The following is a 57,671-nucleotide window of genomic DNA, read 5'->3' as shown; positions in this document are numbered from 1 at the left end:
GCCGGCTGGGTGTCCATCTCTATCGGCTGCCGGCGGAGGCCATTCCGGCAGACGCACGCGAACTGGAAACCCTGCAGCGCCTCTGGCAGAGGGAAAGCGTGATGCTGCCTCTGGCGCTTTATGTCGACGCGCCCCGGGCTGAAACCGGCCCCCGGACGCCGGCTGAATTGGGGCGGCTGTTGTCGGCAATCGGCGGCATCTCATTCGTCGACGCGGCCGAACCCGTTCCGCTGGCCGCGCGCGACTCCTTTGTAGTCGATGTCGACAAACCCGACACCGACGAACAGGAAGCACTGTGGAACGCCGTTCTCGGCCCGGTGCTGGGACAGAACGGCTCGCCGCCACCCGCGATCGCCGCCCAGCTCGCGTCACAGTTCAAGCTCGGCGTCGAAGACATCCGTCGCATCGCCAAAACGGTCGCCGTGGACGACGCGGCAGGCGGTGCAGCGCCGGCAGAGCGGCTGTGGGACGCCTGCCTCGAAGTGACCCGGCCGCGGCTCGACCAGCTTGCCCAGCGGCTCACCCCCAAGGCGGGCTGGGATGACCTTGTGCTGCCCGCTGCGGAATCGTCGCTGTTGCACCAGATCGCAGGTCAGGTGGACTCGCGCAGCCAGGTCTATCGCAGTTGGGGATTTGCCGAACGCATGAGTCGCGGGCTGGGAATCAGCGCGCTTTTTGCTGGCGAGTCGGGAACCGGCAAGACCATGGCCGCCGAAGTCATCGCCAGCGAACTGCGACTCAACCTCTACCGCATCGACCTGTCGGCAGTGGTAAGCAAGTACATCGGCGAGACGGAAAAGAACTTGCGCCGGCTGTTCGACGCGGCGGAGGACGGCGGCGCCATCCTGTTTTTCGATGAAGCCGACGCCCTGTTCGGCAAGCGCAGCGAAGTCAAGGACAGCCACGACCGCTACGCCAATATCGAAATCAACTACCTGCTGCAGCGCATGGAGGCCTACCGGGGCCTCGCCATCCTGGCGACCAACCTGAAAAGCGCCCTCGACCAGGCCTTCCTGCGCCGCCTGAGATTCATCGTCACCTTCCCGTTCCCGGCATATGCCGAACGCAAATCCATGTGGGAGAAGGTTTTCCCGCCCAGGGCGCCGACCTCCGGACTCGATTTCGATGCCCTGGCTCAGTTGAACCTCACCGGCGGCAACATCCACAGTATTGCGCTCAACGCCGCCTTCGCCGCCGCCCGCGCGGGAACGCCGGTGACCCAGGCGCTGGTGCTGGACGCATCCCGCACCGAACTGAAGAAACTGGGCCGGACGGTGAACGAGCTTGAATTCCGGCGCCAGGGAAAGCTGGGGGCAGCATGAAGATCCGCGTCCATATCGACCGTCTGGTGCTCGATGGCGTGCCGCTGCCGTCAGGCTCGTCGGGACTGGAGACGGCGCGGCTGCGCAGCGCAGTCGAGTCTGAACTGGCGAAGCTCCTGGCGCGGTCCGGTCTTGGCCCCGAACTGGCGGCGGGCAGGCGTCTTGCCAGGATCGACGCGCCGCCGCTGCAAGCTGCCAGCGACAGACCGGCCACCGGCCACGGCATGGGTCAGGCCATCGCCCACTCAGTGCACGGCGCGCTTGCGGGTGCCGGCGCGGTAAAGAAAGGAAAAATGCCATGAGCAAACAGGGCACATCGCTTAGCAGGTCTCAAGGCCAGGCAGCGCCGAACCGGGGAAGCACCGGGCTGTTCGAACGTTCGCCGCCCTTTGGCCGCCACGTCTGCATTCAGCGCGATGCCGCCGGCCCGGCGATCGAGGCTGACGCGCCGGACCAGGTGCGCTCCGTCGTCGAGTCGCCGGGTACGCCACTCGATTCAGCAACCCGGGAAACGATGGAGCCCAGGTTCGGCTACGACTTCAGTCAGGTACGGGTCCATGCCGACGATCGCGCCGCCGAATCCGCCCGCGCCGTCGGCGCCCATGCCTACACGGCAGGTTCGCACGTCGTCTTCGCCAGCGGCCAGCCCTCGCCGGGTTCCGTCGCCGGCGACCGCCTCATGGCCCACGAGCTGACTCACGTCGTTCAGCAGTCCCAGGGGCCGGTGGCGGGAACGCCCATCGGCGGCGGTTTCGACGTCAGCGATCCGGGCGATGCATACGAGCGCAACGCCCGCGAAAGCGCAACCTCCTTGCCCGCTTCCGGTCGTTCATTCGAAACGCAAAACGTGAGCGGTCTGGAAACCCTCCGCCAGAGTTCCGCACCTCATCAGATCCAGCGGAGCGACCAGGATTCGCCTCTGCAGACCGCTGCCGCGCAGCAGAGCGCAAGTGCCTCGCAGGAGAGCGCAACTGCCGCCAAGGCCAGCGCCATCACTGGCGGCATCTACGGAGGAATCGGCGCGATCACCGGCGTCCTCGGGGCCTTTGCCGCGATCCGCTCGGCGAACTTCGCCGAACGCTCCGCGCAGGCTGCAGAAGACCCCCCGGTCGCCGAGCCGACTACCGGCGGCATCTCGGTCACCGACGCGGACATCCCGGAAATCAAGGGCGTCGACAAGTTCAAGGATCCGTCAAAGGACGAACTTCAACTGAACGCTGATCCGGAGTCGGTCACGAAAACGACCGAAACCGAGACGACGAAAGGCCAGGATGTAGCGACTTCGACCGGCACCGACGTCGAGCGGACCCAAGGCGAGGGCGCCAGTGCCAAAAAGATTACCAGCCGGGGCGGCACGACCAAGACGACTCCTGCCGAAAAAACGAGGACATCGGAAGCCAAGCTGTTCAAGCCCCTGGACGACAAGGACCAGACGCAAACGTGGCGCCTGCTCACCGTCAGCCAGGGAAAAGACAACCAGGCGAGCTTCTACATGACCCTGCGCACCGCCGGCAAAGACATCAAGGACGGCGGCACCGAACCGGGCGACGCCGTCGGCTACCTGGGCGGCACGATGGAAGCCAATACCGCGATCACCTTCAAGGCGCGCCCGGGTGCCCACGCGGACGACGGCAGCGCAAGCGTCAGGATGCTGATTGGAGGAAGCAACACGCCGCCGCGGAAGATGATGCAGGAAAGCGGCTTTTTTGGCGGCGGTGGCCCCAAGTTCAACGAAAACTACACCGTCCAGCGCTTCCGCGCCGCGGTGAACTTCTCGGCCAATGCGGCCACTGCGCCGGCAGTCGAGGCCAAGACCCTGAAAGTGGGGGTTGGAACCATCACCCAGGGCAGCGGCAAGCCGGATGGGAACGACGCCCTGGTGAACGTGGATCTGCCCAATGCCGTCGGTGCCGGCGTCGACTCCCCAGGGAAGAAGAAGAAAAAATGAGCGCCTTTCCCGGTTCCCCCCGCGTGCTGAAGGGCGGCATTGTCCTGCTCGATCCAGACCAGTTCACGTTGTTGCCCAACGGCATCATCGTTCTCCAGTACAACCCGGACACGTTGAGCCGCACGCTCAAGATCAAGGGCGCCGAGGAAGGCGGCGACCGGTCCGAGGCGCTGCGGCTCACCGGCCCGCCGGTGGAGACGATCAAGCTCGACGCCGAGATCGACGCCACCGACCAACTGGAGGCGGGGGATGCGACGACCCTGCAGTTCGGCATCGCGCCCCAGCTTGCCGCCCTTGAAACCATCGTCTATCCGGCGAGCAGCACGCTCCAGAACAATTTCAACCTGGCGCAGCAGGGCGTGCTCGAGATCATGCCCATGCTTGCGCCATTCACCCTGTTCGTGTGGAGCGCGAGCCGGATCGCGCCGGTGCGCATCACCGAGCTCTCGATCACCGAGGAAGCCTTCGACCCGGCGTTGAATCCGCTGCGGGCCAAGGTCAGCCTGGGCCTTCGGGTGCTCACCATCGACGACCTCGAATTTTCTGACAAGAGCGGCAGCCTTTACATGGCCTACCAGAGGCAGAAGGAAAACCTCGCGGGCAAGTTCCAGGGCGGCACCTTTAGCGCACTCGGCATCAGCGGAATATCATGAGCGATCCCCTCTTCAACGACCCGGTGGCGGCACTGCTGGCGCAGACTTCGCTGCAGAACAATCTGTTCGCGCCCAACAGCCGTTATTTCGGACTGCCGACTTCGACGCTGTCGCCACCGGGCTGCGAAAAGCCCATCGTCTACCTGCTGCGCCGCTTCGTTCCGCCGCCCGAACGCTTCCAGGTCATCCAGGAGCACACCGTCGTCCAGGACGATCGGCTCGATCGCATCGCCGGGCAATACCTCGGCGATGCGACGCTGTTCTGGCGTCTGTGCGATGCCAACCGGGCAATGCGCCCCGACGACCTGACGGCGACCCCGGGCGCAACGTTGGACATCACGCTGCCCGAAGGCGTCACCGGGAGCTCGATGTGAACCGGGGCTTTTACCTCACCCTCATGATGGGCGGGTTCAACGCGAGCCCGGTCCCCGAGCCCGTGATCGAGGCGCTGCAGGAGGTCTCGGTCAGTTCCACCGTGGGCGCCCAGGCCGGGTTCCAGCTGAAGTTCAGCCTCGGCAAGAATTCTCTGGTGCGCCAGATGCACGACGCGGGCAAGTTCGATCCGCGCCAGCGGGTCGTCATTGCCGTCACCGTGAACGGCGCGACCGAAGTGTTGATGGACGGCATCATCACCCGACAGGACCTGGCTCCCAGCAGCGCCGCCGGCAAATCGACCTTGTCGATCACCGGCCTCGATCTTACGGCGCTCATGGATTTCATCGACCTGACCGGCATCCCCTACCCGGCGCTGCCCAACTTCGTCATCGTCGAGGCGATTCTCGCCAAGTACGCCGTCCTCGGCGTCACGCCACTCGCGTTGCCGGCGAGCATCCCCACTTTCGAGAATCCCCTCGAGCGCTTCATCAAGCAGCAGGGCTCCGATTACCGTTTCGTCACGACTCTCGCGAAAAACGACGGCGCCGTTTTTTACCTGGACCCGGGGCCGACTCCCGGCAAGAGCCTGGCGTACTGGGGACCCGACCTGAGCAAGCTGTTCGGCGGTCCCCAGCCCGCGCTGTCGATCAATCTGGACGCCAGCACCAATCTGGATTCGATCAGCTTTTCCTACGACGGCACCCTGGCGACCCAGTACCTGGTCACCATCATCGAGCCCATCACCAAGATACCTATCCCCATCCCGGTGCCCAACATCGACCTGCTGAAGGCGCCGCTCGCCGCCCATGCGCCGACGCCGCTGCGCAGCGTCCAGTTGAAACCGGTGGCCAACGAAAGCCCCGCCGGCGCCGCGCTCGCCGGTCTGGCCTCGCAATTCCAGACCGTTGATGCCATCAGCGCCAACGGGTCGCTCGACGTGCTGCGCTTCGGCCACGTTTTCAAGGCTCGCCAGCTCGCCGCGGTACGCGGCGCCGGCAATTATTACGACGGCAAGTATTACGTCAAGAGCGTCAGCCACAGCATCAAGCGCGGCGAGTACAAGCAGAGCTTCACCCTGAGCCGGGGTGGCACCGGTTCGTCGGTCTCGTCGGTGAGCCCGTAACGCGGACGGAGGGGCGAAATGAGGGACGGCCCGCAATACTTTGGCATCTACCGGGGCACGGTGATGAACAACGTGGACCCGATGCAGCTCGGCCGCATCATGGCGACGGTGCCCGACGCCGGCGGCATCACGCCGTCCACCTGGGCCACGCCCTGCGTGCCGCTCGCTGGCAAGCAGATGGGCACCTTCATGGTGCCCCAGGTCGGCGCCGGCGTCTGGATCCAGTTCGAGGCAGGCGACCCGGACCGGCCGGTGTGGAGCGGCGGCTGGTGGGGCACCGCAGCCGAAGTGCCGGCGCTGGCATTGGCCGGTGTTCCGGGAGATCCCAACATCGTCATCCAGACGACGCTCCAGAACGCGGTCGTGATTAGCGATCTGCCCGGCCCCACCGGCGGCATCATGCTGAAGAGCGCGACCGGCGCAACCATCATCGTCAACGACACCGGCATCTACATCCAGAACGGCAAGGGCGCGAGCATCGTCATGACCGGGCCAACCGTGACGGTGAACGCCGGCGCCCTGGTGGTGACCTGACGGTGACCGGACGAATACGCGGAGAACAACACCATGCCCGGATTCCTGGTCCATGTCGGCGCGACAGTCACCTGCTCCCACGGCGGGCAGGCCCAGCCGACCGTTCCCAACCCCCGCGTGATGGTCATGGGCCAGCCGACCGTGACGATCGCCGGGCCCTACACGGTCGCCGGCTGCGCCCTGCCGCCGCCGCCCTCCGGCAACGGCCCGTGCGTCACAGGGCAATGGACCGTCGGCACCGTGCGGGTCACGTCGAACGGCCAGCCCCTGGTGATCCTGTCGAGCGTCGGTCTGTGCGCACCGTCGGGCACCCCGCTCATCATCGCGGCCACCCAGACCCGGGTAACCGCTACCTGAGCGCCACCCGAGAGCCACCTGAGGCACGCCATGGACATCGACTTCCCCTTCCATTTCGACTCCCGGGGCCGCTCCGCCACCACGGATATGGAAGACCACATCCGCGACATGATCGAGGAGTTGCTGTTCACCAACCCGGGCGAGCGTGTGAACCGGCCCGACTTCGGCAGCGGCCTGATGCAGATGGTCTTTGCGCCGTTGTCCGCCGAACTCGCTGCTGCGCTGCAATTCACCCTGCAGGCAGCGCTGCAGCGCTACTTGGGAGACCTGATCGATCTCTTGAACCTGGAAGTGAGCGCAGTGGATTCGACCCTGACGGTGACCGTCAAGTACCTGATCCGGCGCACCCAGGAAGTGCAAACCGAGTCCTTCCAGAAAAGCGGTGCGAGTTGAGCGGAGCAAGCGATGACGACGACCTGCCAGACGGTATGCAAGGACGAGCGGCGGCGGCGCGACGTGCGCAAGGCGCCCCTGTTCGGGCTCGATTTCGCCGAGCCGAGCGACGACCAGCGCACGCTGGTTGTCTGGTTCCTCGGCCGCGCGCCGCAGCAAATCGAAATGGCCAACCTGACGCTGACCGGCGGCAGGCGCATTCGCGACATCGCCATCGTCGGACTTCAGGTCCATCGCCAGACCGACCTGACTCTGGACGACTTCATGGAAGTGGCGGTCGACAAGCCGGGAGACTTTTCGGTCTATGTGCTGTCGGTGGTCGCCGTAGACGACCACGGCAACCCCACCTCCTCGCCCATGGCGGGGTTCGATCCGCGCTACGCCAGCGTGGACGTGGAATTCAAGGCCGCGTGCCCGACGGGACTGGACTGCAAGGTCCCCCACACCTGCCCGCCGCCCATGCGCGCGCAGCCGGAGATCAACTATCTGGCCAAGGACTACGCCAGCTTCCGCCAGTTGATCCTCGACCGGCTGGCGCTGATCATGCCCCGGTGGCAGGAAACGCACGTCCCCGACCTTGAGATCACCCTGATCGAACTGCTGGCCTACGTCGGCGACTATCTGTCCTACTACCAGGACGCGGTGGCGACCGAGGCCTACCTGGGAACCGCGCGCCAGCGCATTTCAGTACGGCGCCACGTCCGGCTCACCGACTACGCCATGCACGAGGGGTGCAACGCCCGCGCCTGGATTACTGTCACTACCGACACTTTCGAGCCCATTGACGCTGGCGGAATCGAATTCATCACGAGTTTTCCCGGCGTGCCGAACCGGACCCTGCTCACTCACGCTGACCTGGAGCCGGTGCCGCCAGCCGATTACGACGTATTTCTGCCGCTCTTGCCAGGTTCCGGGACGATCGATCTTTTCATCGACCACAGCGAAATCCGCTTCTATGCCTGGGGCGACTGCGAGTGCTGCCTGGCACCGGGGACCACGTCTGCGACGCTGATCGACCGTTGGGTGCCGCCCCCTGCCACAGACGCGGCGGAGGCTGCTACAACGGCTGCCACCACGGTCGCGGGCGATCCGCCGGGGACGATGCGCGTATTGCAGCTCAAACCCGGAGACGTCCTGATCCTGGAGGAAGTCATCGGCCCCAAAACCGGCAACCCGGCGGATGCCGATCCCGCCCACCGGCAGGCGGTGCGGCTGACCAAAGTGACGCCCGCAATCGATCCGCTTTACCACCAGGGCGACTATCCTGGAACGCCGGTAGTCGATATCGAATGGGACCCAGACGACGCCCTCACCTTCCCCTTGTGCATTTCGGTCAAGGCCCCGCCGCCGGACTGTAACTGCCTGGAGAACGTCAGCGTCGCCTACGGCAACGTCGTGCTGGTGGACAACGGCGCCAGTCAGAGCGAAGTGCTGGGAACCGTCGGCACCGCGTCCACCGCGCCCCGCTGCGCAGGCGATTGCGAGCCGGCGGGAATAACCATCGTCGCCGAACCCTTCACTCCGGTACTCTCGAAGAGCCCTCTGAGCTTCGGCGTGCCGCTTCCGGCCTGCGCTTCTGCCACGGCATTGCTTTCCCAGGACCCGACTCAGGCGCTGCCGCTCATTTCGCTCACGGCGATTCCCGCTGCGCCGGTGTGCCCCGAGCTTGCCGATCCCGCACCGCCCTGTTCCATCCCGCCGCTGTTCACTTTCGACGACCTTGCCGACCCCACCGGCCTGGCTTACCGGCTCGTCACCCAGACCGATATCAACACCCGGGAACTCCTGTCGCGCCTGTCCACCGCGACGCGCCAGGCGCTTGCCGGCTACACCGGCGGCAGCCCCCTGCCGCCTGCGCTCAAGGCCGACCTGATCGCCGACTTGAGCGCCCAGCTCGAAACCTGGCAGCCCCGTTACGACCTCCTCGAATCCGGGCCTGACGACAGGGTTTTCGTCGTCGAGATGGACGACGACGGCGACGGACACTTGCGCTTCGGCGACGGCAGGCTCGGACGTCTGCCCGACGCGGGGACGATGTTCCGCGCCGACTACCGCACCGGCAACGGCCCGGCGGGCAATGTCGGAGCAGGAACGATCCGCTACCTGGTGCTGGAAAACGAGACCTTGAGTGGCGTTACCGTCACCGTGGGCAATCCGATGGCCGCCACCGGCGGAACCGCCCCCGAGCCGGTGGCCAACGTCAAGCGCTTCGCCCCCTATGCCTTCCGAGATGTCATCGAGCGGGCGATCATCGCCGACGACTATGCGGCGCTGGCTGCGGACAACGCGAGGCGGCATACCGAGCGTCCCGCCTGCTCCGGTCCATTTCTTCCGCTCCAGGGCGCAAATGCCGTGCTGCGCTGGACCGGAAGCTGGTTGACTGCGCTCACCGCCCTCGACCCCTTGGGCCGGGAAGACGCGCCGCCGTCCCTCATCGAAGAAGTCGCCGCCTACCTCGAACCCTACCGGCGCATCGGCCACGACCTGCTGGTATCCGCCGCCGAGTACATTGCCATCGACCTCGCGCTTACGGTCTGCGTCCTGCCCGGATACCTGCGCGCCCATGTAGAAGTGGCACTGCTGGACGTCTTCAGCAACCGGGTGCTCGCCGACGGCAGCCTGGGCTTTTTCCATCCCGACCGCCTGACCTTCGGCACCGGTCTGATGGTCAGCAGCATCGTCGCCGCTGCGCAGGCTGTTCCCGGTGTGCAGAACGTCAAGGTCTCCCGGCTCGAACGCTGGGAACTGGTGGAGCCGGCTCCGGGCGAGTCGCTCTCCGACGAAGTGCCTCCGGGCAGCGTGCTCACCTTGGGGCCACTAGAAATCGCGCGGCTCGACAACGACCCGAACTTTCCCGAAAACGGCCGACTGACTCTAGTCATGCGGGGTGGAAGATGAAAGCGACCTGCGGGAATTCGCTCTGCGGCTGCTGTGCAGGCACCGAGATCCTCACCCCCTCGATCGAATCGAACCGGCCCGGGCTGCCGGCGATCGCCTACCGGGCAGGCACTTGGGCGACCTTTTATGAAACCATGATCGCCCGGTTGTCCACGCTCACCCTGGACGTCACCGACGACGCCGGCAAGACGACCCGCATCCGGCCACTGTCCCAGCTCAGCACCCGCGCTTCCGACGATCCGGCCATCGCCCTGCTCGACGCCTGGGCGCTCGTCGGCGACGTGCTCACCTTCTACCAGGAGCGGATCGCCAACGAAGGCTACCTGATGACCGCGACGGAGCGACGATCGGTCCTCGAACTGGCGCGGCTCACCGGCTACAAGCTCCGGCCCGGGGTTTCCGCCAGCGTCTACCTGGCCTTCACTGTCACCAGCGGTTTCCAGGGGACGCTGCCCGCCGGCACCCGTGCGCAAAGCCAGCCGGGAACCGGACAGACCGCGCAGTTCTTCGAGACTTCCGCCGACCTTGTCACCCGGGACAGCTGGAACACGCTCCAGCCCCGGCTCGCCCGGCCGCAGGTCATCACCCTGTCGGCCGACCCGGGAACCGACGCAGCGACCCGGGACACCTTATATTTCGCTGGCACATCAACCAACCTCAAGGCCGGCGACGCGCTCCTGATCGTGCTCGGCAACGGCAGGCAGACCGTGGACAGCCACAACGTCCGCCAGCCGGGCCAGCAGGTGTTCCGCTACGTCGATACCGTCGCGCCGCAGGCGGCGCAAAACCGCACTGAGGTCACCCTGCGCCAGGCCTTTTTCGACGGATCGGCCAATAATGCCCAGGAGCTGGTCGCGAGCGCCCTCACCCCCGTCATCGACGAGGCATCGACCATTTTCGCGGGCAGCGACCTGGCCGCCGGCGTCGCTGCCGACCTCGCCAACCTGATCAGTGCCGTCAATACGGCTGCGGACCTGCCGACCGCCGCGTCCTATGTCTCGGCGCTGATTCCCGCAATTCAGGCAGTGCAGGACGTCGCCGCCCGGCGCCAGTTCAGCCGGCTAGAGGCCTGGGTCAGCGATCTGGTGAGCAGGCTGACCGACCTGGTCACATCGGTTCTCGACCTGGACGGCGAAAGCGTTCCCGTGCCCGGGTCTGGGTTCGTCCCCATCCGGACGGGGCTTGCCGCATCGGGTATCGCCAAGCTCGCGTCCATCGTCGATTCTCTGGCGCTTGCGCCCTCACTCCAGCCCGCCAATTCCTTGCGATTGACGCGGACGGTGGCCGCCACGTTCTCGCCCCAGGCGGACACGGCGCCGCGGCTCCTGGCGGCGTTCAAGCCCCGGGCCGCCAGCGCGCTTTACCAGGCCTGGTCGGGAATCGCGGCGCCTGCCAGCCAGGTCCGTGTGTATGCCTTTCGGGTCAAGGCATCGCCGTATGGTGCGAACGCGCCCAGGCGAGCCGCTGCCATCCAGAATTCGACGCCGCAGTATGTCGAATGGCCATTGGCGGACAGCGACAAGAGCAGCACGGTTTCGCTCGATGCCAACTACGACAAGATCGTTCCCGGAAGCTGGGTGGTTCTCGACAGCGAGGACATAGAGTCCGAATCGGCGAACGACAGCGATCCCATCATCGCCCAGGCCACCGGGGTTATGCCGGTATCCCGCTCCGACTACGGAATGGCCGCGCGCGTCACCCAACTCGGCCTCGATACCTTCAACAGGTGGCTGCCGACTTCCGCCACCAAGGTGCCGCCCCTGGTGGCGCCCGCTGCCGGAGCGAGCGTAGTGAACGTCGAGGATGTCGCCACCCTGCGGCGAGTCACGATCTGGGCTCAGCCAGAGGAACTCGAACTCGCCGACGAGCCGCTGGACACAGACGTCGAAGGCGACACCCTGGAGCTCGCCCAACTCTACGACGGCATCGAACCCGGGCGCTGGATCATCGTTTCGGGCGAGCGCACCGACATTGCCAACACGACTGGCGTCACGGCGAGCGAACTTGTCATGGTCGCGGCGGTGAACCAGGGTTCCCGCGCGCCCCTGTGCGCGCTTTTCCCTGCCAACCTTGTTCCCTTCGTGGGCTCGGTCTATACCACCGACGCCAACACGCAGGGCGACCGGCTGGTGGTGGGCGAACTGGCGGGCGACGCCGCCGGGCTGGCGCAGTTGACCGCCCTGCTGCCGCCGGCGAAGTACGCCAACCAGCAGTTCTGCGACCAGGTCCAGTTGGCGCCGGGCCTCTACGTCAATGCCTACGTTCCGACCCAGGACGAACTTGCCGGCAACTTCCCCGACTTCGCCGGCCTGCTGACGGACCCGAACGGCGTCCCTTATGCAGGCGGCACGATCCCTGGCTCAGTGCTGGGAACCGTATTCGCCTGGCGAATCTCGTCGGCGCCGGTGCATACCATCCTGACCCTCGCCAACACGCTCGCCTACAGCTACGACAGCAGTTCGGTAGCGATCTACGGCAACGTCACTGAGGCAACCCACGGCCAGACGGTGGGCGAAGTGCTGGGCGACGGCGACGCCAGCCAGGCCTTCCTCGCTTTCGGCCTGGGGCAGAAGCCGCTGACCTATGTCGCGGCGGCGACGCCTGCGGGCGCAGCCAGCACACTCACGGTGAGTGTGAATGACATCGAATGGAACGAGGCGCCGGACCTGTTCAGCCTTACGCCCACGTCGCGCGGCTTTATCACCGACACCGACGACACCGACCAGACCCAGGTCGTCTTCGGCGACGGCGACCACGGCGCCCGCGTGCCCACCGGTTCGGCTAACGTCAAGGCGACCTACCGCTACGGGATCGGGGCAGCGGGCAACGTCGCGGCCGGCAGCATCAACCAGTTGGCGACCCACCCCCAGGGCGCCCAGGGCGTCATCAACCCGCTTGCTGCATCCGGCGGTGCCGACCGCGACAGCCTGTTGCAAGCGCGGGTGAACGCGCCGCTGGCAGTCATGGCACTCGACCGGCTGGTTTCGATCGTCGACTACGCCGATTTCTCCCGAAGCTTCGCCGGCATCGGCAAGGCATCGTCAGTGCGACTCTCGGACGGCCGCCGCGAGGTGGTGCATGTCTCCATCGCCGGCGCCGGCGACATTCCCATCGACGCGACTTCGGACCTGTATCGCAATCTGTTCGATGCCCTAAACACTTATGGCGACTCCCAGATGCCGGTGCTGCTGGCCCTGCGCCGCCTGAAGCTGCTGGTCATTTCGGCGGGAATCGCGCTCCAGCCCGACTACGAGTGGGAGTCCGTCGTCACGAACCTGACCGCCAGCCTGCTCGCCGCCTATGGCTTCGACGCCCGGGACCTGGGGCAGAGCGCATTCCAGTCGGAGGCCATCGCCATCATGCAGGGGGTGCCCGGGGTGGACTACGTAGACCTGCAGGTATTCGACGGCATCGGCGAAGCGGTCACGGCCGCCCAACTGGCGACCCTGGCGTCCACCCTCAAGTGCAAGGATTACGTCGAAGCTGAACTGGCGCGCCCCAACCCAGCCGCCACCGACGCGACCCAGCGCATCCTGCCCGCTGAACTGGTGATCCTGACCCCGGACATTCCGGGGACCTTGATCCTGACGGAGATCGGATCGTGAGCACCCCAAGCCAGTCCGCAAACCCCGACCGCCTGTATGAACTGCTGCCGGTCATTCACCAACTGCGGGACGCGGAACGTGGCTACCCCCTGCGCGCCCTGCTGCAGGTGATCTCCGAGCAGGTGAACGGCATCGACGCCGACATTGCCCGGCTCTACGACAACTGGTTCATCGAGACCTGCGATGAGTGGGTCGTTCCGTATATCGGCGCGCTGGTCGGCTACGTGCCATTGAACAATCCGAACGACTTGGCGAACCCTGCAACCACGAGGGGACTGGCTGAGGAATCCCTGCTTATCTCGCGACAGGAAGTGGCGAACACCATCCACTACCGGCGCCGCAAGGGCACCCTCTCGCTTCTTGAAGACCTTGCGAATGCCGTCGGCGGCTGGCCGGCGAAAGCGGTCGAGTTCTATCGCCTGCTCTCGGTGACCCAGAACATCAGCTATCTTCAGCTCGACCGTGGCCGGACCGCAAACCTGCGCGATGGCGACGCCTTCGACGACCTGGGCGGGCCTTTCGACGAACTGGCGCACACCGTGGACGTGCGCCGCATTGACTCGCACCGGGGGCGCGGCAGGTTCAACATCCCGGAAGTGGGCGTTTTCGTCTGGCGGATCAAGCCCTACACCGTCACCCGAACGCCCGCCTGCTGCCTGGAAGACGTTGCGCCCAACTGCTTCACGTTCAGCGTCCTGGGCAACGACAGCCCGCTCTACACCCTGCCCCAGCCGGCAGCGCCGGGCGTCTCGCCCACGCCGTTGAACCTGCCTGAGCCGATCACCCGACGCCGGCTCGCCAGGCTTGAAACGGGCGAAGACCCGGAAACGTCCACGTCCGGAATTTCGTTGTACTACGGGCCGGACGGGAGCTTTACGATCTGGGTCGGCACCCCGCCCCAACCGGTGGCGCCGGGACAAATCGTTGCCGCCGACCTATCGGGCTGGAGCTACCGGCCACTACCCAACACCGTCGCGGTCGATCCCGAGCTGGGGCGCATCGCCTTCCCGCCCGGCCAACCGAGGAAGCAGGGAGTCTGGGTGTCGTACGCCTACGGGTTTTCCGCCGACATCGGCGGCGGCGAATACGATCGGCCGATTTCCCAGCCTGCGGCGGCGGTCATCTATCGCGTCGGTGAGAACGAGGAGTACGGCAAGATCGGCGATGCCCTCGCCCGATGGACCCAAGACCAGCCCGCCGATGCGGTCATAGAGATCGCGGACAGTGGCGTCTATGTCGAGCCCATATCCATCACCCTCAAGGCGAAACAGACCCTGCAACTGCGGGCGGCCAACCGCACGCGGCCGGTGATCCGGCTCCTCGACTGGCAGACCTCGGCGCCCGACGACCTGACCGTGAGCGGCGAAGCAGAAAGCTGGTTCGTGCTGGACGGTCTCCTCGTCACAGGTCGCGGCGTCCAGGTGGACGGCGACATCGCCGGAGTCGTCATCCGCCACTCGACCCTGGTTCCCGGCTGGGGCCTCGAATGCGACTGCAAACCACGTCGCCCAACCGATGCCAGCCTCGACCTGATCGACGCTCCGGATTGCCTCACCATCGAGCACAGCATCGTCGGCGCAATCCAGGTGGACCGGAACGAAGCGAAAAAGAATCCGGGAAAAATTCGAATCAGCGACAGCATCGTCGACGCGACGGCCAACGACCAGCCGGCCTTGGGCGCGCCACAGAGCTTGTGCGCGTATGTCACCGTCACCATTGTCCGCAGCACCGTCTTCGGCCAGATCGCGGCGCACGCCATCGAACTCGCCGAGAACGCCATTTTCATGGGATCGGTGCTGGTGTGCAGGCGCCAGCAGGGGTGCGTGCGCTTCTGCTACGTTGCCCCAGGGTCGCGAACGCCGCGCCGCTACGAATGCCAGCCCGACGGCGTGCTGGCTGCCGTCTCCGCGCTGTACGCAAAAGGTGACATCGACGCCGGGGAGCGCGACCGCATGCAGACCGAGGAGCGGCTGCGAGTCGAGCCCGAATTCACCCGCAGCCGCTATGGCACGCCCACCTATTGCCAGTTGGCCGCCGCCTGCGCCTGCGAAATCAAATCCGGCGCCGACGACGAATCCGAAATGGGCGTCTTCCACGACCTGTACCAGCCCCTGCGCGCATCGAACCTCATGATGCGCCTTGCCGAATACTCGCCGGCCGGATGCGATGCCGGCATCCTGTTTGTGAGCTGAACCCCTGAAACTGCCGATCTCCGGAGACTGCCGTGAAAGCCGATCTGACGCGGAACACCTTCGACGCCTTGCGCCACTTCGACCGGGTCCTGATGCAGCAAGGCCGGGTCCAGCTCGACGCCGACTGGAACGAGCAGGGCGAGCTGTTGCTCGCCGCCCTTCGAACCTTGGCCGCCGACATCATCGGTCCCCAGGGCGGACCCACACTCGACTGGGGGTTCGCCCTCACGGCCCTGCCCCAATCCCAGGCCAAAGGCGACTTCTGTATCGGACTCGGCCGCTATTACGTGGACGGAATTCCATGCGACGTCGACGGCCAAGTGGTGAACCTGGCCGCACCCCCCGGCGGCAGCGGCAGCGTCATCGTCGACCAATGGACCGTTGACGGCATACCGTTCGCCAACGGCCAGCTGGTCGAAATCTTCGACGCCGTGCAGATCCCGAACGTGCAACCGGCTTTCCAGCCCACGATCGTCCAGATCACTTCCGCAGATCAGGGAACAATGACGCTGGCGCTCCAGGGCGCGCCATCGATTGCCAACGCAACGGCGCCTTCGCTCCGGCGCGTCGTCACCTACCTCACCCAGCCTGATTTCCCCGGCGCACCGGCTTTGGCTCAGGGCGACTCCCTCATCTACCTGGATGTCTGGGAGCGGCTCATCACCTCCATCGAGGACGACGACATCAGGGAGGTGGCGCTCCTCGGCCCCGATACCGCTGCGCGCTCGAAGATCGTCTGGCAGGTCAAGGCGCTGGCGGGATCGCGTGGCATCCAAAGTGAGAAGTCCAGCGCCTGCGACAACTTCCAGCCCACCGACAGTGGATTCCTCGCCCGGCTGTTCGGCGCCAACCGGGGCCGCCTCAAGGCGAGGGCAAAACAGACCACCGCCTCCGCCGACCCCTGCATCATCTCCCCAAATGCCAGCTACACAGGGCCGGAAAACCAGCTCTACCGGGTCGAAATCCACCGCCCGGGCACGGCTTGGGACGGCAGCACTGCGGGCAAGTCCAGCGCCGCCACGTTCAAATGGTCGAGGGAAAACGGCTCGGTGGCCTTCCCCATCGTCAGCGTCGAAACCGGCAACGGCACGACCACCGCGGTGCTTGCCACCCTGGGCCGGGACGACAGGCTGGGGATCAAGGAAGGCGACTGGGTGGACCTCCAGGACGACGGCAGCGTCCTGACCTACCAGGCGCCGCCGCTGCTTCAGATCCAGGCGATTGACCGCAGCAGCCGAACCGTGACGCTCTCTGGATCGACCTCGATTCAGGGCACCCAGGCGCTCCATCCACTCTTGCGGCGCTGGGACCAGAAGGCGGGCGACCCAGCCGACGGCGGACTGCAACTGGCAAGCGACAACGCGGCGCTCATCCAGGAGGCGAGCGGCGACACCTGGCTCGAACTCGAAGACGGCGTCGAGATCCAGTTCCAGCCGCCTTTCGGCAACCGCCCCCCCAACCAGTACCGCACCGGCGACTACTGGCTGATCCCCGCGCGCACCGCCACCGGCGACGTCGAATGGCCCACCGAAGCCGGTGTGGACAGCCAGGGCAACGCCATCGTCGTCCAGTTGGCGAAGTCCCCCGACGGCATCGCCCATCATTACGCGCCATTGGGAGTCGTCAATATCAACGCCGACGGCAACATCAACCTGTCGGGAGATTGCCGCAAGCGGTTCGGCCCGATCGCTTCGTAGATCGGAGGCGAATCCAGATTCAAGGTCATTCAGGACATGCTGGACGGCCGGATCAGGCTTGGCACCCTGGTGGGAGAGTTTCACTAGCCGACGAGAGACAAACGCTGCGCCATTTCATGACACCTGCGTTGCGCCTCGTTCACGATTTCAGCTTGCTCAACCAGGCATGCCTTGCCGTTTTCATAGATGACGCGCCCGTCGACCATCGTCAGCTTGACGTCACGCTGCTCGCGCCATTCATACGGGAGTTTCAGGCGCGCTATCCCGGCGTGCACGTGGTGCTGCGGGATACGGCGGAAGAGAACATTCGCGAAACGTTGATTGCCGAAGATGCGGATATCGGTGTGGGTACGTTTCGGGAGGCGCAGTCCGAGATCGAGGAAAGCGATCTGTTCAGGGACACGTTTGTTGCGCTCGTGCCCGAGAAGCATGTACTGGCGAAAAAACGCACCGTCGCGTGGTCGGCGCTTGCCGAGTGGCCGTTCATTGCGCTATCGCCTGGCAGTCCGATCCGTCGCGATCTGGATGCCCATATCTCCGCGCAAGGCGTCCAGCTCAACGTGGCCTTTGAGGTTTCGTTTCCGTCGACAGTCTTCGCGCTCGTGTCGAACGGCTTGGGGATTTCACTGCTGCCCGCCAACTCCCGGCATCTGATGAACGTCTCCGGCATCGCGCTCCGGGCGCTTGGGGAGCCGGCCATCATGCGGCGTGTCTGTACCTTCAGGCTCAAGCATCGGTCGCTGTCGCCGGCCGCCGAACTGTTCCAGACCTTGCTGACCGAATATGTGGCCGCCAACCGGCCGCAACTCGCGGTCGCGTCCGCCTGATCGTCGCGGGCGTCAAGGCAGGGGCCGGATGTTCTGGTTCATGCGAAAGAAATTCGCCTGATCATAGCGGGCCTTGACCTGCTGAAGCCTCCGGTAGTTCGGACCGTATGCCGCTGCAACGGAGTCCCCCGCCTCGTCGTCATCGAGGTAGTTGACGTAGCGGCCGGCGGCGAAGAAAGGCCGCATTTTTTCGGAGGTCTCACGCGCCCAGGCGACACATGCCTCGGTGTCGGCAGGCTGCATCCATTGGCTGAGCACAAGGAAGTTGTAGCCTTCGCGCCGATGCGGGAAAGCCGTCTCGCTCACATCGACGCGGGTGAGCGCGCCGTGAAAATGTTCGATCAGCAACTGGCCCTTGGGCGTGGGGCAACGCGCGAAGCAATCGATCATGGTGTCGATCGCGGCATCGCTTAGTTCGCTCAGGAAGTTGGACTTCCAGTAGTTGAGCGCGCCTTTGGGGTAGTTGGCGTCCAGCATGCCATTGAGTTGCGTGTAGGGCATGGGCCCCACGGCATCGAACAGTGGCACGGCGAACTGCTTGAGCGGGCGCATGGCCGCTTCGGCGTCCTCCAGCGGCCCGCAGTGGCAAGTCACCATGGCGGCCACCGGCACGCCTGAGCCGTCCGGCGTATGGGTCAGCGAGGCGAACAGCGTGTGCTCGTCGGGCAGCGCGCGTGTGCGGTCGCGGAAAAATTCCAGCAGATCGCGGGCGCGCTCGATCGGGTGGACGATGGGCCCGCCAGTGACGGTCGGGCCTACCGGGTGCAGTGCATACTCGAAGCCTGTGGCGACTCCAAAGTTCCCGCCGCCGCCGCGCAGCGCCCAGAACAATTCAGGCTCCTGCTCCCTGCTCGCTTGCAGGACCTTGCCGTCGGCCGTGACGAGTTCCACCGCCAGCAGGTTATCGAGCGCCAGGCCGTATTTGCCCATCAGCCAGCCGATTCCGCCGCCGAGCGTCAGCCCTGCAATGCCCGTGCTGGAGACCACGCCTCCGGTGACTGCCAGACCGTGCAACTGCGTCTCGCGGTTGAGCTCGCCCCAAGTGGCGCCGCCTTGCGCCCAGACCGTTCTGCGCAGCGGGTCCACGTGGATGCCCTTCATCAGCGACAGGTCGATGACTACCCCGCCATCGATCGTCGCCCGTCCCGCCACGTTGTGGCCACCGCCTCGTACGGCAACTTCGAGGCCGAGCCTGCGGGTCAAGTCGAGCGCGGCCACCACATCGGCCACGCCGAAGCATTGGGCGATCAGGGCGGGCCGCTTGTCGACCAGACCGTTGTGAACCTTCCTCGCATCCTCATAGCCAGCGTCCGTGGGACACAGGAGCTGCCCGCGGAAGGTGGTGGCAAGCTCGGCCGCAGCTTCGGCCAGGGACCCAATCGGCAGCATGGCGTTTTCTCCTCGAATTCGGTTCGAGTCTCCATCGAAACCCGCCCAGGAGCAAACGCGAAGAATTCAGCTGTAGGTGAAGGGATTTCACCTACACTGCCCCTATGCACAAGCTGCCGCCTCTCGTCGAGCTCCGCACCTTCGAAGCCGCCGCGCGCCATATGAGTTTCAAGAAGGCGGCGCTGGAATTGTGCGTTTCGCCCACCGCGATCAGCCACCAGATCCGCTTGCTCGAGCGCTACTGCGGCTGCGCGCTGTTTCGCCGGAGGCCGCGGCCTCTTGCTCTGACCGATGCCGGCGCGCGGCTGCTCCCGGGCGTCCGTAACGGGCTGGAATCTTTCGCCGTTGCCATCGCTGCTGTGAAACGGGATGGCGACCAGCAGCCCCTTCGTGTAACGGCCACCAACGCCTTCGCCAGCCGCTGGCTGGTGCCCCGTCTGCCGGCATGGCGGAAATCGCATCCGCACGTGCCGCTGGAAGTGATCGGCACCGACGCCGTACTCGATCTACAGGCCGGCGATGGCGACGTCGCCATTCGTTATGCAACCTGCCGGAAAGCGCCCTCGGACGGCATCGTCGATGAACTCGTGAGCGATACCTTTTGGCCCGTCTGCAGTCCGCACCTGCTCGCAGAAGGCGAACTAAAGCGGCCTGCCGATCTCGCCAGGCATGTCCTGGTCCATGCCTGGTGGGGGCCGGCCGACCGTGACCCGCCCACGTGGCAGCGATGGCTGACCGTGGCTGCGCGCCGGTGGCGCGGTGTGCCCGAGTTCAAGGATATGCAGCACCTGAGTTTCCGCGAGGAACTGCATGCGATTGAGGCAGTCATCGCGGGCCAGGGCATCGGGATTTTCAGCGACATGCTCGTGGCGCCAGAACTCGCCGCCGGCACGCTGGTAAAAGCCTTCCAACTGAGCTTGCCTGGCTACGGCTTCTATGTAGTTCGCAGGCCAAACCATCCGCGTGAGCGAACCATCGCAGCGTTTTCGGAATGGCTGTGCTCGGTAGCATAAATGTATTGATGATCGTCAGGCGGTCACCCTAATCCTCCGCCATACCCTTTTCCGCCAGTTCCTTTTTCGCATTTTCGTTCTTGGTCAAATGGGTCAGGCCCATGCCGCGCAGAACGTTCTGTGCTTTGGTGAACTGAATATTTTCGTAGCCCACGATCTCGATCCGATTGCCCCAAGGGTCGAGAAAATCCAGAAACGGACCGCCGAGCAGCTCGACTCCCGCCGCCTTGAGGGCGGCGCGCGCGGCCTCCTTGTCATCGACAACGAGGCCGACATGCCTGCCATCATCCGCGGCCTGCCTGCGTCCCGCCTGCAAGGCGATGAATTGATCGCCAAGATCGATAAAGGCCATCGATTTGTTCTTGCCGCGCAATTGAAAGTCGAAGATGCGACCGTAGAACGCCAGCGCTTCCTCGATATCGCCGACTTCCAGCGCAACGTGATTGAAGCCGATAGCGCGCGGCTTGGTGGTGCCAGTCATTCGAGCCTCCTGAGAACTGCCGGGTCATGCTCTACCGGGCTACTGCTTGATCGCTTCGGCCGAAATAAGCACCCGGGTCTTCATACTGAATCCATACGTCTTGCCGAAGTCCATACCGAAGTCGCTGCGATCGAGTTCGCCTACTGCGTCGACACCGCACACTTCGCGCTTGAGCACCGGATGCGGCATGCACTTGAACGAGTCGATTGTCAGCGTCAGAGGCCGGGTCACGCCATGCATCGTCAAGTTGCCGACTACCGCGCCTGGCGTGTCGCCTTCGAATTGAATCGTGCCCTTGTACGTCGCTTCAGGGAACTTTGCCACGTCGAAGAACTTATCTGATTGCAGCTGCTGATCGAGCTTGGCGTTGCCGGTGTGAACCGAAGCGATCTCGGTAGTCACGTTGACGGTGCCGGTCTTTGCTACCCGATCGAGTGTTACCGTGCCCTGCGACCGGTCGAACTTGCCGCGCCAGACCGACAGGCCACCCATGTGATCGGCCTCGAAGCTCGGGTACGTGTGGTCTGGATCAAACTGGTATGTCGACACTTGCGCGACTGCCGAAAACGACAATGAGGCGGCAAACACGGCAAGAACGGAGCGGGAGAACTGGATTTTCATCTGGTCCTTCATTTGTAAAGGAGGGGCGTGACACCGCTAGTCTGGTGACCAATGGTACTCTTCATTAGTCGGTAAAGCAGGATTAGAAATACGCCATAATCTGTCGCCGGATTAACCAGTCTTGTTTCGCATCATTGGTATTGCCAGCGTTTCCACCATAACGAATCATGGTTTGTCGCAATTCTTGCCGCGACCAAACTGGAGAAGTGAGTAACGGATGTCCAGACCCAATCCCTCGCTGCATCGCAGCCAGAAAGCGCCCATGACCCGGGCGAAGCGGCGCCTTTTGATCATCGGGACAGTCGCTTTGTTAGCGGCGCTTGGCTGGATATTGGCGATCGTGATCGCCCCCGCCTTCCAGCGCACCATCGTCATCACCACCGGTGCGGACAACGGCATCTATCGCGGCTTTGCGGATCGCTATGCGCCTATTCTGAAGCATGCGGGCATCAAACTCGATATCCGCAGTTCTTCCGGCTCGGTGGAAAACTATGAGCGGCTGCGGGACCCGAACAGCGCCTACGAAGTCGGCTTCATCCAGTCGGGCACGACCAGTCCGCAGGAAACCGACGGTCTGCAGACGATTGCTGCGGTGTCGTACGAACCGATCTGGGTGTTCTATCGCGGCAGCACCACGGTCGACCGGCTGACTCAACTGCGCAGCAAGAGAATTTCAATGGGCGTGCCTGGCAGTGGCCTGCTCAACGTTGCAAAGGTATTGCTCGGTTATAGCGGCATCACGAGCGAAAATTCCACACTGCTGCAAATGGATGCGCCCGCAGCTTATCAGGGACTCAAAAGCGGCCAGGTCGACGCGGCGTTCTTCATTGGCAGACCCGACGCCGAAATGCAGAGAGCACTGCTGAATGACAAGCAACTGAAGTTGATGAATTTCGCGCAAGCCGATGCACTGGTTCAGAAATTCCCGTCGCTTTCAAAAATTGTCTTGCCGCGCGCGTCCACCAATGTCGCCGAGGATCTGCCGCGCACCGACGTCACCCTGCTCGCAGCAACGGCACTGCTCGTATCGAAAGACACGATGCATCCGGCGCTCGCCTATCTGCTGCTCGACGCGGCTCACACCATTCACGGCGGCGAAGATTACTTCACGCCAATCGGCACGTTCCCGAACCTGCGCACGGAAGAATTTCCGGTTTCAGATGAAAGCATCCGCTATTTCAAATCCGGCCAGCCGTTCCTGTACCGCTATCTGCCCTTCTGGCTCGCGAGTCTGATTGAACGCCGGCTATTGATTCTCGTGCCGTTCGCGGCCCTCCTGATCGGCCTGTTTCAGGCATTGCCACGCATGATGGAAGCGCGGATGAAAAAGCGGCTCGTGGTCTGGTACCGCGAAATCAAGGCGCTGGAAGACGAAGTGTGGAACAACCGCGAGCCGTCTCGCGCACAGATTTCGCAATGGCGCGACGAGATCGAAAACATCGACGCGAATGCCAGCCGGATACGGATTCCATACCGCTATTTTCAGGACGTTTACGCACTGAAGCAGGCGATCGGTATCGTGCGTGATCGCATTGAGCAGGTCGCCCTGAGAGCAAAGGAATAGGCAATAAGCCCCTGCGCGAAATTCGCGCTCACGGCTTATCGCCCGCTTTGCCCCGCAGCAGTGATTCCGGATGGCGCTGCAGATACTCCGACATGGCGTTGAAATACTGCAAAGTGGGCATCAGGCCTTGCAAGGTCTGATGCACCTCCACCTGGAATGGCGAATCTTGCTGCAAGGAGGCCCCCGCTCCAGCAAGCGATTGTTGGACTGAGTCCAGGTTGTCGCTCAACGGCGGCAAAACCTCATTGCTGAGATGCGTGATCTTCCGGTCCGCGCCTTTCAGTGAGTTGTTCAGGTTCATGCCCATTTCATCGAGCGGCATCTTGTCGAGCTTCGCCGCCAGATCGCCGGCTTCGCTTTGCAGCGCGAGGAGCTTGCCTGGCACGGTCGGCAGTTCGATCGGGTCGTGATCGAGGTTTGCTTTGGCGGGCTTCGCCTCCGGGAAAATACTGAGCGCCACATAGAGCTGCCCCGTTAGCACATTGGCAATGCGCAATTGCCCGCGCAATCCGCGCGCAACCATCGCCTTCATCGTCTCTTTACCTTCTGGCGTGCCCATTTCGGGAAGCCCGTGGCTCGAGAGGCGCCGCAGGCGTTGCGGGTACAGATTCATGGTCACCGGCATGGTGAAAGCACGCGTCCGGCGATCGTAATGGACGCCGATGTTCGTTACCTCACCGACCACGAGTCCCTTAAAGTCCACCGGCGCGCCCACGGCGAGCCCACGAAGCGATTGATCGAAATACATCATCAGACGCAGCGGTAAGCCGTCCGGCTCGCGCGTTGCTTCGGCCTCGTTGGCAGCCAGTGTGAACTCCGTGTTGTCGCGGGCCTGAGGCTGACGTGGACTATCCGGTGGCGCTTCGAAGGCGAGCCCTCCCGAAAGAATGCTTGCGAGCGACTGCATATCGATATTGACGCCGTTCGAGGCGACTTTCACCTTCACGCCGCTATCGCGCCACCATCGCGTGTTCGTCATCACATACTGGTCGAAGGGCGCCTTCACAAACACGTCGATATTGACGCTCGCCCCGTCCTTGGCAATTGAATAGCCGATCACCTGACCCACCCGATCACGCCGGTAGAAAATCGACGTACCTACGTCGAGGGCGCCGAGCGTTTCGGCGTGCAGCCGGTAGCGATGGCCCTTTTCATCGATGGTCACGGCGGGCGGCGCTTCCAGCCCAACGAAATCGCTCGCCAGCGCTTTCGACCGACCGGCGTCGGCTTCAATAAACGGGCCGTTCAGCAGCGCGGAAAGCCCCGACACGCCGCTTGCGCCAACCCTTGGGGCCACCACCCAGAACCGGGTGTCCTTCGCCGCGAATTTTTCCGCGTCCTTAGTGAGCTCAACGGTAACCAGCACATGCGAGAGGTCATGTGACAGCCTGATCCCGCGCACTGTGCCGATGTCGACGGACTTGCTTTTGACGCGGGTCTTGCCGCGCTCGAGGCCTCCGGCGGTGGCAAAGCTGATAGTGACGGTTGGGCCGCGCGAGTGTACCGACCGGGCGATCAGCACGACGCCAAGCAAGGCTGCGATCAGCGGGATGGTCCAGACGAGCGAAGGCAGCCAGCGCGCCCGGGAATGCGACGCCCCCTCCCTCACTGCGCCACCAGCGCGCAATGATAGAGATCGATGAGATTGGCAAACCGCACTGGAACCCGTTCGACACGCATGAAGCCACTCCGCACATTGGACAAACGACGATAGCTCGACATCGAATTGAGCGACTGCAATGTGCGCACTAGCACGAGATTTCGGCTAGTTCGGCCAAGACGATTCAGCCGCACTCGATCTCACGCCCCCTCCGTGAAACCCCTGGGTCGGTCCACAAAGTGGCCTGCGCTATCATGCGCACACATTTTATAGAACGTCGTTCTGTTAGACAGAACGACGAATCCGTGAAGCCTTTACCCCGTACCCAGGAGGCGCCTCCCATGTCCAGCCTGCCGCTCGACGCCGTCCACGAACCGCCCCGCGTCCATGCCCTTGCGGCCAGCGCCGCGCAAATCAACGCGCGCATCGACCGCCTGCCCGCCACGCGCGCAATCTGGGTGCTCGTGTTGATGCTTTCACTAGGCGGTTGGTTCGAGTTCTACGATCTGTTCTTCACCGCCTACGTGGGCCCCGGTCTCGTGAAGAGCGGCCTTTACTCGACCACCACGGCGTCGTTCTTCGGCTTCTCCGGGCTCGGCGCGTTCGTGGCCGCCTCATTCGCGGGCCTGTTCATCGGCACGTTCTGCTTCACCCGGCTCGCCGACCGTTACGGCCGCCGTACGATGTTCACGGCGTCGCTGCTCTGGTACTCGGCGGCGACCTTCATCATGGCGTTGCAGACCTCCGCGCCGGCCATCAACGCATGGCGCCTGATCGCCGGCATCGGCGTGGGTATCGAGCTCGTCACCATCGATACGTACGTGAGCGAGCTCGTGCCGATGCACATGCGCGGCCGCGCGTTCGCCTTCGTTCATTTCGTGCAGTACACGGCGGTGCCGTCGGTGGCGCTGCTCGCGTGGTGGTTCGTGCCGCGCGCGCCGCTCGGCATCGATGGCTGGCGCTGGGTCGTGCTGCTCGGCGCGTGCGGCGCGCTCATCGCCTGGGCAATCCGCCGCCGCGTGCCCGAGAGCGTGCGCTGGCTCGCGCAGCGCGGCCGCACCGAAGAGGCCGCGCGCGTGCTCGCAAAGCTCGAAGCGAAGGTCGAGGCGCAGTACGGCCGTCCGCTGCCCGAGCCCGACTACGCTGGTGCGAGTGCAAGCGCCAGCGCGCCGCAAACCCAGGCGCGCTTCGCCGAGATCTGGCAGCCGCCGTATCGCCGCCGCACGATCACGATGCTCGTCTTCAACCTGTTCCAGGCAATCGGTTTCTATGGCTTCGCCTCGTGGGTGCCGACCCTGCTCGTCTCCAAGGGCATCACGGTCACGCACAGCCTGCTGTACGCATTCGTGATTGCCGCGTCGAATCCGTTCGGCCCGCTCATCGGCATGACCTTTGCCGACCGCATTGAGCGCAAGACGCTCGTCGTGCTCTCGGCACTCGCCATCGCCGTGTGCGGCGCGCTGTTCGCCATGCAGACCGAGCCCGCCATGCTGATGCTGTTCGGCGTACTCATCACGCTCGGCGGCACGCTGCTCTCGGTCGGCTATCACGCTTACCAGGTCGAGCTGTTTCCCACCCGCATGCGGGCGACGGCGGTGGGCTTCGTCTACTCGATGTCGCGGCTTTCGGCGATGTTCTCGGGCTTCATGATCGCGTTCGCGCTGCGCCACTTCGGCGTTCCCGGCGTGTTCGCGCTCATCACGGGCGCGATGGCGGTGGTCATGGCGGCGATCGGTTTCTTCGGCCCGCGCACCAACAATCGTGCGCTCGACGATATTTCCCATTGATCAAGAGGCTGGAATCACTGTGACTATGTTGCCTTTGGCTGGAGTGCGCGTTCTCGATCTGTCCAACGTGCTCGCGGGTCCGTTCTGCGCCTATCAACTTGCGCTGCTGGGCGCCGACGTCACCAAGGTCGAGCATCCCGAAGGCGGCGACCTGGCACGGCGCCTTGGCGCCGACAAGGATGCCGCCGCGCGCAATATGGGCGCCTCGTTCGTGGCGGTGAACGCGGGCAAGCGTTCGATCACGCTGAACCTGAAGGACCCGCGCGGCAAGGAGATCCTGCTCGCACTTGTGAAAGACGCCGACGTGCTGGTCGAGAATTTCCGCCCCGGCGTGATGGATCGCCTGGGACTTGGATACGATCAGTTGTCCGGAGCAAATCCGCGCCTCGTTTATTGCGCGATTTCAGGCTTCGGCGATAGCGGCGAGCTTTCGCCCCGCCCTGCCTACGACCAGATCATCCAGGGCATGGCGGGCGTGATGAGCGTGACGGGCGATTCAACGAGCGCTCCGCTTCGCGTGGGTTATCCGGTTTCGGACACGGTGGGCGGATTGACAGCGGCGTTCGGCATTTGCGCAGCGCTCGTCGATGCGCGCACGAGCGGGCGCGGCCGGCGTCTCGATGTCTCGATGCTCGAAGCCACGCTCGCGACAATGGGCTGGGTCGTGTCGAACTATTTGAACGCGGGCGTCGAGCCCACGCCAATGGGCAACGAGAATTTCACCGCCGCGCCCTCGGGCACGTTCAGGACCGGCGACGGGCTGCTGAACATCGCTGCGAATGAGACGCGCCAGTTCGAGGGCCTGTGCGAGACGATCGGCCGCCCCGACCTGCCGCGCGACGAACGCTTCGCAGCGCGCCATGCACGCAAGCAATACCGCGCCGAACTGAAGGCCGAGATCGAGGCCGCGCTCGCGGGCGACAGCGCCGCGAACTGGGAGACGCGTCTGCTCGCGCGCGGCGTGCCGGTGGGCCGCGTGCTTTCCGTGCCGCAGATACTCGCGCATCCGCACCTGGCCGAGCGGCGCTTCGTGCGCGAATTCGCGCCCGCCCAGGGCGAGGCCGCGCAGCGCGTGACGCGCGCCGGCCTGCGTCTCTCGGACGGCGACGCCGCGCCTACCACACCCGCACCCACGCTTGGCGCACACACGCGCGACACGCTCGCGCAACTCGGCTACGACGCCGCGCACATCGACGCGCTGCATGCGCAAGGAGTCATCTGAACATGTCCACGACGAACGACGCGACGGGCAAGCCCGACACCGCCACGCTGTGCGCCGACTACTGGCGCACCTCGATCATCGACATTCACCCGGGGTCGATTGCCGTGCGCGGCTATCCGATCCAGGAGCTTATCGGCCGCGTGAGCTTCCCCCAGATGATCTGGCTGATGCTGCGCGGCGAGTTGCCGAATGAAGCGCAAGCGTCGCTGCTCGAAGCGGCACTCGTGGCCTCGGTGGATCATGGTCCGCACGCACCGTCGATCGCGATCTCGCGCATGGCGACGAGTTGCGGGCTGCCGTTGAACGGCGCGATGGCCTCGGCACTCAACGCGCTCGACGACGTGCACGGTGGCGCGGGCCAGCAGTCGGTCGAGCTTTACGAGGCAATCGCGACGCGCATCGATGCGGGCAATGGGCTCGATGAAGCGGTAGAAGCGGGCGTGGATGCGTTCATCGCTACGCACGGAAAATATTTGCCGGGCTTCGGGCATCGCTTCCATCCTGTCGATCCGCGCGCGGGGCGGCTGCTCGAACTCGTGGATGCGCGCGTGCAGGCGGGCGACATTGGCGGACGCTACGCGCAAATCGCGCGCGGAATCGAGGCGCTGCTGAAAAAGCGCAAAGACAAGCCGGTGCCGATGAACATCGACGGCGTGACCGCCGTGATCTACGCGGAGCTAAGCTTCGCGCCTGAGCTTGCGCGCGGTGTGTTTTGCCTGTCGCGCGCGGTGGGCATCCTCGCGCATGCGTGGGAGCAGCGCGGACGCGGCGAGCGCAACAAAGGGCCTATGCCGCGGCAAATTCCTTATGCGTATACGGGGCCGAGCGAACGCCACCTCGAAACCGGCGACGCCTGAAAACAGCCGCTAAAACACGCGTCGAGCTCAGGAACCTGCGTTCTCCGCGCGTGCGCGCTGTGCAGCGCGCAGCGCGCGCGAGTCGCCGCCCAGCGCGTCGGTGGCGCGCGCGGCGCAATCGAACAGCGCGTCGAGATGGGCTTCGATAAACGCACGGTCGATGCGCGAGCTCGGCCCCGCTAACGTGAGCACACCGCGCAATGCGCCTTGCACGCCGAACACCGGCATCGACACGCCAGCGGTTTCGCGCTCGCGCTCGCCAATCGACATGCAGTAATAGTCCCGCCGCGTCTGCTCGAAAATCTCGCCTGGCTCACCGCTGAACGCGAGCAATGCACGCCCGCCGGAACCCGTCTCCAGTGGCAGCACATCGCCTTCGCGCACATGATGGCGCACGACGTGTTTTGAATCGACGCGATGCAGGCACACGCGCACCGCGTTCTCACGCACATAGAACGAAACGCTTTCTCCGCTCACGTCCATGAGTTCGCGCATCAGCGGCACGAGGATGTCCCCCAGATTCAGGCTGCGCTGATAAAGCGCGCCAAGTGCGAAGGTGGCAGGCCCGAGTTGATAGCGGCCATCGTCGAGACGCAGCAACAGCCGGTGCTGGATCAGCGCGCCTGCGAGGCGCAGCAGCGTGCTTTTGTAGAGCCCCGTGCGCGCCGCGAGTTCGGCGAGCGTGAGTGCGCCGTCGTCGGGGCGAAACGCGAACAGGATCGCGCACGCGCGGTCGATGACGGCAACGCCTTCTTCCTTCTTGAGCGGCTTTTCCGCGGGCATGAGTGTCGATGCGGGAATGGAGAACGAAGCCGATTTTACGCGATGTCGTGCGTCATTCGAGCCGCGCGGCACAAGCCGTCTCAATGCGCGCCGTAATCGACTCGGGTTGCGCCCACGATGCTGCCATCGGGCGCCTGAACGAGTACCGCCGCCAGATCGCCAGAAGGCACGCGATGACTGATGGTCATCGAAGCGCCGTTCCACTCGCCGATGGGCTCGATGGAGCGAACGATGTTCGACTCCTTGAGCGCGCGGCCCGAGTTCTCGCCGCGTCCAACCGCCGTGACATGCTCGCGATCGTAGCCGACGAGAAGGATCTGGCCGTGACCCAATCCGGCGCCCAAGACAATCGACAGCGTGTTGCCGGTGCGCCTGCCATTGACGGACACGGCACTGGCACGCGCTTGAGCCGCGAGAATCGCCTTCTCTCCAGCGGCGCGGTCCCAGCCGACGAAGCTCTTGCGTCCGTCCACGACCATCTCCGGCGTATAGGAACCGCCGCCGAAATGCGAACTGTAGTCGGCCTGGCGTTGCGTGGCCGCTTCCAGCGAATACGGATCCTTCCAGCCAAGGCCGTCCCAGTACGTTACGTGAAAGGCCAGCGGGAGCACGTCCTGGCGGCTGCTTGAAAGATCAGATAAATAGGCGTCCGCGGGTGGGCAGGACGAACAACCTTCCGAGGTGAACAATTCGACCACGACAGGCCTGGCGGAGGCCGCAACGGGCACGGCGGTCAGCAAGGCAAAAGCGGCGAACAGACGGGCAAGCTGACGGGCAAACAGACGGGCGAACACGATGAGCCTCCAAAGCGTGGGGTACTCGTTTCTAGTTCGTCGTAGCCGCCAAAAAAGTTACACCGTGGCCGATTGGCTCGAGCAATTCTGACCATAGCGAATATTGAGGCCCTTTCGCATTCATCGGTGCTGCTGCAACTAATAAATATGCCGGCGCGGCAGCTCGTGCGAATCGAGCGCCGCGCCGGCAGACTTGCCGCGACTTACATCGAAGAGCCCTGAGCCGAGCCCTTCACGCCAACCGATGCCCCGCCTTGCGCCGCAGCCGCGCCGTCGAGCGTGTCACCGGCCTTCGCCTTCGCGCCGCCCACGGCGTCTTCCGCGCTCGACGTTGCCTCCTTCGCTTGATGCTTCGTCTTTCCTGCAACGTGCTTCGCGTGCTGCTTCGTCGAATGGGTGGCCGACTTTGCGGTCCCCTCAGCCGTATCGGCTGCCGCACCCACGGTGTTCTTCGCGCCATCAGCAAGGCCAGCGCCCTCGGCGTTAGCGCCTGCGCCTGCCTGCGCACCTGCGCCAAGAACCGGCGTCTGGACATTCGCGCCCACACCAGCCGAACCCTGCGCGCCGGCCGGATTGGTTTGCGCAAAAGCAGCCGTGGTAGCGAAAGCGGTGAATGCGGCGCCGAGCAACATCGTGCGAATCGTGTTCATGGTTTTCTCCCTAAGGGCATCGATCAGGCTTTAAAAAACAGGCTTTGATGATCGCGGCCGAATCGTAGTGGCCGCTCCATCTTGCTCGCCGCATCACGCGGCAGGCAGGGCCACTTTAGCGAGCCTTGGGCACGAAGTCGTCGATATTTGAGGACTGTTACTCTGGTTGCAATTGCTGACGATTGGCTGACTTTCTTTAACAGTTACTGCGTTCGAACCTTCTTTCAAGCCGCCGGCGCAACCGAAGCGCCTTCGATGCCATGGCGTACCAGTGCTTCCGCTACGAAGCCCGACGCCTTCATCGTCTCGACGAATTCGCCAAGCAGCGCAGCGGCGCGCGGGCCACGTTGCTTCGCGACGCCCATCGCCTGGCGGATCACCATGAAGCGCTCGTCGAGCAAACGCAGCCCCGGCGTCTTGCGCGCATCCGCTTCGAGTTGCTGCTTCACGCCTGCCGCCACTTCGAGCCGCTGGTCGAGGAACGTCTGCACGACCGTGGGCGACGACGGTGCGCGCACAATTTGCGCTGCCTTCAACTCGCGCGTGAGAAAGAGATCGTATGCACTGCCCTTGCCGACCGCGACGCGGTTATGCGGCTGGTCTACGTCCGCATTGGCGCGCACCGGCGAGTCGTCGCGCACCAGATAGAAGCCTTCGATCAGCACATAAGGCGCAGTAAACGCGATGGTCTCCCCGCGCTGGGGATCGACGGCAAAGAAACCGAAGTCGGCGCGCGCCTCGCTCACCGCTTCCACCGACTGCCCCGCCGTGTCGAACACCACGAGTTCGAGCGGTACGCCGAGATGCTGCGCGAACGCCCGCGCAAGATCGACGGAAACGCCGGATGCCTCGCCCGAAGCCGGGTCGCGCCCCGCGAGAATGGGATTGCCGAGATTGATGGATGCGCGCAGCGTGCCGGTGGGCGCGAACGCGTCGACGATGGCGGAATCGATGTTCATGAGCGTGGCAAGGCGTATTAGCGAAACGTGACCCAGGCAGCGATCTGAACCATGATGTTACGCCTGCATAGAAGAAAGGCCTGTTAGCATTTGATCGTGCTAACAGGCCTTTCTGTTTTATTACGACTGCCTGATTCTAGTTCGGGCTTAGATCAACCACGTTCAGATCGCGCCATCGAACCAAACTTGGCTTCCTGGGGTTCGAGTTTCAACGCGTAGTACAACACGGTGAGCAGTACGAGCCAGGCGGGGCCCACATAGAGCGCAATTCGTGTATCAGGGAAGTACGCCATCAGGCCAACGACGATCACCAGAAATGTGAGCGCTATCCACGAGCCATATGGATAGAAAGGCATGCGGAACTTCAGATTACGCTTCTCGCTTGCGCTGAGTTTGGAGCGGAACTTCATTTGCGTAATGAGAATGATGACCCACGTCCAGATTGCACCGAAGGTGGAAATCGACGTCACCCACACGAATACCTTTTCCGGCACCAGGTAGTTGAGCAACACACCAGCAAGTAACGCAACCATCGAAACGACAATGGCATTGCGCGGAACACCGGATGCTGTGGCGAGACCGAAAGCCTTCGGAGCCTGGCCTTGCAGGGCAAGGTTGTAGAGCATACGACCCGTGCTGAAAATCCCGCCGTTGCACGACGACAGCGCAGCGGTCAATACAACGAAGTTGATGATGCCCGCAGCTGTCTTGATGCCGAGTCGTTCGAAGGTCATCACGAATGGGCTGCCCTGCGTGCCGATCTCATTCCACGGATAGATCGACAGGATAACGAACAGTGCGCCACCGTAGAAAATCAGAATGCGCCAGAACACCGAGTTGATTGCGCCCGGGATCGTCTTTTGCGGATTTTCAGCTTCACCTGCCGTAAGGCCAACCATTTCGACGCCCAGATAGGCAAACATCACCATCTGCATCGACATAAGCACGCCCTGAGCGCCGTTCGGGGCAAAGCCGCCGTGGGCCCACAGGTTGGAGATACCCAACGCGACGCCATGATTGCCCAATCCAAACACAATCATTCCCGCCCCAACAGCGATCATGAGAACGATGGTGACGACCTTGATGAGCGCAAACCAGAACTCGAACTCACCGTAAGCTTTCACGGTCAACAGGTTCACAGAGCCCATGATGGCCAATGCACTGAGTGCCCAGATCCAACGTGGGACATCTGGGAACCACACGTGCATGTAGATGCCGACTGCGGTGATCTCCGCAATGCAGGTGACAACCCACAGGAACCAGTAATTCCAGCCCGTGATATACCCGGCGAGGGGCCCCAGATAGTTGTTTGCGTAGCGGGCGAAAGAACCTGCTACGGGATCGTGCACAGACATTTCACCAAGCGCGCGCATGATGACGAAAATCATTGCCCCGCCGATGAGATACGACAGAAGGATGGCAGGACCCGCCATCTTGATCGCACTGGCCGAGCCCAGGAACAGGCCGACGCCAATAGTTGAACCCAGGGCGATCAAACGCATCTGCCTCTGATTCAGGCCTCGATGTAGTTTCGTTTTATTACTGCTGGCCTGCATTGATATGTCTCCTTACAGCCTGTTTAAGTTTGTGTGTGTATGCACGTGTCCTAGCCTGTCTTGTGGGCAAGCTACGTTCTGTGCTTCACGGGAGATGCCGGACGTGGTTCTTCCTTATTGGATGGTGTCCGGTGATTTGAACTACGAAGGTGAATGAGCCCATGCTTCAGGAAGGCGTCTCCTGCATGTGCTGCAACTGCCCCTTTGTCAGAGTCTGGTGATCAGCGCCATCCTAAAGGGTGTTTCCCAGCATATGTTCCTGTTTTTTTACAATATTCAACAAAAAACAACTGCCGAGCATGCCGCGGCAACGATGCGGGTGGTGAATTCCAAGGCACGGAAATGACGAAGCCCGGGACATCTATTTAGATGCATGTCCCGGGCTATGAGGCTGACCCGAAATTCCGGACCAGTCAGAGTTGGATAAATCCGGCTTGATTCAGGAACTGCGACCAGGAGGTCATGGGGCATCACCTTCCTCGTAAAGTCTCTTTCGGGACAGAACATCAGGTTACTGCCGTGCGCTCATGGCACCCATGCCGCGCATGCGCCGTGAAAAATGCGCGCGCTCGGCGTCGTCCATCAATGCGAGAAACTGATCCGCATCCATGTGAATCAGCGCTTCGTGATCGCCGGCTTCGAAGTAGACATCCGGTTGCCCCGCGAGACTCGAATCGAGCCAGGTTTTCATGCCATAGGCCATGCACACCGGCGGCAATGCGCCCGCATCGCAATCCTTGAACAATTCACGTAACTCGACTTCCGTGGCGAGCGCGAGCCGCCGTCCGGTTTTGCTCCATAGCTCGGAAAATTGCACGGCGTGGGTCGAAGGCAGCACAGCGGCCACATAGCCGTGCTCGTCTTCGAGCAGCACGGTTTTCGCGAGACGGTCACCGGGAACGTGCGCGGCAGCCGCCGTTTCCATGCTCGAATGGCTGTACGGGTGACGCACGATTTCGTAACGGGAGCCCTTGCTGCGCAGGCACTCCTGCAAGGTTGGCGAGATCGACATGACACACCTCCTGTCGAGAGCCAGAAAAGGAATTCTGGCGTCTTTTCAGAATAGGTCACGCGGTGCCAGGAAGCACGGTGAGCATGCCCGCCGTGCTTCTATGAACACTGTTCAGCTTTTCACGCGCAACGCACGCGGATCGTACGGGGCGCTCAGATGCACAGTGGCTCGAATCAGATCCCCGGCCACGTCGATCGCATAGCGCGCGTCAGCGAGCCACGCGGCGTCGACGGCGCCGTCCTCGCGCGAGACAAAGCCCATCGCGACCGGGCAGCCGAGCGTATGACCGAAGGCCGCCGAGGTGACCGAGCCCACTGCCTCGCCATCGCGCAGAATGGCCTCGCCGCCCCACAACATCTGCTCGCTCGCGCCCTCTGCTGTAAGCACGACAAGCCGTCGCTGCAAGGGCTGCTTGCGCAGCCGCAGGAGCGCCTCGCGGCCCCGGAACGGAATGTCCTTGTCGAGCTTGCACGCGAACGAGAGACCCGCTTCGAATGGATTGCAATCGGGCGAGAGCTCGCGGCCCCATGCGCGATAGCCTTTTTCGATCCGCAGCGAATCGATCGCGTAGTAGCCGGCATTGACGAGCCCGAACGCCTTGCCCGCCGCGTGCAGGGTCTCGTACACGCCCACCGCGAATTCAACCGGCACGTACAACTCCCAGCCCAGCTCGCCCACATAGGTGAGCCGCGTGGCACGCACCGTTGCATAGCCGATGTCGACCTCGCGGCTTTGACCGAACGGAAAAGCCTCGGCGCTCCAATCGGCCTTTGACACGCTTTGCAGCAGCGCGCGCGAGTGCGGCCCCATGACGGCGAGCACCGAGTACTGGCTCGTCACGTCGACGAGCACACAGTGGCGATCGGCGGGAATCGCTTTCTCCAGATAGTCGAGATCGCGCGTCGCCTGGGCCGAGCCGGTCACCACGAGGTATTGGTCGTCGGCGAGGCGCGTGAGCGTGAGGTCCGACTCGTAGGTGCCGCGTTCGTTTAGCAACCCTGAGTAAATAGTGGAGCCTGCCGGCACGGCAACATCGTTTGCGACGATCGATTGCAGCACCGCTTCCGCATCGCGCCCCTTCACGAGCAGCTTCGCAAACGAGCTCATGTCGAACAGCGCAACGCCTTCGCGGCACGCGCGGTGCTCCGCGCCGCTCCACGGCTGCCAGTTCTGCTGGCCGAACGCATAGTCGATGCGCGCCTCGTCCGGGCTCGGCGCGAAGAAGTTCGCGCGCTCCCAGCCCATCTTGCTGCCGAAGCACGCGCCATCGGCCGCGAGTTGCGCGTAGATCGGCGAGCGGCGGAACGGGCGCGCCGTGTCGAGTTCGCGGTTCGGCCAGGGCATCGCATAGTGCAGGCCGAGCGTTTCCTTCACGCGGTCGTGCAGCCAGGTGTCGTTGCCGTTGAAGCGCGCGAAGCGGCGGATATCCACGGGCCACAGATCCATGGTCGGCTCCCCGGCGACGATCCACTCGGCCAGCGCCATGCCCGCCCCGCCCGCCGAGGCAATGCCCATCGAGTTGAAGCCCGCGCCCACGAAAAAGCGCCGCAACTCGGGCGCTTCACCCACGATGAAATTGTTGTCGGGCGTGAACGATTCCGGCCCGTTGTAGAACTGCCGGATCTGCGCGGTTTCGAGCGCGGGCACGCGCTGAAGCGCGTTCTCCATGAGAATTTCGAACTGATCCCAGTCGTCGGGCAGCAACTGGAACTCGAAATTCTCCGGAATGCCGTTCATGCCCCACGGCTTGGCATTGGGCTCAAAGCCGCCCATCACAAGCCCGCCCACTTCCTCCTTGAAGTAGATGAATCCGTCCGGGTCGCGCATGACCGGCAGATCGGGATGCACGCCTGCGATGCGCTCGGTCACGATGTAGTAGTGCTCCGCCGAATGCAGCGGCACGGTCACGCCGCACATGCGACCCACCGCCTTCGCCCATTGCCCCGCGCAGTTGACGACGATCTCCGCATGCAACGTGCCCTCCTCGCCGTCCTTGTTGCGCCACGACACGCCGGTGGCCGCTCGGCCCGAGGGCGTCGCTTCCGTGTGCACGGCGGTGATGCGCGTGTTCTCGACAATGCGCGCGCCGCGCTGGCGTGCGCCGCGCGCGAGCGACTGCGTGAGGTCGGTGGGATTCGCCTTGCCGTCGCCGGGCAGCCAGACCGCGCCCAGCAAGTCATCGGTGCGCATCACGGGCCATAGCTCGCCGGCCTCGCGTGGGCCGATCACGTCGCACACCACGCCGTAGGCCCGCGCGGAGGCCGCCGTGCGCTTGAGTTGCGTCATGCGCTCCTTGGTGCGCGCCACCGAGAGCGAGCCGCACTGCTTCCAGCCCGTGGCCAGCCCCGTCTCGGCCTCCAGCTCCGCGTAGAGCGCGGTCGAATAGCGAATCAGCTTCGTCATGCTCTGCTGGGAGCGCAACTGGCCGACGAGTCCCGCGGCGTGCCACGTGGTGCCGCACGAGAGCGTGCCCTGCTCGAGCAGGACAACGTCGCGCCAGCCGAGCTTCGTGAGGTGATACGCAACGGAACAACCGACAATACCGCCGCCGACGATGACTACGCGGGCGTGGGAGGGAACGGGTGTGGACATGGGCATGAGCCTCGATGCAAAAGGAGAGGACGTGACGGGTAACTTTGCTGCTAACTCCGGGCAAGCCAAAGAATGCAACATAAAACAACAAAAAACAACATCAAAGTCACATGCCGGAATTAACGAAATCGCCGGGACAAAACGCCTCATCTGTCCGGCCTGGCAATGGCTTCACGCCCGCCACATAGGAATTCCACCGTATTTCGCCCGCTCTTTTGACGTATCGCACACCACGCCGGATCGAACCACGAGGCATTTTGTGGTATTTTGTGACCTAACCTGTTTTGCCCGGAAACCACGCCATGGCCGATAACCACGCCGCCCCGCCCGCTGCATCCGTTGCACCGGCCACGCTGCTGAACCGCCGGCTCGCCGTGGGCCGCATCGATTACATCCTGCAAAGCCTCGACGCCAGCGGCTCGGTAAGCGTCGCGGACATGTCGGCCACACTCGGGGTCTCGCGCGAAACCATCCGTCGCGACCTCAAATCGCTAGCCGAGCAGGGCCGCCTGAACCTCGTGCACGGAGGCGCCGCGAAGCGGGCGCAAGACGAGCCGTCGCTCGCCTCGCGCGAGGCGGCGAACGCCATGGGCAAGGCGGCCATCGGCGCGGCGGCGGCGCGCCTCGTGACCGACGGCATGGTCGTGCTGATCGATTCGGGCTCGACCACACTCGGACTCGCGGCCTCGCTCGCGAACCATAGCGACCTCACCGTGATCACCAACAGCCTGCCGATCGCGCTGCTGCTGTGCCGCTCGCCGGGCGTGAAGGTCATCATGCTCGGCGGCGACATCGAGCCCAACGACGAAGCCGCGTTCGGCGTCGAGACCATGGCGGCGCTCGCGCATTTCCGCTGCGATCTGGTGTTTCTCGGCGTGGGCGGCATCTCGCCCGAAGGCGAGCTCACCGACTATTCGCGGCTTGCCGCCGAACAGCGCCACCTCATGATGAAAGCCGGCAAAGAGGTGTACGTGCTCGCGGACCACAGCAAGTTCGAGCACGGCACGCCCGTGCGGATCGCGCCCGTGCCGCACATCGCGGGGCTGATCGTCGACGCCGCGCCGCCCGCGCACATGGCGCGCGTGTTCGCGCAGAACCAGTGGAATGTGATCGTCGCAACCGGCCAAAGCTGACTCGCCCTCGCGATTTACCCCTTTCCGGGCGGCCCGCGCCGCCCGCTGTCCTGCTCCCGCATCCGCCCCCAATCGACTGCTCCCACCTGCGCCGCCCAGAGCGCGCCGCTATTGGGCGCCAGCGTGCCCGACGGCGACTCCGGGCATCGGTATATCTCCTGGGTATGTGGCAATTTATGGCGTATTGACTGTTTTTGTTGCGAGGCCTAGAGTTGCTTTAACAATGCAGTGACGCAGCGTCAGAACCGAAGTCAGAACCGAACTTCACGGAGACACCTCATGACGGCTTCTTCCACGTCTTGCCCGCCCGCCACCTCAGAAACTGGCGATCCGCTGTTGCTCACCCCCGGTCCGCTCACGACCTCGCGCACCGTCAAGGCAGCGATGGTTCACGACTGGGGATCGCGCGACGCGAACTTCATCGAAATCAATCGCTCGGTGCTCGCGCGTCTCGCCAGCGTCGCCAACGGCGCCGACGACTGGGTGACGGTGCCGATGCAAGGCTCGGGCACGTTCGCAGTGGAAGCGATGCTCACCACCTTCGTGCCCGCGAACGGCGAGGTGCTGGTGCTGATCAACGGCGCTTATGGCAAGCGCGCGAAGCGCATTCTCGAGATTGCCGGCCGCAAGACCGTGGTTCATGAAACGCCCGAAGACACGCCGCCCGACCTCGCGCAAGTGGAGGCCATCCTCGCCGGCACGCCGTCGATCACGCATGTGTTCACGATTCACTGCGAGACCACCTCGGGCATCCTGAACCCCATCGCTAAAATCGGTGCGCTCGCACACAAGTACGGCAAGGGCTTTCTCGTCGATTCAATGAGCGCGTTCGGCGCATTGCCGCTCGACGTGCAGACCATGCACATCGATGCGGTCGCCGCTTCGTCGAACAAATGCATCGAAGGCGTGCCGGGACTCGGCTTCGTGATCTGCCGGCGCGAGACGCTCAAGCAGACCCAGGGCAACGCCACCACGCTCGTACTCGACCTGCACGAACAGTGGGTCAACATGGAGAAGACGAACCAGTACCGCTTCACGCCACCCACGCATGTGATCGTGGCGTTCCACCAGGCGCTCGACGAGTTCGACGCCGAAGGCGGCGTGGCCGGACGTGGCGCACGCTACCGCAACAACTGCCGGATCCTGCTCGAAGGCATGCGCGCGCTCGGCTTCAAGCCGCTGCTGCCCGATGCCTTGCAGGCCCCCATCATCGTCACGTTCCACATGCCCGAGGACCCGCGCTTCGTATTCGCGCAGTTTTATGAAAGCCTCAAGGCGCGCGGCTACGTGATCTACCCAGGCAAGCTCACGGTGGCCGACTCGTTCCGCATCGGATGCATCGGCCGCATTGGCGAGAAAGAAATGCGCGCTGCGCTTGCCGCAATCGGCGAAGTGCTCGACGAGATGGGTGTGACGGGTCCGGTCGCTAAAACCGCTTGAAGGAAAACGCAATGAGCACGCTGAACGACAACGCACTGGCCGTGAATGGCCGCGAATACCGCTTCCCCACCGCGCCCGTGGTGGTGATCTGCCTCGACGGCTCCGAGCCCGCTTATATCGAAGAGGCCGTCAAGGCCGGGCGCGCACCGAACCTCGGGAAGCTGCTGCGCACGGGCACGAGCCGCATCGCCCAGTGCGTGATTCCGAGCTTCACGAACCCGAACAATCTCTCGATTCTCACGGGCCGCCCGCCGAAGGTGCACGGCATCGCGGGCAACTACTTCTACGACCGCACGAGCGGCGAAGAAGTCATGATGAACGATGCACGCTTCCTGCGCGCGCCCACGATCTTCGAAACCTTCTTCAAAGCCGGCGCGAAGGTCGCGGTCGTGACCGCCAAGGACAAGCTGCGCACGCTGCTGGGCAAGGGGCTCGATTTTTCGAGCGGCCGCGCGATCGGCTTCTCTGCCGAAAAGGCCGACCAGGCCACGCGCGAAAGCAACGGCATCAGCGATGTACTCGCCTTCGTGGGCAAGCCGCTGCCCGACGTCTACTCGGCCGATCTCTCCGAGTTCGTGTTCGCTGCCGGCGTGAAGCTGCTCGACACCTTCCGCCCCGACTTGATGTATCTCTCGACCACCGACTACGTGCAGCACAAGGCCGCGCCCGGCTCGCCGAAAGCCAATGACTTCTACGCGATGTTCGATCACTACGTGGGCCAGCTCGATGCAGCCGGCTGCGTGCTCGCGATCACCGCCGACCACGGCATGAACGACAAGCATCGCGCGGACGGCGAGCCCGACGTGCTCTATCTCCAGGATCTGTTCGACGAGTGGACCGGCAAGGGCAGCGCGCGCGTGATTCTGCCGATCACCGACCCGTACGTTGCGCACCACGGCGCGCTCGGCTCGTTCGCGACTATCTATCTGCCCGAAGGCGCGGATGCGCCAGCGCTCCTCGAACGCCTGCGCAACACCGCGGGCGTCGAACTCGCGCTCGACAGCGCGGCGGCCTGCGAGCGCTTCGAGCTGCCGCCCGACCGCGTGGGCGACATCGTGGTGGTCGGCACGCGCAGCAAGGTCTTTGGCACCAGCGCCGCGCGCCACGACTTCTCCGGCCTGACCGAACCGCTGCGCTCGCACGGCGGAATCTCGGAGCAAGACGTGCCGCTGCTCGTGAACCGCAAGGTCGACTGGCCGCAAGAGCGCGCGCTGCGCAACTTCGACATCTTCGACGTCGCGCTGAACTGCGTGGTGCAAACCGCCATCGCCTGAGCTGCTGCACGCAGCACAGGCACCGCACATATCGAACCCATCCTGCATGCCGCCGCGCCCACGCGGACGGCGCATGCAGGCCAAAGCACAGCCCACGAAAAACTCACCGAAACCGAAACACGGAACGAGGTAGCGATGAACGTCATGACGAAACCCGCATTCAAGCAGGAGTCCATGCGCATCGCCGGCCGGCAGGTCGCGACCGACGAAGTGATCGAAGTCCTGAACCCGTACACCAACGAAGTCGTCGGCACCGTGCCGGCGGGTCGTCCCGAGCATGTGCAGGAGGCCTTTGCCAAAGCGCATGCCTACAAGCCGACGCTCACGCGCTTCGAGCGCCAGCGCATTTTGCAGACCACGGCCGAGGTGCTGCGCGATCGCAAGGAAGACTTCGCGCGGCTCATCACCGCCGAATCGGGCCTGTGCTGGAAGGACTCGCTTTATGAAGCGAGCCGCGCCTACGATGTCTGGTCGTTCGCCGCTCAGCTCACGATCAAGGACGACGGCGAAGTCTATTCATGCGACATCAGCCCGAATGGCAAGAACCGCAAGATCTTCACGACGCGCCTGCCGCTGCTCGGCGTGATCTCGGCAATCACGCCGTTCAACCACCCGCTGAACATGGTGAGCCACAAGCTCGCGCCGGCCATCGCCACCAACAACCGCGTCGTACTCAAGCCCACCGAACTCACGCCGCTCACCGCGCTTGCGCTCGCCGACGTGCTCTATGAAGCAGGCCTGCCGCCCGAGATGCTGAGCGTGGTCACGGGCAATCCGCGCACCATGGGCGACTCGATGATCACCGACCCGCACTGCGACCTGGTCACCTTCACGGGCTCGGTGCGCGTGGGCAAGTACATCGCCCAGAACGCGGGCTACCGCCGCACGGTGCTCGAGCTCGGCGGCAACGACCCGCTCATCGTGATGGAGGACGCCGACCTCGAGCGCGCCGCGCAACTCGCGGTCACGGGCGCGACCAAGAACTCAGGCCAGCGCTGCACGGCGGTCAAGCGCATTCTCGTGGTCGAGAGCGTGGCCGACGCATTCGTCGAACGCGTACTCGTGCACGCGAAGAAGCTCAAGTGCGGCGACCCGATGGACCCGAGCGTGGACGTGGGCACCGTCATCAACGAGGCATCCGCGCAGCTGTTCGAGCGCCGCGTGGCCGACGCAGAAACGCGTGGCGCACGCGTGCTGTACGGCGCACCGCGCCGGGGCGCGCTGTTTGCGCCCACCGTGGTTGACCACGTGCCCTACGACTGCGAACTCGTGCGCGAGGAAACCTTCGGCCCGGTGATCCCGATCATCCGCGTGCCGAACGACATCGCGGAGGTGATCCGCATCTCCAACTCGACGGCCTTCGGTCTGTCTTCCGGCATCTGCACGAACCGGCTCGACTACACGACGCGCTTTATCAAGGAGCTGGAAGTGGGCACCGTGAACGTCTGGGAAGTGCCGGGCTATCGCACGGAGATGTCACCGTTCGGCGGCATCAAGGACTCGGGCAACGGCTACAAGGAAGGCATGGTCGAGGCCATGAAGAGCTATACGAACGTGAGAACGTGGTCGATGCCCTGGGAGTAAAACGCAAAAAAACCCTTGCGGCACGGCCTGAACGGGGCTCCAGGCACGGCCGCGCAGTAACCCTGGCTGGTCCCAAAAAAATCGAACAGGCAACATTGTCACGTTGCTGTCACGCTGTTGTCACACGGCAGAACTGCAGGCAGAACTGCAAAAACACACGAGGTTTTTCCAGCATCCAAACCCAACGCAAGGAAGGATGGATATGAAGACTCAACTGATCGCCGCGGTGACTTGTGCATTCGCGTTCGCAGCGGGCGCCGTCCACGCGCAATCCAATGTCGTGACCATCTATAGCGCGGACGGTCTTCATGACGGTTCGCCGAGCTGGTACGGCAACCAATTCGAAGCGTTCACGAAGGCCACGGGCATCAAGGTGCAATACATCGAGGCCGGTTCGAGCGGCGTGGTGGACCGCCTCGGCAAAGAGAAGTCGAATATTCAGGCTGACGTGCTCGTGACGCTGCCGCCGTTCATGCAGAAAGCCGCCGCCGATGGCCTGCTGCAAGCGTACACGCCGGCCGGCGCCGACAAGATCGATGCGCGCGACAAGGACCCGAAGGGCATGTTTGTCGCGATGGTCGACAACTACCCCACCTTCATCTACAACTCGGCGGTGCTCAAGACGCCGCCCAAGGCTTACTCCGATCTGCTCGCGCCGCAGTACAAGCAGAAGGTGCAGTACTCCACGCCGGGCCAGGCCGGTGACGGCACCGCGCTCATGCTGCAGACCTTCCATGCGTTCGGCGGCAAGGATGGCGGCTTCGATTATCTGCGCAAGCTTCAGGTGAACAACCTCGGGCCATCTGCATCGACGGGCAAGCTCACGGCGCTCGTGAACAAGGGCGAGCTCTACGTGGCCAACGGCGACCTGCAAATGAACCTCTCGCAGATGCGCGAGAACCCGAACATCCAGGTGTTCTTCCCCGCCGGCCCCGATGGCAAGCGCACTACGTTCTCGCTGCCCTATTACGTGGGTCTCGTGGCCGGCGCGCCGCATGCCGATAACGGCAAGAAGCTGATCGATTTCCTGCTGAGCGCCGCGGCCCAGCAAGAGGTCAGCAAGACCGCCTACGGCATGCCGGTGCGCACCGACGTGCATCCCACCGACGACAACTTCAAGACGCTCAACGCGGCGATGCAAGGTGTCGACGTCTGGTCGCCCGACTGGAATCAGGTCATGCGCGACCTGAAGGCCGACGTGGCGAAGTACAACCACGCGATTTCCAGCAACTGATCGAGCAACTCATGGCCAATTCCCTCACCATGGATCGGGGGCAGCAGCAAGCCTCCCCGGTGCCGGCCGCTCTCGCGCAAGGCGCGAGCGGTATCGGTTTCGAGAATGTGTCGGTGGCATACGGCGGGCAGACGATTCTGGATTCGCTCACGCTCACCGTGAAGCCCGGCGAGATCGTCGCGCTCATCGGCCCATCGGGCTCGGGCAAGACCACCGCGCTGCGGGCCGTCGCGGGCTTCGTGCAGCCGAGCGCGGGACGCATCGTGATCGGCAACAAGGACGTGACGCAACTGCCGCCCTATGCGCGCAATATCGGCATGGTGGTGCAGAACTACGCGCTGTTTCCACACATGCGCGTAGAGGACAACGTCGCTTTCGGGCTGCGTGCGCGCGGCGAGCAAGCCGACTTGATCCGTGCACGCGTGCCCGAGTGCCTCGGGCTCGTGGGGATGTCCAAGTACGCGAAGCGCTATCCGCGCGAGCTATCGGGCGGCCAGCAGCAGCGCGTCGCGATTGCCCGCGCGCTCGCGATCCGGCCGCAGGTGCTGCTGCTCGACGAGCCGCTCTCGGCGCTCGATGCGCAGATTCGCCGCTCGATGCTCGACGAACTCGCGAAGCTGCACCGCAGCCTGCCCTCGCTGACCGTGCTGTACGTGACGCACGACCAGACCGAGGCGCTCACGCTCGCAAATCACATCGGCATCATGCGCGACGGCAAGCTGGTCGCCTACGGCGACACCCAGGGGCTGTACCGGCATCCGCCGAACCGCTTCGCCGCCGAGTTTCTCGGCCGCGCGAACGTGCTGCCGGCACGCCAGTTGGAGCCGCTCGCCGACGGCTTCGCGCGGGTGCGTTGCGGCGATTTCGTAATCGAAGGACGCAACCATCACAACCTGGCCGCCAGCAGTGCGTGCTACGTGTGCGTGCGGCCGCACGACCTGCACTTCGAGCCGCGCGCGCAGAAGTCCAACAGCGTGACGGGCATCGTGCGCAGCGTGCAGTGGCTCGGCGAATTGCACAGCGTGATGCTCGAAGTGGGCGACGAGATGCTGCGCCTCACGCGCCCCCCGCTGTCGAGCCCGCCCGAACCGGGCGCCGTGCTGCCCGTGCATTTCGACGCGGCCGACGTCACGCTCGTACCGGAGGGTTAAGACCATGTCCGATATCGCCAATCCGGTGATGGCGCCGCCCCCGGCGCGCGCCGGCCGATCCGGAGCGCTCGCGCGCAACCTCTGGATCGCGCCGCCGCTCGTCGTGCTCGCGGCCATCTTCTTCTACCCGTTCGGCCTGATCGTGGCGCAAGCGCTGGGCGGCGACACGCACACGCTGTCGCTCGAGAACTTCACCACGGTACTGCGTTCGCATCAGTTCCTGAGCGGCCTGTACCACACGATCGCGATTGCCGTGTGCGCGTCTGCGGGCTGTCTGGTGCTCGGTTTCATATTCTCGCTCGTGATCGCGTTCGTGCCGTTTCCGGGGGCGCGCTTCGTGGGCCGCCTGATCGACACGTTCATTGCGCTGCCGACTTTTCTCGTCGCGCTCGCGTTCACGTTCGTGTACGGATCGGCCGGGCTGCTGAACCAGTCGCTGATGGCGATCTTCCATCTGAACCTGCCGCCCGTCGACTTCCTGTACACGCAATGGGGCGTCGTGCTCTCGGAAATCACGGTCTATACGCCGTTCATCATGCGTCCTCTGCTCGCCTGCTTCTCGCAGATCGACAACGCGCAGATCGAAGTGGCGAGCAGCCTTGGCGCGAAGCCGCTGCGCATCATCCGGCAAATCATCCTGCCGGCCGCGCTGCCCGCATTGCTCGCAGGCGGCAGCCTCTGCCTGCTGCTCACCGTGAACGAGTTCGGCATCGTGCTGTTCATCGGCGCGAAGGACGTGATCACGCTGCCACTGCTCATCTACGGCAAGGCGATTCAGGAGTTCGACTACACCACCGCGTGCGTGATTGCGGTCATCAACATCGCGCTGTCGCTCGGGCTCTATGCCTGCTATCGCACTGTCCTGTCACTTTTCGGAGGTCGCCGTGCTGCTCTGGGCTAGATGGGCAAGAATGTCGACGTGGAGCGCCGCCGCGCTGCTGTTTTGCGCGATCTACGGCCTCCCTGTGGCGATGATCGCACTCGCGAGCGTGAGCGGACAATGGAACGGCATCTTGCCGAGCCACTTCACGCTCTCGCACTACACGCGGGCGCTGCACGGCGATTCCGCCGAACTGCTGCGCATAAGCGTGTTCACCGGTGCGCTTGCGAGTGCGGCTGCGCTTGTGAGCGGCACGTGGGCCGCGCTCGCCTTGCGGCGCATGAAGGGCATGCCCAAGCGCGTGCTCGACGTGATCTTCTTCGTGCCGAGCGCGGTGCCCTCGGTCTCGATCGGCCTCGGGCTGCTGGTGGCCTTCAGCCAGCCGCCGGTGCTGCTCAACGGCACGGCCACGATCGTGTTCCTCGCGCACTTCCTGCTGATCTCGGCGTTCACGTACGGCAACGTCTCGGCGGGGCTCTCGCGGGTCGCGCCCGAGTATGGCGAGGTCGCCGAAAGCCTCGGCGCGAGACCGTTCTACCAGCTCACGCGCGTGACACTGCCGCTCGTTGCGCCCTACCTGCTGGCATCGTTCAGCCTGAGCTTCGCGCTCTCGATGGGCGAACTGGGCGCCACGCTGATGATCTATCCGCCGGGATGGGTGACGTTGCCCGTGGGCATCTTCGCGCTCTCCGACCGCGGTGCGATCTTCGATGCATCGACGCTCACGATGATCCTGGGCGCAGCCACGCTGCTCGCGTTGCTCGGGCTCTCGCGCATCTCGAACAAGGCCGCAGTGCGTTAAAACACTGAGGAGACCCAGGCAGACTGTTGCAAAGGGCGATCGTAAGAGCAATCATGGCAGGAATGCAGGTTGCGCAGGCAAAACAAAGCAATAGGAGGGGCCCGTGATTCTAATCGTCCTTCACCTCGCAGGCGGCGTCGCGTTGCTCACTTGGGGCCTGCACATGGTCGAGTCGGGGCTGATGCGCGCGTACGGCGCATCGCTCAAGCGCTTCATGGGGAAGAGCCTCGGCAACCGCTTCAACGCGTTTTTCGCGGGGCTCGCCATCACCGGCGCGCTGCAAAGCAGTACGGCGACCGGCATGATCGCGTCGTCGTTCGCAGCGCGCGGGCTGATGCGGCCCGTCACCGGGCTCGCCGTGATGCTCGGCGCGAACGTGGGCTCGACGCTGATCGTGCAGGCCTTCTCGCTCGATCTCAGCTGGATCTCGCCCGCCTGCCTGCTGATTGGCATGGGCATGTTCGAAAAAGGCAAAGGCTCGCGCAACCGCGATATCGGCCGCGCCTTAATCGGCCTTGGCCTGATGCTGCTCGCGCTCACCCTGCTCGTCTCCACGGTGCAGCCCGCCGAGAGCGCGCCCGCGCTGCGCACGGTGCTGGGCGCGCTGGCCGGCGAACCCGTGCTCAACGCGGCGCTTGCCTGCGTGCTTACCTGGGCCGCGCATTCGAGCATCCCTGTCGTGCTGTTCGTGATGTCGCTCGCGAACATGCATTCGGTGCCGATGGACAGCGCCATCGCCATGGTGCTGGGCGCGAACATCGGCAGCGCGCTCAACCCGTATTTCGAGGCGGCCAAGGGCACGGACCGCAGCCGCCGCCGGCTGCCCGCCGGCAACCTGCTGCTGCGCGGCGGCGTGTGCCTGCTGTTGCTCAGCCTGTGCTCGCCGCTCGCGCATCTGATCGACGGCGTGCCCGGCGACGCGAGCCGAGCCATCGCCAACTTCCATACCGGCTTGAACGTGGCCATCGCCGTGATGTTCATCGGCTTTCTCGATCCGGTGTCGCGGCTGCTCGAACGGCTGCTGCCCGCCCCCGGCATTGCCGACGATTCCGACGCGCCGCGCTACCTCGACGAAGACGCCTTGCAGACGCCGGCCCAGGCGCTTGCCTGCGCGGCGCGCGAAGTCATCCGGATGAGCGAGGTCGTGGACACGATGCTGAGCTCGAGCGTGCCGGTGCTGCTCGCCAACGACCGCCGCGCGGTGAGCGAACTGGCCGATCGCGACGACACCGTGGACATGCTGCACGATGCGATCAAGCGCTACGTCACCGACATCACGCGCGAGCCATTGAGCGATGAGGACCGGCGCTGGGCCTCGGCGATCATGACGGCGGTGATCAACCTCGAGCATATCGGCGACATCATCGACAAGAACCTGCTGGAAATCGCGCAGAAAAAGATCAAGATGCAGTTGAGCTTTTCGCCCGAGGGCGCGGAGGAACTGCGCATGATGCACCGCTCCGTGACCGGCAGCTTCCATCGTGCCCAGGCGCTGCTGGTGTCGGGCCGCACGCAGACCGCCGCGCAACTCATCGAGGATAAACAGGCGTTGCGGCGGCTCGAACGTTCGGCGCGCGACCGGCACCTTGAACGGCTGCGCGATGGTCTGCCGGACAGCATTGCGTCGAGTTCGCTGCATCTGGACGTGCTGCGCGACCTCGTGCGGATTCAGTCGCATATTTGTGCGCTTGCGTATCCGCTGCTCGAGCGGGAACGGGAGGAAGCGCTGGAGACCGCGGAGGTGCGGTTGCCAGATGTGAATTGAGGGGATGTGAAGGCGGTCCCCATCGAAAGCGCCGTTGCGACGGCGCTTCCTTGCTTCGTTCAGCAATGGCCCATGGCGACAGCCGTTATCGGGCTATCTACCCTCCAGTCAACCACAAATTCAATTATTTCCCGATTACTTGGCATAACACAGTAATTAGCGATTATCCACCCGGGAGATGTTGAACTGCCCAATAAAGGGTTCGTACCATGACGCCGGATTCACACCCATGCCGGCAATAAAATCATGCGTTTCGAACCCGACCTGTTTGACAAGCTCTTTTCTAACGCGCCTGACTCCCCTGCAGTGCGCACGCTTTCGCTCGAGGAACTCAAGAACTCCGTTGCGCGGAATATCGAGTCACTCCTGAACACACGCATGGTGTTTTCAGAGGAAAAACTCGCCGGGTTTAAAGAATGCGCCAAATCGATCCTCACCTACGGCCTCGAGGATTTTTCGGGAAAAAGCCTCGCGAGCCACGAAGACCGCGCCCTCATCTGCGAGTCAATCAAGCGGGTCATCAAACGGCATGAGCCTCGTCTGAAGGAAGCCACGGTGCAACTGGAACCGCGGATCCAGTCCATCAGCGCATTGCACTTTTCCATCAAGGCCACGCTGGTGGTCCACCCGGCGTGCGAGCCGGTCAGCTTCGAAGCGCAACTGCAACCGTCGACGCGCCAGTACTCGGTCAGCCGTGCAGGTGGCAGATTCCCCGGGGCCATCGATGGATGAACTGCTGCCCTGGTACGAGCAGGAACTGGCGTTCCTGCGGCGCTATTCGGCGGATTTCGCACAGCGCTACCCGAAGACCGCGGGCCGCCTCGGGATCACCGGCGAGCATGTTGCCGATCCGCACGTCGAGCGCTTGATCGAATCGTTTGCGTTTCTCGGCGCACGCATCAGCAAGAAAATCGAGGACGATTATCCCGAGTTTACCGATGCCCTGCTGGAGGTGCTCTATCCGCATTACCTCCGGCCTTTTCCGGCGTGCTCCATTGCGCAGTTCACCGGCAGCGACGCCGCCAGAGCATCCGCGCAGCCACCCGTCATCGCACGCGGGACAGAACTGAAGTCCGGCAAGCTTCGCGAAACAGAATGCATTTTCCGCACCGTTCATGATGTCGTGCTGGCGCCGCTGCGGATCTCCGAAGCACGCCACGCGCCAACCACCGTGGCGCCGGGTCTCGTCAACCTGCCAGCGGGCGCTACTGGCATCATTTCCATTACCCTGGAGTCGGATGCACCTCAAGCCGATATCGCGGCACTGAATCTCGACCGACTGCGCGTGCATCTGAATGGCGACCTGCCCCTGATCGCGGCGCTCCAGGACTGCCTGTTTCTCCATGCGCTCGCCGCCTATGTCGAGCCCGAAAGCAGTGGCCGATGGACGGCGCTGCCGGCGATCCCCCTGAGCCAGGCCGGCTTCGACGAAGACGATGCGCTGATCGACTATCCCGCGCGCTCGCATCCCGCCTACCGGCTGCTGACCGAGTATTTTGCGTTTCCGGAGCAGTTCAGCTTCGTCGACATGGATCTCGCCGCCATGGCAAAGACAGTTGGTCCCTGCGAGCGTCTGACTCTGCACCTCGTCCTGAAAACGGTACGTGCCGACTCGCACACCGCCCGCCTGCTCGGCGCGCTTTCAGCCCAACATCTGCGGCTGTTCTGCACGCCGGTCATCAATCTTTTCAAGGCGCACGCCGACCCCGTGCGCTGGACGCACACGGCCTCGTCCTGCCCGGTCATCATCGACGGGAAGAAGGCGGCGGACCACGAGGTGTATTCCATCGATACGGTGAGCCTCGTGCGCAAAGTCGGAGGTGGCGAGCGCACCACCGGGCTCAGGCCGTTCTATTCGCTGCGCCATGGCGAGCAGTCGCAGGCCGGGCATTACTGGTTTGCGCGCCGCAACGAATGGGTAGCCCGCAACAGCCCAGGTTACGAAACCGAGATCTCGGTGGTCGACCCGGGTTTCAATCCGGCCATTGCGCAGACCGATACGCTGAGCATCGACATCACAGCGACCAACCGGGATCTGCCCGCGATGCTGTCAATCGGGCTGGAATGCAGTGACCTTACTCCGGTGTCGACAAACAACTTCGTCGAGCACATCGCGCTGCTGATGCGGCCGACGGAGGCAACGCGCTTCGATCGCCGTGAAGCCGCGCACTGGCGGCTGATTTCCCACCTCTCGCTGAACCATCTTTCACTGGCGGCGGACGGCGCGGGCGCGCTCAGGGAAATGTTGAATCTCTACGACCAGCGCCATACGGCGGTATCCGCGCGCCATATCGACGGCATTGTGAACGTAGACGTAGACGAGTCGATCCAGTGGATGGCCGGCAAACCCTTCCCGACGTTCGTGCGCGGGTTGGAGATCCGCCTGACGCTGGACGAGGAGCACTTCGCCGGAGTGAGCGTTGCGACTTTCATCGGCGTGCTCGACCGCTTTTTTGCGCTCTACGTGCATATCAACAGCTTTACGCAACTGGTCGTGCTCTCGAAACGCAGTGGCCAGGAAATCGTCCGCTGCAAACCCCGCAGCGGCGACTCGATTCTCCTGTAATCGCGCACTGAAAAAAGGAAAAATCCATGGACGCCTACGAACGCATCCAGTCCATCAGCCCGTACGCGCTCCAGCATAACCGGCCGCTGAAGCTCGATACTCCGGTGGGCAAGGACGTGCTGCTGCCGCTGCGCGCGGTGGGCCATTCACGGATCGGCCGCGATTATGCCTTCACGGTCGACATGGTGTCGACTTTGCGACAGATCGAACTCAAGCAGTTGATCGCCCAGCCCGTCACGCTATGGATTCACCAGAACGACAAAAGCTACCAGCCGCATCACGGTTACGTGCACACGGTGCGGCGGCTCGGGGCGGACGGCGGACTCGTTCACTCGCAACTTGAATTCGCATCATGGCTGCACTTCCTGCGCTTTCGCAAGGATGCCCGTATCTGGCAGGACAGGACCGTTGCCGAGATTCTCGCCGACGTGTTCAATGCGCATCCTCAGGCACGCGGCCAGTTCCGGTTCAACCTGTATGGAGAACTGAGCAATCCGCTGCCCCGGCGCTCGTTCTGCATGCAGTACGAGGACGATTGGAACTTCGTGCACCGGCTCATGGAGTCCGAAGGACTGTGGTGCTACTTCGAGCAGGCGCGGGACGGGCAATCCCATACGCTGGTCATCACCGATTACAACTACTTCTGCGAAGCGTTGCAGCCCGACCAGATCGACTTCTCGCGCACGGCGACTGGCGCCGGGTTCGACGGATTCTCGCAGTGGTCGGGCACGCGCACGCTGCAGAGCGTGCGATATACGGGCGCTACCGGGAACTACAAGGCACCGCGGTCCAGCTACGTCCGCAGCAGGAAAACCGCGCCCAACCAGGGGGACTTGCCCGGCCAGACCGAGGTGTATGAATACACCGGGAAATACACGTGGCAGGACGATAAACGGGGAGACCATCTGGCCACGCTCCGGATGGAGGAACTGGAGTCGCGTGCGAAGCGGTTTCATGGCGCGGGCAGTATCCGCCACATGGACGCGGGCCGGTCTTTCGAGCTGGGCAACCATCCAGACCACGAAAACGATACGCAGCAGGAGCGCGAATTCCTCGCCATCGAAGTGCAGTGGTTTATCGCCAGCAACCTGCCGGCGGGCAACACGCGGCCGTTTCCGGGGAGTCTCGAGACGGAACTGGCGACCGTGCGCGCCAGCTACCTCGGCGAAGAGCCGGCGGGCGGCAAGCCAGGTTCGCCCGCGAGCGGCACCGGTGACTGCTTCTTCCTCACGCTGGTCGAAGCGCAGCGCATGAGCGTGCCGTACCGCAGCCCGTTCGAGCACCAGAAGCCTCCGATGCGGATGCAGACGGCGACCGTGACTGGCCCCGAGGGCGCGGAGGTGTACACCGACTCGCTGAACCGCATCAAGGGGCGCTTCGAGTGGGACCGTCTGAACAGCGGCGACGAAAATTCCTCGTGCTGGCTGCGGGTGGCGATGTCGGACACGGGGGGCGGCTACGGGGGCGTGCACGTGCCGCGCGTGGGCGAGGAAATCCTCGTGGACTGGATCGACGGGGATTGCGACAGGCCGATTGTGACGGGGCGCGTTTACAACGGCTCGAAAACGCCTGGGTGGCATTCGAACGGGATCCTGTCGGGCTACAGATCGAAGGAATACGGCGGCAGTGGCTATAGCCAGATGGTGCTGGACGACGCAACGGGCCAGTGCCGTATGCAGCTTTATAGTTCAACTGCGAATTCGCAGTTGCATCTGGGGTATCTGATTGCGCAGAGCGGCAACACGCGCGGCACTTATCTGGGTATGGGCTTCGATTTGAAGTCGGATGCGTGTGGTGTGGTGCGCGCGGGCCGGGGGCTGTATGTCAGTACGCACGCAAAAGGCACGGCGAACCAGCAACTCGACGTGAGCGAAGCGCATATGCAGTTGACCGGCTCGCAAAATGCGCTGAACACACTCTCGCAAGCGAGCCAGGATCACCAAGCCGAATCTCTGCAGGACGGCGCAAACGCACTCAAGGCCTTCACCGACGCGACGCTGTCAAGCGCGCAGGTGGCGAGCGCCAGCGGCGGCAACACGGCGGGCGGAGGCACGGGCAGCGCGAATGCATTCAGCGAACCAGTGATGCTGATGGCAAGCCCAGCTGGAATTGGTCTCTCGACGCAGCAATCCACACACATCACGGCCGATCGGCAACTGAATCTCATCAGTGGCGAGAGTATGCAGATCGCCACGGGTAAATCGCTCGTCGCGAGCATTTGCCACAAGCTAAGTCTATTCGTACGCAACGCGGGGATGAAGCTGTTCGCGGGCCAGGGCAAGATCGAAATTCAGGCGCAAAACGACGCTATTGAACTCTTAGCGAAGAAGGTGCTTTCTCTCATTAGCACTACAGACTGGATCAACCTGACCGCGAAGCAAGGCATCCGGCTGAGAGCCGGCACCAGTGAACTGGTTATCAGCCTGGACGGTATAAAGGGATTCACGCCCGGCGACAACATCATGCACGCGGCCGATCACCAGACGGTAGGTCCGCAAAGTGTGCCCGCCACCTTTCCCGGTCTCCCCGATCACTTCTGCGAGCGCTGCTTCCTGATGGCCGCGCACTCGGGCAGTGCGATTGCACCTCAATAGGCGAGGAAATTTCAATGGCTGAATTCGTGCTACTCGATGCTGCCATCTGGCAAGCCGCGCCGCAGTTCGATGCGCTTACTCGCACGGCGAATGCTGTTCCGCTGTATGCGGACTTGCCCTCGACGAATGCCAGTCAGTTCGGGCCGTGGCTTCTGGAAGCCGATGCATTCAAAGCCTGTCTGCCCGGCGACGAAGCGTGCGAGGTGCCATGGCGATACGGGATTAGCCGGCTCGTGACCGATGCGAACCTCGCGACCCTGGCAATGCACCTGGAATCGCAACGCAGCATCGAGATGGAGGAAGGCGACCGCTACTACCTCCGGTATGCCGACACGCGTGCACTCGACACACTGTCACGCGTGCTCACGCCCGATCAGGTGAGGCAACTCAAAGGTCCGGTCGGGCATTGGCTTTATGTGGGCCGTCTCGGGGAGAGTCGCGAGTTTGGAGCGGGTATCCCGGCCGACCCAAGACGCCACCCTGTAATTGTTCTGGCCGGCGAGCAGAACACCCGGTTCCTCGAACTGCAACTGGCTGTGGCGCTTGCCGGTGAACTGGCTACGAGCGGCATCGATCCCGCCGATTCGACTCTATCCGCCGAGCAATATCGGCACGTCGAGGCAGCGGTCGCGTTCGTTCTTCTACATGGGATCGAACCGATCGAGGTGCAGCGGCATATCGCGGCGATTGCGATCGAGACCGAAGGAGCGGTGTTCGCTGACTCGCGATTTCTGGCAAAGGTCGAGTTATCCAAAGCCTCGGAGCAGTGGCATGAACTCATGAAGTGGCTCGCGGTTTAGACAAACTGAAAGGACACAAGACGATGACAAACCGGAAACTTCGTGCATGGCGGGCAGCGTTCGGCGTTGCGTTGCTGGCTGCGCTGACGGCCTGCCAGTCGGCTGGCAAGGAAGAAAGATTCGGCTACGGCATGGGTGGCATCGATCACCTGGCGGACAACCTGAGCGTCACGGATTTTTGGGTCAACGGGGCGGCGGGCCAGCAGGCCGGTACCGGTAATGCGGGCGTGCAAGCTCCTCTGCTGCCGGCCAAATGGCGTCCGGGGATGACGGTGCATGTCGTATGGGACGTCCGGGACTGGCAACACGATAAGGGCAGCACTTACGAGGCGGATGTGCCGGTTGAACCCTACCCGGAAGAAGGGGGAGCCCTCTGGGTGCATTTCCTTGCCGACGGCACCGTGCGCGTGGTGGTGGCCAATCATGGACCGCGCGCGCCCGATTACCCCGGCCCGCATGATCCGATTCCGAGGAAACAGCCCTGGTATATGTATCCCGCAAGGGGTGATCGGCGTGACTTGAATGAACAGTTGCTGGACGATCGCATCATCAAGCAGCGGTGTTCCAGCGCGTCCGATCCGGCACTCTGCGAGAAGCAGGAGGATGAAAAAGCACTTGACGACCAGCGTGCGGATGCGCGCCGTTATCTGCCCAAATGCGCTTCGGCGACAACCGGATACGATTTGGAGGAGTGCAAAAAAAATGCACGGCAGAGCATGCGTGCCGCACGCTTTGCCCGGCGCTGCAAGGCGGTGCCGAGTTTGCCTGAATGCACGCCCAAAAAGACCACCACCGGTACTCCCCAGCATGACGCAGGAGTAACCGGCCAATGAACGACAACATCAACCTGTTACAGGCCGCCGCGCACCCGGACAACACCGAAGGCGTGACCGCGACGGCGCCCACCCTGAGATGCCGCCCGGAAAAGTGTGAATTCGCGCTCCATATCGGTGTGTTCTTCGATGGCACCGGCAATAACCAGGACTGGGCCGAACCGGGCGCGGGTGGCACGACGCAGTTGGAGCGGAAAAAGGACAGCAACGTCGCACGCCTGTATCGGGCATATCCTACGGATGGACTGAGCGGTTACTACCCTGTCTATATTCCCGGCGTCGGCACACCGTTTCCCCTGATCGGCGAGGAAGGAGAGAGTGCGCTGGGAATGGGCTTCGGCACGGGCGGCGATGCGCGCATCGTATATGGCCTGCTGCACGTGCTGAATGCGATGCACCGGTCGATCAACAACTACGACACGCCCATGATGGAGTGGCAAACCGTCAAGGCGCTATGCAGCAACGCATGGCTGCCGCTCCAGGCCGGCGTTGACGGCGGCAGTCTCAACACCCTCTCGCCGGCCGACCAGCGGGAGCTGGACAAGGTGGGCATGAAGGACCAGGGCGGGCTGCTTACCCTCAACGGCTATTCCTACCGGACAAAGTTCCTGAAGGAGCAGTTCGCGCAGCTCGCGCAAAAGATCAGCGAGACACGCTATCCGAAGTTGATCGAGGTCTTCATCGATGTGTTCGGCTTCAGCCGTGGCGCGGCGCAGGCGCGCGTGTTCTGCAACTGGCTCGATGAATGTTTCGACGGCGACATGCTCGCTGGAGTCAAGACGCACATCCGCTTTCTCGGCATCTTCGACACGGTGGCCGCCGTGGGGCTCGGGCCGGCTGCGAGCCGCTGGACCAATGGCCATGACGCGTGGGGAGAGACAAAGAATCTACGGATCTCGCCGCGCGTGCGCCACTGCGAACACTATGTCGCGATGCACGAACAGCGCGAGTCGTTTCCCCTGGACGACGTGCAGACACCCGGCGACGTGATGCCACCGCGCTGCCGCCAGTTCCGCTTCCCAGGCATGCACTCCGATCTGGGCGGCGGATATCTGCCCGGGGAGCAGGGCAAGAACGACGGAAACGACGAGAACAAACTGGCCCGCATGCCGCTGAACATGATGTATCTGGCGGCCCGGGCGGCAAATGTGCCAGTCGATAGCGATATCGCAAAAATCCGTGATGGTTGGGATGCGTTCGTGATCAGCAAGAAGCTCCGATCCGACTACACGGCCTTCATACAGGCCAACGGCACCGGGGTACGCGCCATCACCGATTGTCTGATCGACATTCTCGCGTGGCGCTACGAGTACCGCCATGTCTACGCAACGCTGCCATTCGTGCAGGGCGCGGGAAGCAACGACCAGCAAGACCTGCTCGATGCGCACCGGGTATTCATGAAGGACATCGGCGAGGACGGCGGCACAGCAACCCAAGCCAACCCTGCACAAAACGATGCCGGCGCCCGGCGGCCATCGCGACTCCGCCGGATCTTCGGCACGAATCGGGCCGAAGATCCCGCGCGCACAGCGCTCTCTCAAGGCACGGCGTTCATACCGAAGGAGCGTCGCGAGATCCTTGACCGGATCATGCAGTGCCAACCGGGCGACGTGGAACTGGCATTTTTCAGCGCGTATTGCCACGACTCATACGCGGGCTTCAAGCCGTTCACATACGTGGTCACTGCCCTGATGCACAACGCACCACGGGAGAGCGGGGGCTACCTGCAATACCGCACGCGTTACGCCGGCGAGAGCCTGCGGCTCGCAATGCGCGAATCTCTCCAGCAGGAAGATGCAATGGCTTCCATCGCATAACGAGGAAAACAGCATATGAAAGATGAACACGGTCGCGGCGTCATTCGCCTCCACGACAAAACCACGCACGGCGGCGAAGTCATCACCGCATGCGACGAGATAAAGGCGAAGGGCGTCCCCGTTGCCTTGCAGGACGACTTGACGTGGTGTCCTAAATGCAACGGGAAATTCAAAATTCTGCCCGAAAACAGTAAGCGCAACCATTGTGGCAAGCAGATTGCATACCACGATGATCCGACCGAGTGTGGAGCCCGTCTGATTTCATCGTTGTAGCCAAACCGAAGCGAAGCTTTACCCAACCACCACTGAACGACGAAAGCGGTGGGCACCAGCCATGCTGTGTTGCACCGAAACGTGGAAAACTGAACATGACCAGACATTTCCTGAATTCTTGCCTGAAACTTGCATCGCACGGATGCGTAGCCGGATGCGTGCTTTTTACAGCAGTGCCTCCAGTCAACGCGGCACAAAACGACGACCACTGGGTAGGTGTATACAGTGCGGATTTGCAGGGACACTGCGATGTCAAACCATTGTTCAAGATTGCGAAGGAAGATGGAGATATCGTGGGATATCTGCAAGGTGATGACGGTAGTTGGCACGATGCAGAGCTAGTCCCTATTACGAGAAAAAAGCTGAAAAAAACTTTCCCGGAAAAAGATCTCAATGGTGTCAGTATGCTCGTTCTGGAGGAGTCCACCGTTATTGTTCACGCTCCGCCGGGTTGGCGATATGACGAGAAATTCGCTACATGGACAGGAGACTTTGCTGTGTTTCCATTCAACGCCGTCCTCGACCTGCAAAAGACCGATGTAGCCGCAGACGATCCAGATCTGCCGATGAAGCAGCGTATGGTTTGCCTCAAGAACCGGAGCCAGGCGCAGAACCTGTCCGCATTTTTGTGGGCGAGGCGGTTAAAGGAATCGTTACCCGCGCGCCTGCGTGAATCGGTCGCCAAACAGGATAGCAAACTGGTTCATCGCCGACTTCCAGT

50 protein-coding genes (1 of these 50 running past the window's edge) are annotated in these 57,671 nt (G+C 63.5%); 38 read left to right on the top strand and 12 right to left on the bottom strand.

The genetic code is table 11. The features are described 5' to 3' along the window. The 13 genes in view from HV773_RS28970 to HV773_RS28910 are tightly spaced (at most 33 nt apart) and all read left to right on the top strand, a layout consistent with a single transcriptional unit that may run on beyond the window. Positions 1-1,322: the 3' portion of an ATP-binding protein gene (locus HV773_RS28970; protein WP_175197598.1), read on the top strand. 844 nt of this gene lie to the left of the window's left edge; only the last 1,322 of its 2,166 coding nucleotides appear in the window; its start codon lies off the left edge, out of view; the stop codon is at positions 1,320-1,322. Next, positions 1,319-1,624: a hypothetical protein gene (locus HV773_RS28965; protein ID WP_175197597.1), complete on the top strand. Its 306-nt coding sequence runs from the start codon at positions 1,319-1,321 to the stop codon at positions 1,622-1,624. Before HV773_RS28970 ends, HV773_RS28965 begins: the two co-directional genes overlap by 4 nt. After that, a complete protein-coding gene (locus tag HV773_RS28960; protein WP_175197596.1) occupies positions 1,621-3,270 on the top strand; it encodes an eCIS core domain-containing protein in 1,650 nt (549 codons plus the stop codon). Before HV773_RS28965 ends, HV773_RS28960 begins: the two co-directional genes overlap by 4 nt. Next, the gene (locus tag HV773_RS28955; RefSeq protein WP_175197595.1) at positions 3,267-3,923 is read left to right on the top strand and encodes a hypothetical protein; all 657 of its coding nucleotides are present in this window, start codon (positions 3,267-3,269) and stop codon (positions 3,921-3,923) included. The genes HV773_RS28960 and HV773_RS28955 overlap by 4 nt, the downstream gene beginning before the upstream one ends. Then, positions 3,920-4,297, top strand: a complete 378-nt coding sequence (locus HV773_RS28950; protein ID WP_175197594.1) for a LysM peptidoglycan-binding domain-containing protein — start codon at positions 3,920-3,922, stop codon at positions 4,295-4,297. Before HV773_RS28955 ends, HV773_RS28950 begins: the two co-directional genes overlap by 4 nt. Then, on the top strand, positions 4,294-5,421 hold the full coding sequence (locus tag HV773_RS28945; RefSeq protein ID WP_175197593.1) for a hypothetical protein: 1,128 nt from the start codon (positions 4,294-4,296) through the stop codon (positions 5,419-5,421). Before HV773_RS28950 ends, HV773_RS28945 begins: the two co-directional genes overlap by 4 nt. Positions 5,422-5,439: 18 nt before the next feature. Next, the gene (locus tag HV773_RS28940; RefSeq protein WP_175197592.1) at positions 5,440-5,955 is read left to right on the top strand and encodes a phage baseplate assembly protein V; all 516 of its coding nucleotides are present in this window, start codon (positions 5,440-5,442) and stop codon (positions 5,953-5,955) included. A gap of 33 nt (positions 5,956-5,988) precedes the next feature. Next, a complete protein-coding gene (locus HV773_RS28935) occupies positions 5,989-6,312 on the top strand; it encodes a hypothetical protein (RefSeq protein ID WP_175197591.1) in 324 nt (107 codons plus the stop codon). A 30-nt stretch (positions 6,313-6,342) separates the two neighbouring features. Beyond that, positions 6,343-6,705 (top strand): GPW/gp25 family protein, encoded by a 363-nt coding sequence (locus HV773_RS28930; RefSeq protein WP_175197590.1) that lies wholly within the window; start codon positions 6,343-6,345, stop codon positions 6,703-6,705. Between the two features lie 12 nt (positions 6,706-6,717). Continuing rightward, positions 6,718-9,603 (top strand): putative baseplate assembly protein, encoded by a 2,886-nt coding sequence (locus HV773_RS28925; RefSeq protein WP_175197589.1) that lies wholly within the window; start codon positions 6,718-6,720, stop codon positions 9,601-9,603. Further along, a complete protein-coding gene (locus HV773_RS28920) occupies positions 9,600-13,208 on the top strand; it encodes a putative baseplate assembly protein (protein WP_175197588.1) in 3,609 nt (1,202 codons plus the stop codon). The genes HV773_RS28925 and HV773_RS28920 overlap by 4 nt, the downstream gene beginning before the upstream one ends. Further along, entirely contained in the window at positions 13,205-15,400 is a 2,196-nt protein-coding gene (locus HV773_RS28915; RefSeq protein WP_175197587.1) for a hypothetical protein, read from the top strand. Before HV773_RS28920 ends, HV773_RS28915 begins: the two co-directional genes overlap by 4 nt. Before the next feature lie 32 nt (positions 15,401-15,432). Further along, positions 15,433-17,097: a DUF6519 domain-containing protein gene (locus HV773_RS28910; RefSeq protein WP_175197586.1), complete on the top strand. Its 1,665-nt coding sequence runs from the start codon at positions 15,433-15,435 to the stop codon at positions 17,095-17,097. A gap of 83 nt (positions 17,098-17,180) precedes the next feature. Here HV773_RS28910 and HV773_RS37040 read toward each other — a convergent pair whose 3' ends face one another. Continuing rightward, complete coding sequence (locus HV773_RS37040; protein WP_246282469.1) at positions 17,181-17,372, bottom strand: hypothetical protein; 192 nt, start codon at positions 17,370-17,372, stop codon at positions 17,181-17,183. Here HV773_RS37040 and HV773_RS37035 point away from each other — a divergent pair. After that, entirely contained in the window at positions 17,367-17,924 is a 558-nt protein-coding gene (locus tag HV773_RS37035) for a LysR substrate-binding domain-containing protein (protein WP_246282468.1), read from the top strand. The genes HV773_RS37040 and HV773_RS37035 overlap by 6 nt on opposite strands. A gap of 12 nt (positions 17,925-17,936) precedes the next feature. Here the strand turns inward: HV773_RS37035 and HV773_RS28900 are convergent, their stop codons facing one another. After that, positions 17,937-19,313 (bottom strand): FAD-binding oxidoreductase, encoded by a 1,377-nt coding sequence (locus HV773_RS28900; protein WP_175197584.1) that lies wholly within the window; start codon positions 19,311-19,313, stop codon positions 17,937-17,939. Positions 19,314-19,417: 104 nt separating this feature from the next. On the opposite strand from HV773_RS28900, the gene HV773_RS28895 reads away from it, so the two are divergent. Next, positions 19,418-20,326 carry a LysR substrate-binding domain-containing protein gene (locus tag HV773_RS28895; RefSeq protein WP_175197583.1) on the top strand — a complete coding sequence of 303 codons (909 nt, stop codon included), beginning with the start codon at positions 19,418-19,420 and terminating at the stop codon, positions 20,324-20,326. A gap of 28 nt (positions 20,327-20,354) precedes the next feature. Here HV773_RS28895 and HV773_RS28890 read toward each other — a convergent pair whose 3' ends face one another. Further along, positions 20,355-20,807 (bottom strand): VOC family protein, encoded by a 453-nt coding sequence (locus HV773_RS28890; RefSeq protein WP_175197582.1) that lies wholly within the window; start codon positions 20,805-20,807, stop codon positions 20,355-20,357. Between the two features lie 39 nt (positions 20,808-20,846). Further along, positions 20,847-21,428, bottom strand: a complete 582-nt coding sequence (locus tag HV773_RS28885; RefSeq protein ID WP_175197581.1) for a YceI family protein — start codon at positions 21,426-21,428, stop codon at positions 20,847-20,849. Between the two features lie 262 nt (positions 21,429-21,690). Here HV773_RS28885 and HV773_RS28880 point away from each other — a divergent pair, with 262 nt between their 5' ends. Then, a complete protein-coding gene (locus tag HV773_RS28880; protein ID WP_175197622.1) occupies positions 21,691-22,992 on the top strand; it encodes a TAXI family TRAP transporter solute-binding subunit in 1,302 nt (433 codons plus the stop codon). A gap of 28 nt (positions 22,993-23,020) precedes the next feature. Here the strand turns inward: HV773_RS28880 and HV773_RS28875 are convergent, their stop codons facing one another. After that, a complete protein-coding gene (locus HV773_RS28875) occupies positions 23,021-24,619 on the bottom strand; it encodes a PqiB family protein (protein WP_175197580.1) in 1,599 nt (532 codons plus the stop codon). A 314-nt stretch (positions 24,620-24,933) separates the two neighbouring features. On the opposite strand from HV773_RS28875, the gene HV773_RS28870 reads away from it, so the two are divergent. The 3 genes from HV773_RS28870 to HV773_RS28860 are packed head-to-tail and all read left to right on the top strand — an operon-like array spanning position 24,934 to position 28,458. Further along, positions 24,934-26,379 (top strand): MFS transporter, encoded by a 1,446-nt coding sequence (locus HV773_RS28870; RefSeq protein WP_175197579.1) that lies wholly within the window; start codon positions 24,934-24,936, stop codon positions 26,377-26,379. A gap of 25 nt (positions 26,380-26,404) precedes the next feature. Next, positions 26,405-27,601: a CaiB/BaiF CoA transferase family protein gene (locus tag HV773_RS28865; RefSeq protein ID WP_175197621.1), complete on the top strand. Its 1,197-nt coding sequence runs from the start codon at positions 26,405-26,407 to the stop codon at positions 27,599-27,601. Between the two features lie 2 nt (positions 27,602-27,603). Then, the gene (locus HV773_RS28860) at positions 27,604-28,458 is read left to right on the top strand and encodes a citryl-CoA lyase (protein ID WP_175197578.1); all 855 of its coding nucleotides are present in this window, start codon (positions 27,604-27,606) and stop codon (positions 28,456-28,458) included. 27 nt (positions 28,459-28,485) lie between these two features. Here the strand turns inward: HV773_RS28860 and HV773_RS28855 are convergent, their stop codons facing one another. From HV773_RS28855 to HV773_RS28835, 5 genes are all read right to left on the bottom strand, one after another. After that, complete coding sequence (locus HV773_RS28855) at positions 28,486-29,241, bottom strand: IclR family transcriptional regulator (RefSeq protein ID WP_175197577.1); 756 nt, start codon at positions 29,239-29,241, stop codon at positions 28,486-28,488. An 80-nt stretch (positions 29,242-29,321) separates the two neighbouring features. After that, positions 29,322-30,035, bottom strand: coding sequence for a DUF1223 domain-containing protein (locus HV773_RS28850; RefSeq protein WP_343052399.1), 714 nt, complete (start codon positions 30,033-30,035; stop codon positions 29,322-29,324). Positions 30,036-30,238: 203 nt separating this feature from the next. Beyond that, complete coding sequence (locus tag HV773_RS28845) at positions 30,239-30,685, bottom strand: hypothetical protein (RefSeq protein WP_175197576.1); 447 nt, start codon at positions 30,683-30,685, stop codon at positions 30,239-30,241. Between the two features lie 224 nt (positions 30,686-30,909). Further along, the gene (locus HV773_RS28840) at positions 30,910-31,644 is read right to left on the bottom strand and encodes an ABC transporter substrate-binding protein (RefSeq protein ID WP_175197575.1); all 735 of its coding nucleotides are present in this window, start codon (positions 31,642-31,644) and stop codon (positions 30,910-30,912) included. Positions 31,645-31,796: 152 nt separating this feature from the next. Then, positions 31,797-33,200 carry an amino acid permease gene (locus HV773_RS28835; RefSeq protein ID WP_175197574.1) on the bottom strand — a complete coding sequence of 468 codons (1,404 nt, stop codon included), beginning with the start codon at positions 33,198-33,200 and terminating at the stop codon, positions 31,797-31,799. Positions 33,201-33,387: 187 nt separating this feature from the next. Between HV773_RS28835 and HV773_RS28830 the strand changes: the two genes are divergently transcribed. Then, entirely contained in the window at positions 33,388-33,546 is a 159-nt protein-coding gene (locus HV773_RS28830; protein WP_175197573.1) for a hypothetical protein, read from the top strand. Between the two features lie 165 nt (positions 33,547-33,711). Here HV773_RS28830 and HV773_RS28825 read toward each other — a convergent pair whose 3' ends face one another. Then, a complete protein-coding gene (locus tag HV773_RS28825) occupies positions 33,712-34,212 on the bottom strand; it encodes an aminoacyl-tRNA deacylase (RefSeq protein WP_175197572.1) in 501 nt (166 codons plus the stop codon). A 111-nt stretch (positions 34,213-34,323) separates the two neighbouring features. Then, positions 34,324-36,804: a GcvT family protein gene (locus HV773_RS28820; protein WP_175197571.1), complete on the bottom strand. Its 2,481-nt coding sequence runs from the start codon at positions 36,802-36,804 to the stop codon at positions 34,324-34,326. Between the two features lie 4 nt (positions 36,805-36,808). On the opposite strand from HV773_RS28820, the gene HV773_RS28815 reads away from it, so the two are divergent. The 18 genes from HV773_RS28815 to HV773_RS28730 all read left to right on the top strand — a co-directional run. Then, positions 36,809-37,117: a hypothetical protein gene (locus HV773_RS28815; RefSeq protein ID WP_175197570.1), complete on the top strand. Its 309-nt coding sequence runs from the start codon at positions 36,809-36,811 to the stop codon at positions 37,115-37,117. After that, positions 37,107-37,937: a DeoR/GlpR family DNA-binding transcription regulator gene (locus HV773_RS28810; protein ID WP_175197569.1), complete on the top strand. Its 831-nt coding sequence runs from the start codon at positions 37,107-37,109 to the stop codon at positions 37,935-37,937. Before HV773_RS28815 ends, HV773_RS28810 begins: the two co-directional genes overlap by 11 nt. A 279-nt stretch (positions 37,938-38,216) precedes the next feature. Then, entirely contained in the window at positions 38,217-39,377 is a 1,161-nt protein-coding gene (locus tag HV773_RS28805; protein WP_175197568.1) for a 2-aminoethylphosphonate--pyruvate transaminase, read from the top strand. Positions 39,378-39,388: 11 nt separating this feature from the next. After that, positions 39,389-40,651 (top strand): phosphonoacetate hydrolase, encoded by a 1,263-nt coding sequence (gene phnA / locus HV773_RS28800; protein WP_175197567.1) that lies wholly within the window; start codon positions 39,389-39,391, stop codon positions 40,649-40,651. A 135-nt stretch (positions 40,652-40,786) separates the two neighbouring features. Continuing rightward, the gene (phnY, locus tag HV773_RS28795; RefSeq protein ID WP_217481954.1) at positions 40,787-42,235 is read left to right on the top strand and encodes a phosphonoacetaldehyde dehydrogenase; all 1,449 of its coding nucleotides are present in this window, start codon (positions 40,787-40,789) and stop codon (positions 42,233-42,235) included. A 202-nt stretch (positions 42,236-42,437) separates the two neighbouring features. Next, entirely contained in the window at positions 42,438-43,469 is a 1,032-nt protein-coding gene (locus HV773_RS28790) for a 2-aminoethylphosphonate ABC transporter substrate-binding protein (protein WP_175197566.1), read from the top strand. 11 nt (positions 43,470-43,480) lie between these two features. After that, on the top strand, positions 43,481-44,620 hold the full coding sequence (locus HV773_RS28785; RefSeq protein WP_175197565.1) for an ABC transporter ATP-binding protein: 1,140 nt from the start codon (positions 43,481-43,483) through the stop codon (positions 44,618-44,620). Positions 44,621-44,624: 4 nt separating this feature from the next. After that, a complete protein-coding gene (locus HV773_RS28780; RefSeq protein ID WP_175197564.1) occupies positions 44,625-45,521 on the top strand; it encodes a 2-aminoethylphosphonate ABC transporter permease subunit in 897 nt (298 codons plus the stop codon). 10 nt (positions 45,522-45,531) lie between these two features. Then, a complete protein-coding gene (locus HV773_RS28775; protein ID WP_246282466.1) occupies positions 45,532-46,302 on the top strand; it encodes an ABC transporter permease subunit in 771 nt (256 codons plus the stop codon). Positions 46,303-46,405: 103 nt separating this feature from the next. Further along, entirely contained in the window at positions 46,406-48,067 is a 1,662-nt protein-coding gene (locus HV773_RS28770; RefSeq protein WP_175197562.1) for a Na/Pi cotransporter family protein, read from the top strand. A gap of 243 nt (positions 48,068-48,310) precedes the next feature. Then, positions 48,311-48,799, top strand: a complete 489-nt coding sequence (gene tssE / locus HV773_RS28765; protein ID WP_175197618.1) for a type VI secretion system baseplate subunit TssE — start codon at positions 48,311-48,313, stop codon at positions 48,797-48,799. Then, the gene (tssF, locus tag HV773_RS28760) at positions 48,792-50,633 is read left to right on the top strand and encodes a type VI secretion system baseplate subunit TssF (protein WP_175197561.1); all 1,842 of its coding nucleotides are present in this window, start codon (positions 48,792-48,794) and stop codon (positions 50,631-50,633) included. Before tssE ends, tssF begins: the two co-directional genes overlap by 8 nt. Before the next feature lie 26 nt (positions 50,634-50,659). Next, a complete protein-coding gene (locus HV773_RS28755; RefSeq protein ID WP_175197560.1) occupies positions 50,660-53,227 on the top strand; it encodes a type VI secretion system Vgr family protein in 2,568 nt (855 codons plus the stop codon). A gap of 14 nt (positions 53,228-53,241) precedes the next feature. After that, positions 53,242-54,027, top strand: a complete 786-nt coding sequence (locus tag HV773_RS28750) for a DUF4123 domain-containing protein (protein ID WP_175197559.1) — start codon at positions 53,242-53,244, stop codon at positions 54,025-54,027. Positions 54,028-54,050: 23 nt separating this feature from the next. Next, positions 54,051-54,860 carry a DUF3304 domain-containing protein gene (locus HV773_RS28745; RefSeq protein ID WP_246282464.1) on the top strand — a complete coding sequence of 270 codons (810 nt, stop codon included), beginning with the start codon at positions 54,051-54,053 and terminating at the stop codon, positions 54,858-54,860. Beyond that, positions 54,857-56,677, top strand: coding sequence for a T6SS phospholipase effector Tle1-like catalytic domain-containing protein (locus HV773_RS28740; RefSeq protein ID WP_175197558.1), 1,821 nt, complete (start codon positions 54,857-54,859; stop codon positions 56,675-56,677). Before HV773_RS28745 ends, HV773_RS28740 begins: the two co-directional genes overlap by 4 nt. A gap of 15 nt (positions 56,678-56,692) precedes the next feature. After that, positions 56,693-56,950: a PAAR domain-containing protein gene (locus HV773_RS28735; protein ID WP_175197557.1), complete on the top strand. Its 258-nt coding sequence runs from the start codon at positions 56,693-56,695 to the stop codon at positions 56,948-56,950. 95 nt (positions 56,951-57,045) lie between these two features. Continuing rightward, the coding region (locus HV773_RS28730; RefSeq protein WP_175197556.1) for a hypothetical protein at positions 57,046-57,671 on the top strand (626 nt) is incomplete at its 3' end.

Source organism: Paraburkholderia caffeinitolerans, from assembly GCF_902859945.1.
Taxonomy (GTDB): domain Bacteria; phylum Pseudomonadota; class Gammaproteobacteria; order Burkholderiales; family Burkholderiaceae; genus Paraburkholderia; species Paraburkholderia caffeinitolerans.
The sequence above is the reverse complement of the archived record's forward strand: the minus strand, read 5'-3'. Positions and strand labels throughout refer to the sequence as shown.

What these genes read in the sequence shown, in the direction of transcription:
- HV773_RS28820 (WP_175197571.1), bottom strand. Translation starts at nt 36,804, where the DNA reads ATGTCCACACCCGTTCCCTCCCACGCCCGCGTAGTCATCGTCGGCGGC.
- HV773_RS28860 (WP_175197578.1), top strand. Translation starts at nt 27,604, where the DNA reads ATGTCCACGACGAACGACGCGACGGGCAAGCCCGACACCGCCACGCTG.
- HV773_RS28890 (WP_175197582.1), bottom strand. Translation starts at nt 20,807, where the DNA reads ATGACTGGCACCACCAAGCCGCGCGCTATCGGCTTCAATCACGTTGCG.
- HV773_RS28965 (WP_175197597.1), top strand. Translation starts at nt 1,319, where the DNA reads ATGAAGATCCGCGTCCATATCGACCGTCTGGTGCTCGATGGCGTGCCG.
- HV773_RS28785 (WP_175197565.1), top strand. Translation starts at nt 43,481, where the DNA reads ATGGCCAATTCCCTCACCATGGATCGGGGGCAGCAGCAAGCCTCCCCG.
- phnA (WP_175197567.1), top strand. Translation starts at nt 39,389, where the DNA reads ATGAGCACGCTGAACGACAACGCACTGGCCGTGAATGGCCGCGAATAC.
- HV773_RS28950 (WP_175197594.1), top strand. Translation starts at nt 3,920, where the DNA reads ATGAGCGATCCCCTCTTCAACGACCCGGTGGCGGCACTGCTGGCGCAG.
- HV773_RS28935 (WP_175197591.1), top strand. Translation starts at nt 5,989, where the DNA reads ATGCCCGGATTCCTGGTCCATGTCGGCGCGACAGTCACCTGCTCCCAC.
- HV773_RS28955 (WP_175197595.1), top strand. Translation starts at nt 3,267, where the DNA reads ATGAGCGCCTTTCCCGGTTCCCCCCGCGTGCTGAAGGGCGGCATTGTC.
- HV773_RS28855 (WP_175197577.1), bottom strand. Translation starts at nt 29,241, where the DNA reads ATGCCCGCGGAAAAGCCGCTCAAGAAGGAAGAAGGCGTTGCCGTCATC.
- phnY (WP_217481954.1), top strand. Translation starts at nt 40,787, where the DNA reads ATGAACGTCATGACGAAACCCGCATTCAAGCAGGAGTCCATGCGCATC.
- HV773_RS28895 (WP_175197583.1), top strand. Translation starts at nt 19,418, where the DNA reads ATGCACAAGCTGCCGCCTCTCGTCGAGCTCCGCACCTTCGAAGCCGCC.
- HV773_RS28870 (WP_175197579.1), top strand. Translation starts at nt 24,934, where the DNA reads ATGTCCAGCCTGCCGCTCGACGCCGTCCACGAACCGCCCCGCGTCCAT.
- HV773_RS28930 (WP_175197590.1), top strand. Translation starts at nt 6,343, where the DNA reads ATGGACATCGACTTCCCCTTCCATTTCGACTCCCGGGGCCGCTCCGCC.
- HV773_RS28920 (WP_175197588.1), top strand. Translation starts at nt 9,600, where the DNA reads ATGAAAGCGACCTGCGGGAATTCGCTCTGCGGCTGCTGTGCAGGCACC.
- HV773_RS28735 (WP_175197557.1), top strand. Translation starts at nt 56,693, where the DNA reads ATGAAAGATGAACACGGTCGCGGCGTCATTCGCCTCCACGACAAAACC.
- HV773_RS28780 (WP_175197564.1), top strand. Translation starts at nt 44,625, where the DNA reads ATGTCCGATATCGCCAATCCGGTGATGGCGCCGCCCCCGGCGCGCGCC.
- HV773_RS28775 (WP_246282466.1), top strand. Translation starts at nt 45,532, where the DNA reads ATGTCGACGTGGAGCGCCGCCGCGCTGCTGTTTTGCGCGATCTACGGC.
- HV773_RS28880 (WP_175197622.1), top strand. Translation starts at nt 21,691, where the DNA reads ATGACCCGGGCGAAGCGGCGCCTTTTGATCATCGGGACAGTCGCTTTG.
- HV773_RS28755 (WP_175197560.1), top strand. Translation starts at nt 50,660, where the DNA reads ATGGACGCCTACGAACGCATCCAGTCCATCAGCCCGTACGCGCTCCAG.
- HV773_RS28750 (WP_175197559.1), top strand. Translation starts at nt 53,242, where the DNA reads ATGGCTGAATTCGTGCTACTCGATGCTGCCATCTGGCAAGCCGCGCCG.
- HV773_RS28790 (WP_175197566.1), top strand. Translation starts at nt 42,438, where the DNA reads ATGAAGACTCAACTGATCGCCGCGGTGACTTGTGCATTCGCGTTCGCA.
- HV773_RS28805 (WP_175197568.1), top strand. Translation starts at nt 38,217, where the DNA reads ATGACGGCTTCTTCCACGTCTTGCCCGCCCGCCACCTCAGAAACTGGC.
- HV773_RS28940 (WP_175197592.1), top strand. Translation starts at nt 5,440, where the DNA reads ATGAGGGACGGCCCGCAATACTTTGGCATCTACCGGGGCACGGTGATG.
- HV773_RS28865 (WP_175197621.1), top strand. Translation starts at nt 26,405, where the DNA reads ATGTTGCCTTTGGCTGGAGTGCGCGTTCTCGATCTGTCCAACGTGCTC.
- tssF (WP_175197561.1), top strand. Translation starts at nt 48,792, where the DNA reads ATGGATGAACTGCTGCCCTGGTACGAGCAGGAACTGGCGTTCCTGCGG.
- HV773_RS28885 (WP_175197581.1), bottom strand. Translation starts at nt 21,428, where the DNA reads ATGAAAATCCAGTTCTCCCGCTCCGTTCTTGCCGTGTTTGCCGCCTCA.
- HV773_RS28960 (WP_175197596.1), top strand. Translation starts at nt 1,621, where the DNA reads ATGAGCAAACAGGGCACATCGCTTAGCAGGTCTCAAGGCCAGGCAGCG.
- HV773_RS28900 (WP_175197584.1), bottom strand. Translation starts at nt 19,313, where the DNA reads ATGCTGCCGATTGGGTCCCTGGCCGAAGCTGCGGCCGAGCTTGCCACC.
- HV773_RS28925 (WP_175197589.1), top strand. Translation starts at nt 6,718, where the DNA reads ATGACGACGACCTGCCAGACGGTATGCAAGGACGAGCGGCGGCGGCGC.
- HV773_RS28835 (WP_175197574.1), bottom strand. Translation starts at nt 33,200, where the DNA reads ATGCAGGCCAGCAGTAATAAAACGAAACTACATCGAGGCCTGAATCAG.
- HV773_RS28815 (WP_175197570.1), top strand. Translation starts at nt 36,809, where the DNA reads ATGAGCCTCGATGCAAAAGGAGAGGACGTGACGGGTAACTTTGCTGCT.
- HV773_RS28745 (WP_246282464.1), top strand. Translation starts at nt 54,051, where the DNA reads ATGACAAACCGGAAACTTCGTGCATGGCGGGCAGCGTTCGGCGTTGCG.
- HV773_RS28810 (WP_175197569.1), top strand. Translation starts at nt 37,107, where the DNA reads ATGGCCGATAACCACGCCGCCCCGCCCGCTGCATCCGTTGCACCGGCC.
- HV773_RS28740 (WP_175197558.1), top strand. Translation starts at nt 54,857, where the DNA reads ATGAACGACAACATCAACCTGTTACAGGCCGCCGCGCACCCGGACAAC.
- HV773_RS28845 (WP_175197576.1), bottom strand. Translation starts at nt 30,685, where the DNA reads ATGAACACGATTCGCACGATGTTGCTCGGCGCCGCATTCACCGCTTTC.
- HV773_RS28825 (WP_175197572.1), bottom strand. Translation starts at nt 34,212, where the DNA reads ATGTCGATCTCGCCAACCTTGCAGGAGTGCCTGCGCAGCAAGGGCTCC.
- HV773_RS28840 (WP_175197575.1), bottom strand. Translation starts at nt 31,644, where the DNA reads ATGAACATCGATTCCGCCATCGTCGACGCGTTCGCGCCCACCGGCACG.